Origin of the sequence: Mesorhizobium sp. M1399 (assembly GCF_040317735.1) — a bacterium.
Lineage (GTDB): Bacteria > Pseudomonadota > Alphaproteobacteria > Rhizobiales > Rhizobiaceae > Mesorhizobium.
Genome location: NZ_JAMYKZ010000010.1, coordinates 1 through 52,644, shown reverse-complemented (window position 1 = coordinate 52,644; position 52,644 = coordinate 1). Strand labels below are relative to the sequence as shown.

Below are 52,644 nucleotides of genomic sequence, written 5' to 3'. Positions count from 1 at the left end.
CGCCACGACAGGCGAGGCCGACTATCTCCTGCAGATCGTCACCGTCGACATGATGGCGCTCGACAGGATGCTGCGCGAGGAGCTCAGCCGGTTACCCGGCGTGCGGCGCACGATCACCTCGATGGCGATGCGCGAGATCAAGGGCGGCATCTCGTTCGCCAATGCCGTCGGGCATACGCAGACAAAGCGATAGACGGGCGGCGGGGCGGCGCCCCGGTCAGGCCCTCGTCACCAATTCGCGCCCCAGCCGCTTCGGTGGCTCGGCGCGCAGAACCACATTTGTCGTCACCGTGCCGTAGTGGCCGATGCTGTCGACGATGCTTTCAAGGTCGGGCGGTGACGGGACCACGACCTTGACCAGAAAACAGTCCTCGCCGGTCACCCGCAGTACCTCGATCACCTCCGGCAACTGGGCGAACTTCTTCAGGCAGGCCTGGATATGCTCATGCGTGGTGCGCAAGCGGATGACCGCCATGGTGCCGAGCCCGAGCGCTGCCGAATTGATCACCGCCTTGTAACCGGTGATGACGCCGCGCTCCTCCAGCCGCTTCACCCGTTCCGAAGCGGCGGGCTGGGACAGGCCGACGCGGCGGCCAAGCTCGGAGATGCCGATGCGGGCATCCTCCTGCATGATCTCGATGATCGCCAGATCGGTGGGATCGAGCCTTGGCCGATAATCGCCGTTCCGCATGATCACCTTTAATCCATCGGATTTCTTCGCTGCTTTCCGATGATCTCTCATTCCGCCGCCTGGGAGAAGACCTAGAATTGCGCGCGTTGCATCAGGAGAGAAGGGCTTCGCATGACCGAATTCATCATTGTGCCGGGCATCGGCGGATCGGGCAAAGCCCACTGGCAGACACGTTGGCAACAGGCGGACCTGGCGATGCGGCGGTTCAGCCCGGCGAGTTGGGACGCGCCGGACTTCGACGACTGGGTGGCTGCGCTGGAAGCCGCTGTAGGCCTGGCAAGGACACCACCGGTGCTCGTCGCCCATAGCCTCGGCTGCCTGCTAGTCGCGCACTGGCAGCGGATCTCGCCCCGCGAGGTCGGCGGCGCGTTGCTGGTTGCGGTTCCGGACCCTGCGTCGCCGGCCTTCCCCTCCTCCGCCCGCGCCTTCGCCGAGACACCGCAACAACGGCTTCGCTTTCCCTCGCTGATTGTCGCCAGCACCAACGATCCCTACGGCTCGCTGGACTATGTCAGGGCAAAATCCGAGCGCTGGGGCAGCGATCTCCATATCGCCGGACCGCTTGGCCACATCAATGGCGACAGCGGGCTCGGCGACTGGCCGGCGGGAATGGAGCTGCTGACGGCTTTTCTCGGGCAAACGCAAGCAAGCGCCCGAGGCGCCGTGCTTCAGCCGTGACCGCATCAGGACGGCTACCGCGCCGCCGCCCTGACCTGGTTGCGCCGCGATGCCGCGCCTCAGTTCGATGCTGCGGCCGGCGAGCTGAGTTCGAGGAACGGTACGGTTGAGCCCGGGATCATCGACTTCGGCAATTCCCCGTTCCATCTCTCCGCCTTGGTCAGTTCGACCAGCAGCGGATTGTTGGCGATTGCGGCGGCGCGGGCCTTGATGGCTTCCGCGGTCGCCTCGCCTTCGATCCTGGTCTTGTAGGCGCTGGCTTCGGCTTCGGCCTTGACGCTGTCGGCGCGGCCCTTGGCCTGGGTGACGGCGATGTCGGCCTTGATCTTTTCCTGCTGCAGGTTTTGTTCCTGCTTCTGCACCTCGACCTGCGCCGTCATCCTGGCTTCGACCGCCTGCTCGTAGGCGTCGGAGAAGTCGATGTTCTCGACCTGCACGCTGTCGATCATCACCGGGCCATCGGTTACCGCCGCAATGGCCTCGGCGACGTCCTTGTTGAACTTCGCCCGGTTCTGGATCACCGACACCGCGTCGTACTGGCCGAACACCGTCTTGATTTCCTGCGGTGCTTTCCTGGCGATGACACGGTCGGCCAGTGCCTCGATCGACCCGTAATTGGTGTAGACGTTGCTGACTTCGGCGGCCGGCACGTGGAAATTGACGGTGACGCGCATGTCCGCCGGCTGCTGGTCGCGCGAATAGGCCTGCATGGCCGGCAGGCCGCTGCAATCGTTCTGGTTCTCGCAGCCCCATTTGAGCACCTGCTGGCGCAGGCTGATCTTCTCGACGCGCTGCAGCCATGGCAGCTTGAAATGCAGCCCGGGATCGACGACCGAGCTCAGCGCCCCGTTGGTCAAGAGCACGCCGCGGTCGCCCTGGTCGATCGTGTACCAGGATCCCAGGAGCGCAAAGACGCCGAGCGCCACGATGACGAGGGCGATCAGGCCGGAACCGATCGACGCCGTCCCCGGCTTGCCCTGCGGACGGCCCGAATTGCCTCGCGTATCGGTCATTGCCCACCCCAACTTGATTGCCCGTGCTGGTTTTGCCCACAATAGTGGCGGCATTGCAATCCTCTGGACATGGAAGGATGTTCGCGCCGGCCGGTCGGACCGGCCGGGTGGTTCGGGCCGGCCAGGGCAATTCCCTACGCCGAAATTGCTTTACGGCACCTGCGTAATGCTGCCGCTGCCTCTGACCTCCGAACGCCGCATGGTCGGGTGCCCATAGACGTCGCCGTCACCGCTGCCGGAAATCGTGACGTCCGCATACGCTTGTGCGGTAATCTCCGCATCGCCGCTGCCGCGGATCTCGATCCGCGCGGATTGGGCGATAAGGTTCCTGAGCCGGCCGGTGCCCGAACCGCGGATATCCAGATCGACCGTCTGGGCGGTTCCGGTTGCGGTAACGCTGCCGCTGCCGCGGATGTTCAGCTGCAGCCCGGGCTGATTGATCTGCGACAGGGCAAGGTCGCCGCTGCCGACCACTTTCCAGTCTGAAATTGCCGGCCCCGACACGCTGACATCGAACCGGGACGCGAACCAGCCCGGTTCGCAATCCAAGGTGAGCCTGCTGCCTTCCATCCGCACATGGTCGATCAGGGTCGACTCGCCGCTGACGACGGCCTCGGCCTTGTCACCCAGCTGATAACGGACTGAAGCCGGCAAAGCGATCGTGAAACTGCCGTCGTTGCGGAACGGCAGCGTGACCTCTTTTCTGGTCGATGTGGTTGCTCCGCAGGTGGATTGTCCGCCAATCCATGAACCCCCGGCGTTGATCCAGTCCGGCCCGGCCAGCCCGATGCCGACGGCCAGGAAGAGCGCGGCGCCGGCCAGTCCCGCCGCTGCGACGAATGCCAGTTTTCCCGTCATGGTCCGTTTCCTTCAACGTGATGACAAATTGCGATCTTGGCACCGCTCAAGCCTGGTTGCGGTCCGGGTGGGTCAGACGGGAATGCATCCGGGCATAGCGCCCGAAGACCTGTATGCCGGCGCTCGACCCCAGCAACAGCAGGGCGCCGCCGCCGAGGAACCCGCACACCAGTCCGGCGCCGATGAAGACGCGGCCAAGCATCGCCGTGAGCGTGCCGCCGGGCTCGAACAGCAGCGTGGTCAGAATGATCTTGATGCCCAGCGCACCGATGGCGACAAGCGTGATGCCAAGGCCGAGCGCAAGCACGACCGCGGTGATGAGCAGCGGCAGCAGGAAGACGATGTCGACGAAGGCAAGGCCGGCAAGCGCGAACGTCGCCGCCAACATGTTCGACACGCTCCAATGAGTTTCAAAACGGCGCAGCCCAGCTTCGGCGCGGAGTTCGCGGGCAAGCCTGGCCGGGTCACCCAGGGCCGCCGCGACCTCCGCTTCGCTGCGGCCCGAGGCATCGGCGAAATGGGCGGCGTAGTCGCCAATAATATCCTCGATCTCCTGAGTTGGCAGGCCGGCGAGCCCCAGTCTCAATTTTCGCAGGAAGGCATCCCTGGTCATGGCAAATCCTCAAGAAGTTTGTCGACTGCGCCCGCGAGCGAGCGCCAGTCGCGGCGATGAGCTTCGAAAGCCTGCTGGCCGAGCGGCGTGAGCCGGTAATATTTGCGCGGCGGCCCGCTGCTCGACTCGACGATGCGGGTGGCGACGAGGCCGTCATTCTGCATCCGCCGCATCAGCGGATAGATCGTGCCTTCTCCCATGTTCACAGCGGCGACCAGCGTGCTGGCGATCTCGTAGCCATAGCTTTCGCCCCGCGACAGCACGGCCAGGACGCACAACTCGAGAGCGCCTTTTCGCAACTGCACCTGGATCGAGTCGGTCATGCGTAACTTCCAATTCAATGGCTGTATATAACACGCTACCTGTTTATGCAAGGTAGCGATTGGTAGCTCGCCAGGCTAAGCGGACAATGGAGATTGGCTTTGAAAACCGCTTGTCTGTTTGACGCAGTTCCGGACGGAAAACCGCCGACACTTTTCTGGAACCGCTTTAGCGGACTTCCACTCCAGCGCAGCGCCGCGCTGGTAGGCGTTGCCTGACGCGTCCTTCTGCCGTTCGGCATCGCTTTTGCGCTTCGGGCAATCCTCGTAATTGTGGTCGCGCCCACCGCAGTAGGAGCAGCATTTTGCCGGCGCGTCGGAGCGAAGCATCGTTGGCATGCACAAGAATGCACGAAAACCCGACAGATTGCTAAGGCTGCGGCACCGGCAAGGTCGATTTCGCCACGGAACCGCTGCCGTCGCATGAAAGTTATCTGCTCATTGCAACCGGAGCACAGGACATGGCCGACGACCAGAACCGCTACGAGACCGGAGCGAGGAAATATCCGGCAAAGACGAGCCCCGACGCGGCCGACGAATTCTCGCAGGATGCGGCCGGCAACAAGCCACCTCCCGGCGGCATGGGATTGACCAGGCCGGCTGACGATTTCGACGACAAGACCCGGCATTCGGAGGGCCAGAACCCGCCGCGCGCAGCGATCCGTCCAGACGGCAAGGCTACCGTCAAGAAGCCCGGCAAGGACGCAAGACGATGAACGTCGCCAATCTCCAGCTCGAAGGACTGATGATGGCAATCGCGGCCGTCAACAACGCGCTGGTCCACAAGGGCCTGTTATCGGTCGACGAAGTCGACATGGCGTTGCGCCGGGCCGAGGCGGCGATGACCAGCGACGAGCGTCTCTATGAAGACATGTCGCCGTCCAACCGCGACGCCGTCTGCTTTCCGCTCAGGCTGCTGCAGGCGGCCAACAATGCCCAGGGCGAAACCGGCGTGCCGTCCTTTGCCGAACTGGCCAGGATGGTCGGCCGGACCAAGGAGCCCTATAACGACCAGATGTGATGGAGGACGCCATGGCCGACGACAAATCCAAGACCAAGCAGGATCGCAAACTGGTCTCCGGCGAAGAGCCATACGAGGTCGCTGCGTTTGCCCGCAAATACGGCATACCGCAAAGCGAGGCCGCGACCATTATCAAGCGTTACGGCCCCTCGAGGAGGAAGCTCGACGCGCATATGGCGAGCCGCAACGCGTGATCCACGTTGGCGGCCGGCGCCGTTCACGCCAGAAGCGTCCCTGCCCTGCCGCCTTGTCGAGAGATCCGCCCCGCCGGGCGGCCCGCCGTGTGTCGGGCTCGCCGCTGCGGGATTCAACGCCTGGTTTTGAAAGCCGTGGAATACTCTCGCGGCGCAACAACTCATTTACCTCGACACTGTACCAGTCCGGTGAGCAAAGCCGGGGGGTCGGATGCAGGAACAACTATTGCGTTACGAATGTGTCATGGAGCCGAACGGACGATGGATGGTGTGGGACATCGTTCACGATCTGCCGGCGCAATTTTCGCAAATCGCGCTGATCGGCCTGAGCCGTCGTGAAGCGGTTTCGCTCTGCCGGCTGCTCAACGAGACGAGCCGTTCCGAGACGCGGCAGAGCCGGGCCTCATAAGAAGCGCTTGCGTCTCAGGCCTGCCCAAACTCGGGGGATTTACATGCGATCGACAATATTCGGTCTGGTCCTGTTGCTGCCGGCCGCCGCCCTGGCGGAGCCGATCGAGACCCAGAAGATCATCACGGCGGCGACCGGCGACTGGAACGGCGACGGCGCCGCCGATCTGGCGATGATAGTCGAGACCGAGCCCGGCCATCCCATGGACCTGCATTTGTTCCTCAGGGACCGCGACGGCGATTTTCTCAGACCTGCCGGGGTCGTGCATGAACAGATTTACGGTGAATGGAAGAACTACGACCGGCCGGGCCCCGCCACATCCGACACCGAGCCCGAACTCACCGCGCTCCCCAACGGCTCGATCAAGCTCTATATTCCGGCGATGGAGATCGGCAGCGAGCGGACCAACAAGACGCTGACGCTCGCCTGGCGCAACGGCACGTTCGTCGTCGCCGGTTTCGCCTACGAATATTGGGATTACATGGACGACAATGTTGCCGGCGACTGCGACTACAATGTGCTGACCGGCAAGGGCAAAAGCAGCAAGAAGCTGGCGGACGGCACCACCAGGCACGCGACCGTATCGGTCGAAGGCAAGGTCATCCCGTTCGCGGAGTGGACCCCAGGCACTGGCTTCAGCGCTTGCGGAGCGTGAGAGGTTTCGGTTGCCTCACTGCAGCGGCGGCTTCCACAGCAGGCTGTTGCGATCGGCGGATTTGACGCGCAGCCAGGTTTCGCGGCCGTCGCGCAGCACGCGGATCGGGATCTCGGCGCCCGCCGGGCCGCTCTTCCACAGCTTGCGATAAAAATCGGCGAGCCCGTCGACCGCCGCGTCGCGGACATCCGAGATGACGTCGCCCTGGCGTAGGCCCGCCTGGGCGGCCGGGCCGCCCTCGGCGACGCTCATCACCACGACCTTGCCGTCGCTCTCGGCCGAAAACGCGCCGAGCCACGGCCGCGGCGGCCTGGCGACCTGGCCGCGCGTCAGGAGATCGTCGAGGATGGGCGGCAGCAGATCGATCGGCACCACCATGTTGATGTCGGCGACCTCACCGTTGCGGCTCATCTGCAGGCGCAGCGAACCGATGCCGAGCAGCCTGCCATCAGCGCCGATGAGGCCGGCGCCGCCCCATGAGGGGTGGGCCGGCGCCGTGAAGATCGCTTCGTCGAGCAGATATTCCCAATAGCCGGCGAATTCCTGCTTGGTGACGATCTGCGCCCGCACCGAGCGGCCGACGCCGTCGGCGAGCACGACGGGATCGCCGATCTTCGCCCTGGACGCATCACCGAGCGCAATGGCGGGCAGTCCGAGCGGCGCCAGCGCCTGCACCAGGCCGAAGCCCGATTCCTGATCGTAGGCAAGCGCATGGGCGGGCACCACGCGGCCGTCCTGGTCGGCCAGCCAGACCTCCTCGGCCTCGGTGATGAGATAGCCGATGGTGAGCACCAACCCGTCGCCGCGGATGACCACGCCGCTGCCTTCGCGGCGGGTGCCCAGCGCGTCTGCCGTGAAGGCGTCTTCGGGGACGGTGGCGCGGACGGCCACGATGGATCGCAAAAGGGGCTCGATATTCATGGTTTGGTTCCTGGCAATGTTCGCAGGCTGATATGAGGTTCGCAGGCCGATATGGGCTATAGGTATGGCACAGGTGACCAGGCGCAAGAGGCGGCGCCGGCTTTGGTGTGGACCGGCGCCTCGCCGTTGGCGCCGGGGTTTTGCAACAGCGCCGGCCGCCCTATCTGTACCTACGGCTATCCGAAGCTGTCCTATGCAAAGTTCCGCCTCCATCACCCAAGTTGATACCCTGAGATCCTCCCCCAATCCTCCCGAACCCCAATCCTTCCAATCCCCAATCCTTCCAATCCAAAGGCCTCCCGACATGAACGACTACACAACGGACCAATATACGCCGCCAAAAGTCTGGACCTGGAACAAGCCAAATGGCGGCGCTTTCGCCAACATCAACCGGCCGATCGCCGGCCCGACGCATGACAAGGAACTGCCGGTCGGCAAGCATCCGCTGCAGCTTTATTCGCTGGCGACGCCGAACGGCGTCAAGGTGACGATCATGCTGGAGGAGCTTCTGGCGCTCGGCCACAGCGGCGCCGAATACGACGCCTGGCCGATCAGGATCAATGACGGCGACCAGTTCGGCAGCGGCTTCGTCGAGGTCAACCCCAACTCCAAGATCCCGGCCATGATGGACCGCAGCGGCGAAAAGCCGATCCGCATCTTCGAATCCGGTTCGATCCTGCTCTATCTCGCCGAAAAATTCGGCGAATTCCTGCCGACAGAGCAGCCGGCTCGTGCCGAAACCCTGTCATGGCTGTTCTGGCAGATTGGGTCGGCGCCCTATCTCGGCGGCGGCTTCGGCCATTTCTATGCCTATGCGCCGATGAAGATCGAATATGCCATCGACCGCTTCGCCATGGAGACCAAGCGGCAGATGGACGTGCTTGACCGGCGCCTGGCCGAAAGCGAGTATTTAGGCGGCAGCGACTACACGATTGCCGACATCGCGGTGTGGCCCTGGTATGGCGGGCTGGCCAAGGGCCGCATGTATGATGATTCCGGCGAGTTCCTGAAGGTGGAAGAGTACAAGAACGTGCAGCGCTGGGCCGACGCCATCGACGCCCGGCCGGCGGTCAAGCGCGGCCGCATGGTCAACCGCACCTTCGGCGAGCCTTCGATGCAGCTGCACGAGCGCCATGACGCCAGCGACTTCGAGACGAAGACGCAAGACAAGCTCGAGGCGGCCAAAAGCTAAGCGGACGACGCGCCGATCTCCCCCCTCGTGGGGGAGATTGGCAGCTTCGGCTGGCTCGCCTCCACCGCCGCCATCCACAGCCGGTCGATATCGGCCAGGAATTTCTCGTCGAGCTTGTCGAGGTGCTTCCAGTACATGCCGTCCTCGAAGAAATAGCCGAGTTCCTTCTCGATCCTGTCGGCCTCCTCCGCCTGATCGAGTTGCAGGCCGGCAAGCATCTCCGCCTTCATTTCCGAAAGCTGCGAGAAGACAGCGCGCCGAGCTCGTCGAGCGTCAGCCGCGGGAAGATCAGCCGGCTGCGCGGCAGGTCGGATAGGTTGACGCACAGGCACCCGCGCCGGAGCGCATGGATGAGCAGGCGGGCCGACTTCGCCTCGAGGTTGCGCAGCGTGACGTCGTTGCGCAAAGGGTCGGCGCGGCCGACGCCGTAAAAATGCGTATTGCCGGGCTGGTCGTAGATCATGTCGCAGCCAAGGAATGCCAGCACGTCGGGCTTCTGGCTGTGGATCGTCCAGTAGGCCGCCGTCATCGACATGGTGCCGCCGGCATAGACGAAGCCGCCAAAGCTGTTTTGCGCCGGAACGTAATGCGAGGCGCTGAAGATCTGCGCCTGCTGCAGGGGATCGCCTTGCGGCATCCGCTCCGCCGGGAAATCGCCGGCATGGACGAGGAAATCCCAGTCGGGGCGCACGCGCCAGGCATTGTTGATGGCGACGATCTTGCCGAAGGCCTGCTTGGGCCAGGCCGCGCAGCGCACCACATCGGGGGCGCTGCCGATCAGCAGAATCACGTTTGGCGTTCCGTCGATCACCATACCCCCTCTCGACCGACCGAAATGCATCTCAAGGCCGCCCGGTTGAACGGCTTTATAGCCTCAACGCCGCATCGAAACACCAGCCGGATTTAGGCTGACATCAACAAAAGGGAGCTTTGCCAGCCGGTTGTAAAGTGTGGCCTCAGGCACCGTCGTACAAGCAGGAGGCAGGTTTTCCCGCTAGCCCAAAACCGACGATATGAGTTGGGCGATATATATTAGTTGACTAAACTAGCGGAACGTCCAATGCACATTCCCAGAACCGAACATGTCCTGTCTAGACCATGATATCTATATGGGACATTACTACATAAGCTGAACGCGACCTCGACGGTTCGGTGGCTGCGCGTCCCCTACTCCCCAGCAACCTCCCTGTACGCCCTCACAACCCCATCAAGCCCACGTATCTGCCACGTCTCCCCGTCCCGCGCCTCGAGATAGGACCGGCCGAGCGGCACTTTCCCTCCGCCGTCCGGCAGGTCCAGCACATAGACGGGGTTGCAGATGCCCGACAGGCGCGCACGCAAGGCGCTGACCAGCGCCTGGCCCTCGGCGATCGTGGTGCGCCGGTGCGCCATGCCGCGCGCGAGATCGCCGTGGTGCAGGTAATAGGGTTTGACGCCAAGGCGGTACATCAGCTCGCGGCACAGCTCTTCCAGCACCTCGACCGTGTCGTTCACGCCTTTCAGCAGAACGCTCTGGTTCAGCAGCACGAAGCCGCCCTGCCTTAAAGTACGGCAGGCCCGCTCGGTCGCCTCGGTGATCTCGCGCGGATGGTTGAAATGGGTGACGACCGTGACCATCAGCCGGCCCTGCAAGGCTTGAACCAGCCCGCCGGTGACGCGCGAGGGCAGCGCCACGGGCACGCGGGTGTGGATGCGCAACAGCCGCACATGCTGGATCGCCTCGACGCGGGCGCGGATTTCCGTCAGCGCCTTGTCCGGCAGGGAGAGCGGATCGCCGCCGGTCAGAATCACCTCGCGGATTTCCGGATGGGACTCGATGTAGGCGAACGCCGGCTCCAGCGCCTCGCGCGAAAAACCCCGGCCGATCGAGGTCAGCGACTCCTTGCGAAAGCAGAACCGGCAATAGACCGCGCATTGATAGGTCGGGAACAGCAGAACCCGGTCGGCATGGCGATGCGTCAATCTCGGCACCGGACTGAAGGCGTGGTCGGCGATCGGATCGTCGAGCTCGCCCTCCTGCTCCGTCAGTTCATTGGGCGACGGGATGACCTGAAGCCGTATCGGATCGGCCGGGTCGCTCCAGTCGATCAGGTCGAGATAGGCCTTGGGAATGCGAACCTTGTGACGCATGGCCGCGGCTTCGGCCGCCGCGCGCTCGGCAGGCGACAGCGGCAGGGAATCCAGATCGCCTATGTGCCGCACGCCCTCGCGAACATCGTCCTGCCATGCGGCATCCGCCTCGTCGGCACGCTCGTCATCGGCTGTCATGCCGGCCGCATCGACGGCCATGCTGGCGTCGGGGATGTCGGGATGTGAGGTCATGGAGGCTCCTTGAATTCGGGCTGGGTACAGCATTGGAGCCACGACTTGAAGGCAATAAGCGGTGTTGGGCCGGTTGGAGTGCGCGGCCAGGAGGCGGCGGCCGTCCACTGATCAGAAACCAACGTCCCGCCCGCTGACGCATAACATTAGCTTGCTCTTATATTAGCTTGAGCGTATACACATAAACGGCCGGTAATCTACCCCCCACCGGTTAGGCTCGGCGCCAGTCCCTCCCTACCCCTCAGGTCAACGACGCCGGGCCGCTCGGCCGCCGCAATTGAGGCGACCGACCAGTTCTCTTCGATGTTGATCATGTCCCTCCTCGACCCGGCAGCTGGGTGAATGCATCGGCGATGTCCGCGTCTCTTCCCGTCGCCGGCCGCGGTCGCTAATCTCGGATCGCGAAAAAGCTGGAGAACAGGGAATGGCGAACGACTTGTCGCCAAGGCTTTTGGCGATCATCAACGCGCTGCCTTTGCGGCCGGGCATGCGCGTGCTGGAGATCGGCTGCGGACCAGGTGCTGCGGCGCGCGAGATCGCGCGCCGGATCGGCGGCGGGCATGTGCTGGCGATCGATCGCTCCGCCAAGGCCATCGCACAGGCCGGAGCCGCCTCGCGCGCCGAGATTGCGGCAGGCCGGTTGAGTCTTCGGCAGGTCGCGATCGAAGATTTCGAGTTGGAGGCCGACGAGAAGCGCTTCGACATTGCCGTTGCGGTGCGCGTCGGCGCGCTGGACGGTCGTCATCCCGAAGCGGGAAAAATCGCCCTGCAACGGCTCGGCGCTGTGTTGACCGCGCAAGGCCGGCTGTTCATCGACGGCGGCGATCCGCTGCGCGAAATTGCGATACACGGCTGAACAGCTCGTGCTTAGCCTCAGGAATCGAGCGGCAGAGCTGGGTCCGCGCCTCAGCTCCTCAACCCCGGCGCCTCCTGCCCGGTGCGCTCGACATACTCCGTATAGCCGCCGCCGTAGGTATGGATCCCCTCGGGCGTCAGTTCCAGCACCCGGTTCGACAGCGCCGCCAGGAAATGCCGGTCATGCGAGACGAACAGCATGGTCCCCTCGTACTGCGACAGTGCCGTGATCAGCATCTCCTTGGTGGCGATGTCGAGGTGGTTGGTCGGCTCGTCCAGCACCAGCAAATTGGGCGGATCGAACAGCATCAGTGCCATCACCAGCCGCGCCTTCTCGCCGCCCGACAGCACGCGGCATTTCTTCTCGATCTCGTCGCCGGAAAAGCCGAAGCAGCCGGCCAGCGCCCTGAGCGGCGCCTGGCCGGCCTGCGGAAACGCGTCTTCCAGCGTCTGGAACACGGTGCGCTCGCCCTCCAGCACTTCCATGGCGTGCTGGGCGAAATAGCCCATCTTGACGCTCGGGCCGCGCGCCACCGTGCCATTATCCGGCTCGGAAGCGCCAGCCACCAGCTTCAGCAGCGTCGACTTGCCGGCGCCGTTGATGCCCATCACGCACCAGCGCTCGCGGCGACGCACCTGAAAATCCAGCCCCTCGTAGATCGAGCGGCTGCCATAGCCCTTGTGCACGTTCTTCAGCGTCACCACGTCCTCGCCGCAGCGCGGCGCCGGCTGGAAATCGAACGACACTTTCTGGCGCCGCTTGGGCGGCTCGACCCGGTCGATCTTGTCCAGCTTCTTCACCCGGCTCTGCACCTGGGCGGCATGCGAGGCACGTGCCTTGAAGCGCTCGATGAAGGCGATCTCCTTGGCCAGCATCGCCTGCTGGCGCTCGAACTGCGCCTGCTGCTGCCGATCGGCAATCGCCCGCTGCTGCTGGTAGAATTCGTAGTTGCCGGAGTAAGCGGTCAGCGAACCGCCGTCGATCTCGACCACCTTGTTGACGATGCGGTTCATGAACTCGCGGTCGTGCGAGGTCATCAGCAGCGCGCCGTCATAGTTCTTCAGGAACTGCTCCAGCCAGATCAGGCTTTCCAGGTCGAGATGGTTGCTCGGCTCGTCGAGCAGCATGGCGTCGGGCCGCATCAAAAGTATCCTGGCCAGCGCGACGCGCATCTTCCAGCCGCCGGAGAGTTTCCCGACGTCGCCGTCCATCATCTCCTGGCTGAAGCCGAGCCCGTCCAGCACCTCGCGAGCCCGCCCATCCAGCGCATAGCCGTCGAGCTCCTCGAAGCGGTGCTGCGCCTCGCCGTAGCGGGCGATGATCTCGTCCATCTCACCGGCGCGATCGGGGTCGCCCATGGCGTGCTCGAGCTCGCGCATCTCGGCCGCCACTTCGCTCACCGGCCCGGCGCCGTCCATCACTTCGGCAACGGCGCTGCGGCCTTCCATGTCGCCGACATCCTGGCTGAAATAGCCGATGGTGACGCCGCGATCGACGGAGACCTGGCCCTCGTCGGGCTGCTCCTCGCCGTTGATCATGCGAAACAGCGTCGTCTTGCCGGCGCCGTTAGGCCCGACCAGCCCGACCTTCTCGCCCTTCTGCAACGCGGCGGAGGCTTCGATGAAGACGATCTGCCGGCCGTTCTGCTTGCTGATGCTTTCGAGACGAATCATGGTTTTCCGGGAAAGGCCAAAGGAGCGTTCCCGCGCCAATACGCGATAGGCCGCGCTTGCGGAAGCCCGCAAGTGGTGAGGTGCCCCGCGCCAAATTGTCTGAACCCGCCAGTTTCTTCCCGGCTGGATCAGGCTTTGACGGCGTAGGGATGAGCCGGCGGATCAGCTATCGGTCAGGGCTTTTGTCGTCACCAGTTTAACCCCGGTGGCGGCAAATGCCGCATTGTGCCGGGCGATGATCTCCGCGGCCGTCTCGCTGGCGGCGTCGAGCGTGCTGTGGGCGTCGGAAACCACCGTGACGCCCAGGCCCGCTGCAAAGGCGCCCTTCACCGTGGCCGCCACGCAGAAATCGGTCTGCGCGCCGATGAGAACGACCTCGCCGGCGCCCTGCCCGGCCACCCATTCTGCAAGGGCTGCATTGCTGAACGCATCGCCGACACGCTTGGCGAAAGTCGGCTCGTCCTCGGCCTGGCCAAGCGCCGGCCACACCGGCCAGCCCGGCTCACCCGGCGCCAGAGGATCGCCCTGCGGGCCGTCGTGCCTGATGAAAGCGACCTTGCGCCCGCTGCGCCGTGCCCATTCGATCAGCGCGCGGGTCCGGGCAACCATGCCGTCGGCATCATGGATCGGCGGCTCGGCAACGCCGTCGAACATGCCGGTCTGAAGGTCGATCACGATGAGCGGTGCGGTGGCCGCGGGGCTGGTCCCTGACATGGATGCGAGCATAGCGTGGGTGGTAGGTGGGTCAAGGATGCTCGGCGCCGCCGTTGAAGCCGCCGATCTCCCCCCTCGTGGGGGAGATGTCCGGCAGGACAGAGGGGGGCGTGAAGTATCGCGGCCCTTCGCAAAGTAGCCCGGCGGCCCCGGTGCATTTCACACCCGGCCCGATGTCCCATCCTCGCCAAAAATCCCGGTCACCCAGTCGATGAACACGCGTACCCGCGGCGCGAGCTGGCGGTTCTGCGGGTAGAGCGCCGACAGCGGTGTCGGCGACGGCGGGTACTCCGGCAGCACTTCGACAAGCGTGCCGCGTGCGAAATCCCCGGCGAAGCGGTAATGCGGCGCCTGCACTAGGCCGAAGCCAAGGCGCGCCAGCTCCGCCATCGTGTCGGAGCCGTTGACCGTCACCCGGTTGGGCAGGCCGACATAGCGCAACGCGCCGCCGACGGTGAATTCGAGCGGCATGACCTCACCGGTTCGCGACGAGCGGAAGCCGACCATAAGATGGCCTTCGAGACCGTCGGGGGTTGCCGGCATGCCGTGCTTTTCGAGATAGGCGGGGCTGGCGCATGTGACTTCGCGCAATGTTGCCACCCGCCGAACGATCATGCCGCTGTCGGCCTGTTCGCCGGAACGCAGCACGCAGTCGATGCCCTCGCGCACCAGATCGACCAGCCGGTCGCCGTCGCCGATATGCAGGTCGATCCCGGGGTAGCGGTCGAGGAACTCGGAGAGCCGCGGCAGGATGAAATGACGGGCCATGAAGCCGTGCACGTCGATCCTCAAAAGGCCCTGCGGCTGCGCCGATTGAAAGCCGGCCTCGGCATCCTCGACATCGGCAAGGATGGCGAGGCAGCGCTGGTAATAGGCCTGGCCGTCCAACGTCGGGGTGACATGGCGCGTGGTGCGTTCGAGCAGCCTCACCCCCAGCCGCGCCTCTAGGTCCTTGATCGCCTCGGTGGCGGTCGATCGCGACATCGAGAGATCGGCGGCAGCCGCGGTGAAGCTGCCGCGCTCGATCACACGGGCAAGCAGGCGCATCCGGTCGAGACTGTCCATCGCCATTGTTCGCCATATCCGAATGGTGTTGGCAAGTCCCGAGCGATTATCCCGCAGGATTTATCGCCTATTTTCAGCCGACAAGAATTGGAGAGCTGACATGACTGCGCGGAATGGAAAGGTGGCGTTGGTGACCGGCGCCTCGAAGGGTATCGGTGCCGAAATTGCCAGGCGCCTGGCACGCAACGGCTTTTCGGTCGTCGTCAACTATGCCAGAGGCGCAGAAGCCGCCGAAGGCGTGGTGCGCGAGATCGAGGCGGCAGGCGGCACGGCGATCGCAGTTCAAGCCGATGTCGGTGATCCCAAGGGGGTCGCGCATCTGTTCGACGCAGCCGAGCAGGCCTTTGGCGGCCTCGACGTGCTGGTCAACAATGCCGGCATCATGAAGCTCGCGCCGATCGCGCAGACGGACGACGCCGGTTTCGAGCAACAGGTCGCGGTGAACCTCGGCGGCGTCTTCCGCGGCATGCGCGAGGCCGCAAGGCGGCTGCGCGAGGGCGGCCGCATCATCAGCTTCTCGTCCAGCGTGGTCGGGCTCTACCAGCCGAGCTACGGTGTCTACGCTGCCACCAAGGCCGGCGTCGAGGCGATGACGCATGTGCTGGCCAAGGAACTCGGGCCGCGCGGCATCACCGTCAATGCCGTGGCGCCGGGGCCGGTGGCCACCGATCTGTTCCTCGGCGGCAAGTCCGAGGCACTGGTCGAGACGATCACCAGGATGATCCCGCTCGGGCGGCTCGGCCAGCCCGCCGACATCGCCGGCGTGGTGTCGTTCCTCGCCGGACCGGACAGCGGCTGGGTCAACGGCCAGGTGCTGCGCGCCAATGGTGGCACGGTCTGACTTTACCTCCAACAGCCAACAGGAAATCGACATCATGCCGTTTGCAAATTTCAAGGTGCCTGAGCGCGCGCTGTCCGCCGGACAAAAGGAAGACCTGGTCCACAAGACCACAGCCCTGTTCGTCGAGATGTTCGGCGAAGGCGTGCGCCCCTACACGATGGTGCTGATCGAGGAGGTCGCCGATGGCGGCTACGGCCGCGCCGACGTGGTGTTCACGATTCCTGGGGGAAGGACGTGAAGCTGCCGATCTCCTCCCTTCTGGGACCCTCAAGGGTGAGATTGCAGCTTGGCGGTCGCGCGCTAGATCGCTGGCAGAGGCTAAGGCGAGGCCAGCGATGGACGATTGGAAGCTACCTTGGGACGGCGGTTGCTTGTGCGGTGGAATACGCTTTCGCATCAGCGCGCCGCCCTTGCTGACGACGGCGTGTCACTGCACCGGCTGCCAGAAGCTGAGCGCCAGCGCGTATTCCCTGACCATCGCCGTGCCCAGCGACGGTTTCGCCATAACGCAAGGCGAGCCGGTGGTCGGCGGCCTGCACGGCCCGCACCGGCAGCTCTATTGCCCGCACTGCAAGAACTGGATGTTCACGCGTCCGCATGGCCTGGATTTCCTTGTCAACGTGCGCGCGACCATGCTGGACGAGCACCATTGGTACGTGCCCTTCGTCGAAGTCTTCACTTCGGAAAAGCTGCCCTGGGCTTCGACCGCCGCTACCTACAGTTTCGCTACTCAGCCCGACCTTGAGGGATACGCCCCTTTGATCGAGGCGTTCGCCCGCGAAGCGGCGCGGCCAACCTGACTGGTTGCCGCCCGGAAAGGCGGCGCCAGCTTTCGTGCCTCACTTCAACTCCAGCCAGACCGGCGCGTGGTCGCTGGCGCCGACCTCGCCGCGCACGTCGCGGTCGATGCCCGCCGCTACTAGCCGGCGCGACAGCTTCTTGCCGAGCAAGATATGGTCGAGCCGCAGGCCGGCATCGCGCGGCCAGCGATTGCGGCGATAGTCCCAGAATGTGTAGAGCGTCTCCGTCGGGTGCTTCTTGCGCAGCGCATCAAGCCAGCCCTGGTCGAGCAGCCGCTGGAACGATGCCCGGCTTTCCGGCTGCACCAGCGCGTTGTCGTCATAGGAGCGGGTCGGGTAGATGTCGCGCGGCTCGGGCACGATGTTGTAGTCGCCGGCCAGCACCACCGGCAGGCCGGTGTCGAGCAACTGCGCCGCATGCGTCTCCAGCCTTTCGTGCCAGGCCAGCTTGTACTGGAATTTCGGGCCGGGCTGCGGATTGCCGTTCGGCGCGTAGAGGCAGGCGACGAGGATGCCGTTGACCGCCGCTTCGATGTAGCGCGCCTGCTGGTCGCCGTCGTCGCCGGGCAGCGCCTCGCGGGTCAGCACCGGCTCCGAGCCACGCGAAAGGATGGCGACGCCGTTCCAGGTCGGCTGCCCGACCCACACCGCCCCGTAGCCGGCCGCCGCAAGCGCGGTGCGCGGAAACTGCGTCTGCCTGGCCTTGAGCTCCTGCAGGCAGGCGATGTCGGGTTTGGCGGCGGCCAGCCATGCGAGCAGGTTTGGCAGCCGGCCGTTGATGTTGTTGACGTTGAAGGTGGCGATCTTCATCGGCCTGCTTCAGCGCACGATCCGTTCGGTCCACGCCTTCACTGCATCAGCCAGCGTCTTCAGATGATCGGCGGTGGAGAAGCCGGAGATGTTTTTGCGCGGCTTCAGATCATGGTCGCCGTCTTCCAGCCAGAAGATCTCGATTGCGTCGGACAGAGCATAGGTCGCGACCTCGTCTTTGGTCCCGAACTCGTCGCGCGTGCCCTGGAAGACCAATGTCGGCGTCTTGAGGTCGGCGAGGTGTTTTGTCCGAAGCTGCGTCGGTTTGTCCGGCGGATGGAAGGGATAGCCGAGACACAGCAGCCCTGAAATCTCGCCCTTTGAAAACATCTCGTCGGCGATCATCGAAGCGACGCGTCCGCCCATCGACTTGCCGCCGATGATGAGCGGACCCTTCACGCCCTTCGCCCTGAGATCGGCGATTGCCTTGATATATTCCGGGTTAACCGTCTCGGCGCGCGGCGGCGGCTTGCGATGGCCGTAGCGGCGGGCCGCCATGTAGTGGAACTCGAAGCGCGCAACGCGGAAGCCGGCCTCGGCCAGCGCTTTTGCCGTCGCGGTCATCGAGGGCGAATCCATCGGCGCCCCGGCGCCATGGGCGAGCAGGATGGTGATTGGGGCGGTGTCGGGGCCGTCGAAGAGGAAGGTCGTCATGGGGTGGCCCGCAGATGAAGGCCGAGTTCCTTCGCACCCCCCTCTGGCCTGCCGGCCATCTCCCCCGCAAGGGGGGAGATTGGATGTCGCCATCGCTTTCGCCAATCACCAACGTTGGAAGGCGGGCGGTAAGGAGAAGCTGCCGATCTCCCCCCTTGCGGGGGAGATGTCCGGCAGGACAGAGGGGGGTGTTCAAGCGCGACCAAATGAAGCCCTAACCCGCCGACATCCGCGCCAGCTGCAAATCGACGAACTGGATACCCTTGGCCGCCATACGTGCCCATTCGGAATCCGCGTCGAGTTCGAGGTAGCGCGCCCAGTTCCGCCGCGCTTCGGCTAGATTGCCGGCGTCGAACTCCAGCCTCGCAAGGTTGAACACCGCATCGGCGTACTTCGCATCTAGCGAAATCGCCTTCAGCAGATGCCGCCGAGCCGACGCCACCCGCCCCTCTTCGCTCATCAGCCCGGCAAGATTGAACCATGCCTCGACGAACACCGGGTCGCACTTGATGGCGCGGGCATAGTCGTGCGCCGCCTCGGCCGCGTGGCCGGAGGCGCGCAGGCAGTTGGCGCGGTTGAAGGCGGCGATGGCATCGCTCGGGTCGATGGCTAGGCAGCGCTGGTAGAGTGCCGCGGCCTGCTCGTGGTCTTCAGCCCCTTCCGCCGCCTCGGCATCGGCGAACAGCTCTTCCAGCGTGTCGTCATCCTGCGTTCCCAGATCGAACAGCAGCTGGCCGTTGACTTCGCTCTGGCCGCCCTCGAGATAGATCGCGTCGGCCCGCCCGTGCTGCGAGCCGACATTCAGCGATTTGGCGGTGAGCGAGGCGATCGGGCCGGAGCGATGCACCGACCGCACGATCGCCCCCCATGAGGCGCCGCCGGCGACCAGCCCGGCATATTTGCGGGCGAGGATCAGGTCGCGGAAGGAATACGGTTCGCAATCATGCTCGAAGGCGTCGAACAGCGACAAAAGGTCGAGATCGGCGCCGGTCAGCCGCGACTGATCGATCAGCGACTGCCGCGACAGCGTCGAGGCTTCCGGTGCCTTCATCAACCCGAGCAGCCGCAGGAAGCCGTTCTCGCTGACCAGCCTGCGCCCGGCTGCACGTTCCGCAGCGACGCGGCGCTCGATCTCGATGTCGCCGGCCCTGGCGAGCAACATGCGGCCCAACACGACATGCGTGGTGCGCCGAGTGACGCCGCGCCGCAACTGGCCGTGCTGGCGCGCGACCTCGCGCGCCGCCAGCCTGAGCGGAAAGGCCGCCAGCGCGCCGACGATGCCGAAGACCGTGCCGGCAAGAGCCGTCACGCCTTGCTCTTGCCGACGGCTTTGAGAAGGTTCGCCTTGAGCGGGTTTTCCTTGGCCGCGCCAGCGCCGGCCTTGGCGGATTTCGCCGCAGGCTTGGCTGTTTCATCGGCCTTGCTCTTCGACTTGGCCGGTGGCTTGGCCGACTGCGACAGGCTCGCCTTCAGCGCATCCATGAGATTGATGACGTTGCCGCGCTCAGGTGCCGCCGCGATGATAGGCTTGTGGCCCTTGAGCTTCTCGCGGATCATCGTCATCAACGCGATCTCGTAGCGGTCCTCGTAATTCTTCGGGTCGAAGGTGGTTTCCTTCTGCTTGATCAGCGCTTCGGCTAATTGCAGCATTTCCGGATCGGGGTTTCCGGCCGGGATATTGCCGAAATATTCAGCCGTGCCACGCACTTCGTTCGGATTCCTCAAGGTGCAGACGAACATGCCGTTCTCGCGCGCGCCGATCGTCACCACGCGCTCGCGGCTGGACAGCACGAGGCGGGCGATCGCCAGCTTGCCGGATTTGCGCATCGCTTCGCGCAACACGGCAAAGGTCTCCTCGGCCATTGCGCCATCCGGCGCCAGGTAATAGGGCGCGTCCTGGTAGATGACGTCGACCGAACGCTCGTCGACAAAGGCCTCGATGTTCATCGTATGGTTGGATTCGATGCGCACCGCGTCGAGATCGGTATCGTCGATGATGATGTATTGCTTGTCCTCGTATTCGTAGCCCTTGACCAGGTCCGAACGCTCGACCAACCCGAGTTCAGGGTCGACCGGCTTCATGTTGATGCGGTTGTGCGTCTTCTTGTGCAGCTGGTTGAAGCTGATGCGCTCGCTGGCACTGGTCGCCGGATAGAGCCGGACCGGACAGCTGACCAGACTGAGCTTGAGGTAACCTTTCCAACTTGCCCTGGGCGCCATGAAATACTCCTACGCGGCCTTGTGCTGTCGAACTGTTCGCAGCGCTGTTTCGTCCGGAGGACGAATGCGGCTGCCGAAATCCTACATTGCCCCTTACAATACCGGCAAATCCCTAGCGAAATCTTCCTCCGCTGGGAGCCGCCTGCAGGCAAGAGGTCCGTGGCGAAGAATAATTCAAATTTTCCGGAGCGTCGATGGAGTCTGGGCCGCGCTCGCAGAACTACGTCGCGGTGCCTATCGCCGGCAAATCCCTGGCGAAATCTTCCATGTCGGCCCAAGGGTCGCCTGACGTCGCCAGAAGGCCCGGCAGCGAGGAATAATTCAGATCCTGCGGAGCATCGATGGATTCCAGATCGCTCCAGCTGACCGGCGTCGAGGCCGGCAAATTGGTGCGGGCGCGCAGTGAATAGGGAGCCGCCGAGGTGTGGCCGCGCGCATTGCGGTGAAAATCGATGAAGATGCGCCGCTTGCGGTTGTCCTTGCCCATGGTGGTGGTGAAAGTGTCGGGCGCGGTGGCGGCAAGATGCGTGGAGATGGCGCTGGTCGCCTGGTGCAGTTTCTTCCAGTTCTGCTTTTGCGTCACCGGCACGGTGATGTGGATGCCGTGCCCCCCGGAGGTCTTGGCGAACGGCACCAGCCCTAGCGCTTCCAGCTCGCCCTTAATGTGCACCGCCGCCTCAACCACCTCGCGCCAGGCGATCCCTTCGCCCGGGTCGAGGTCGAAAACGATCAGGTCCGGCTTGTCGAGCCGCGTGCGATGGGTGCCCCAAGTGTGGAACTCGACGACGCCGAACTGCGCCAGAGCCAGATAGCCCTTGGCGTCTTCCACCGAGAGATAGGATTTGGTCTCGCCCTCCGAATTCGTCGCCTCGAAGGTCGCCACCGAGGAAGGCATGCCGGTGAAGGCGTGGCGCTGGAAGAAACAGTCCTGCGGCTTGCCGGTCGGGCAGCGCACCAGCGAGACCGGCCGGCCGAGAATGTGCGGCAGCATGAAATCGCCGACCAGCGCGTAATAGACGGCGATGTCGAGCTTGGTCGGGCCGGTCTTGCCGAACAGCCGCCGCGTCGGGTTGGTCACCCAGATTGTGGCGAGGTCGGCCTCGGCGATCAGCCGCTTGCGCTTGGCCGAAACCGGCGTCGACAGGCCGACGTCACGCAGGCCGCGGAACACGGCATGGCGCAGCGCATTGTCGGTGGTCCGGTTGGCGTAATGGATATGCGCCGAAAGCAGCGGCCGCACCCAGTTCATCTCGCGCATGATCTCGCGCGGAACGCCCTCGGGCGCGGATGCACCGGCCCGCAACGGCTCCAGCCGCGCCAGCAATTCGCCTGCGGTCGCGGCATCGAAGCCGGTGCCGACCTTGCCGCGATAGTGCAGCTCGCCGTCTTCGAATTCGCCGAGGCCAAGTGCAGCGAGTCCCTCGGCCGCGTCGGAGACGGTGTAGCCAGCGATGACAAAGTCGCCGGTCTGGAGCGCCTTGGTCTTGGTCCAGGTTTTGGTGCGGCCGCTCTGGTAGATCGCCGTGGCGCGTTTCGACACCACACCCTCCAGCCCCATCTCGGATGCCCGGTCATAGAGCGCCTGGCCGTCGCCTTCGACATGATCGCTGAGCTGGATGGCGGAGTTGGCGCCGAGACCGGACAGAAGTTGCGAAAGCAGCGCCTTGCGCCGCCGAAGCGGCGCTTTTGTCAGGTCCCAGCCGTCGAGATAGACGAGGTCGAAAGCGTAGAAGTGGAGCTTGTTGCCGGCGCCTTCGGCCAGCGCGTCCTGCAGAAGGGCAAAGCGGCTGATGCCCTTGGCGTCGAGCGCGACGACCTCGCCGTCGATGATCGCCTCCCGGCACGGCAGCCTGGCGAAGGCAAGCGGCAGGTCGCCATAGCGCTTCGTCCAGTCGAGGCCGGCGCGGGTGATCAGCCTGACCGCACCGTCGGCCAGGTGCGCCATGGTGCGGTAGCCGTCGAACTTGATCTCGTGCAGCCATTCCTCCCCAGTATCCTCACCGTCCGGCGGCTTGGCCACGGAGGTCGCCAGCTGCGGCTCGATCCGGGAAGGCGGGGGCGCCTTGACGGCGCCCGGCAAAGCGCCGGGTTTCAGCACCACCGGCTTGGCAGGTTTGGCGGCAGGCTTCGGCGGTGCCACCAGTTCCTCAATACGACGGCCGGATTTGACGCTTTCCGGCCGGGCTTCCAGTATGTCGAGCGTGGCATCGGCGGCGAGATCGCGCTCCTTGAACAGCAGCCAGTTCTTCTTGCCCTCATCCTCGCCGGGCTTCGGTTTCAGCCGCGTCAGCATCCAGCCGCCATTGAGCTTCTCGCCGGCGAGCCGGAACTTGAAGGAGCCGGTGCGCAGGCTCTTTTCGACATCGTCCATCGGCGCCCAGACGCCGGTGTCCCAGACGATCATCGGTCCGCCGCCATATTCGCCTTCGGGAATGACGCCCTCGAAATCGATATATTCGAGCGGATGGTCCTCGGTCTCGACCGCCAGCCTTTTGTCGGCCGGGTTCAGCGACGGGCCGCGCGGCACCGCCCAGCTCTTCAGCACGTCGCCGACCTGCAGGCGCAAATCATAGTGATCGGCGGTGGCGTGGTGCTTGTGGACGACGAAGCGGTTGCCTTCACCGGCAGCCAGGCCACCGGCCGGTTCCGGCGTCCTCGTGAACTCGCGCTTGGCGCGATAGGCCTTGAGCTTCGAAGGAGCTGGCATGGACTAGGCGTAGGTGGTGGGCAAAAGCAACGAGCGCAGCATCAAAATCCCATCGCAGCGGCGCTCCAATGTCACGGCATGGATCCCAGGGTCTCCGCGACGTCGCTTCGCTCCTGCTCCGCCCTGGGATGACGAAGGATGGGAGGTCACGCCGCTCAATCGTCGGTGGCCGGCGTCAATTCGAGCTCGGCCGGCGACAGGCCCTGCTGCAGCTGGCTGAGCCGGAATTCGTCGACCCAATAGGCCTCGCCGTCGACCAGCACCCGCGCACTGTAGCCGCCGGCGGAAAAACGCTGCGCGGTGATGTAGACCTTGTGGCGGTCGAGCGCCTTGCGCACCGCGGCGCGCTTGGATTTCTGGCTGGTGACGGAACTGGCCATGCTGGTTACTCACGCACAAAGCCGCAAGGCGGCATGCCTAAGGATGGCCGAGAGCGGGTCGGCTGTCAATTTGGCGGCCGCTGCGAGCCCTCGCGCGGTGGCGTCTCTCGCTCTGTGGAAACCGAGCCGGCGCGCTATATTGAACGTGGCGGCTTGGAACGCGATGCTGACCTGGAGAACTTCACATGACGTTGACGACACGCAAACTCGGCGGCCAGGGGCTGCAGGTTTCCATGATCGGCCTCGGCTGCATGGGCATGAGCCAGTCCTACGGCCCGGCCGACGAGGCGGAATCGACCGCCACGCTGCACCGCGCCATCGAACTCGGCTGCACCTTCCTCGACACTGCGGAAGTCTATGGGCCGCACGCTAACGAGGAACTGCTCGGCCGCGCGCTGCAGGGCCGGCGCGATGTGGTGACGATCGCGACGAAATTCGGCTTTCGCATCGAAAACGGCAAGCAAGTCGGCACCGAGCGCGACAGCCGGCCGGAGCATATCCGCGAGGCTGTCGAAGGTTCGCTGAGGAGGCTAGCCAGCGACCACGTCGACCTCCTCTATCAGCACCGCATCGATCCGGCGGTACCGATCGAGGAGGTGGCGGGTGCTGTCGGCGAGCTGATTGCTCAGGGCAAGGTCCGCTTCTTCGGCCTCTCGGAGGCCGGCGCCGCCAATATCCGCCGGGCGCATGCCGTGCATCCGGTGTCGGCAGTGCAGAGCGAATACTCGCTGTGGGAGCGCAATCTCGAGCCGGAAATCATTCCCCTGCTGAAGGAGCTCGGCATCGGCCTGGTGCCGTTCTCGCCGCTCGGCCGCGGTTTTCTCACCGGCGATGTCAGGCGCGCCGAAGACTATCCAGAGGGCGATTACCGGCGCGGCGATCCGCGCTACCAGGGCGCCAACTATGACGCCAACATGCAGGCGGCAGCCACGGTACTCGACATCGCCGCGGCCAAGCGCGTCAAGCCAGGCCAGATCGCGCTGGCCTGGCTGCTCCACAAGGGGAGCGACTTCGGCATCGACATCGTGCCGATCCCCGGCACCAAGCGCAGAAAATATCTCGAGGAGAACGTCGCCGCGGCTTCGATCAGGCTCGACGCCGCCGAGATGCAGGTGCTCGACGACGCGCTGGCGCCGGGCAAGGTCGCCGGTCCGCGCTACGGCGAGCGCACCATGGTGATGATCGATCGGTAGGTCTTGCCTTCTCCCGTTCTTGCGCAAAGCTCCGGCCTTGGCTAGCATCCGCCGGCAGGCACCGAGCGGAGGAGAACGTCGCGGTGGACCGGCTGGAGCGCCGTTGCGTCCCTTCAAACACGAGTTGGGCGCTCGAAGGACACTCCATTTTTGAATCGACGCAAGGAACCTTCCGGAAAACCCATTCCGGTTTCGGGGTCGTGCGCTCATCTGGGAGGAGACTAAATTGATCAACAGACGTGAATTCCTGCTGTCGACCGCGGCGATGGGCGCCTTGGCGCTGGCCGCTCCGCAATTGGCTTTCGCCCAGGACAAGCTGACCATCCTCGGTTCGGTGCCGAGCCTCGGCTTTCCGTTCTTCGTGCACATGCTGAACCAGATCAAGGCTGAGGCGCAGGCGCAAGGCGTCAACCTGGTCGAGAGCGACGGCCAGAATTCGGCGCCCAAGCAGACCGCCGACATCGAGGCGGCACTGGTGCAAAAGGTCAACGCCATCGTCATCTCGCCGCTCGACGTCAACGCGCTGGCCCCAGCCATCGAGGAAGCGGTGAAGGCCGGCGTTCCCGTCGTCACTATCGACCGCCGCGTCGAGGGCGTCGAAGGCATCCTCGCCCATGTCGGCGCCGACAATGTCAAGGGCGGCGAGGCCGAAGCACAGGCCATGGTGGCGGCGTTCCCGAACGGCGCCAAGATCTTCCATCTGCAGGGCCAGCCCGGTGCCGGCCCGGCGATCGACCGCAACAAGGGTGTGCACAACGTCCTTGATCCCATGAAGGACAAGTACCAGATCATCTTCGAGCAGACCGCCAACTTCGCCCGCGCCGAGGCGCTGTCCGTCACCGAGGCCGGCCTTGCCGCCAACGGCAAGCCCGACGCGATCATCTGCGCCAATGACGACATGGCGCTTGGCGCGGTTGAAGCCTGCGCGGCGCGCAACTTCACCGACGTCAAGATCTACGGCTTCGACGCGCTTCCCGAAGCGTTGGTCGCTGTGCGCGACGGCAAGCTGGCCGGCACGGTCGAGCAATTCCCCGGCGAGCAGTCGCGCACCGCCGTGCAGATCGCGGTCGCCTACGCCAGGGACAAGACCGAGCCGAAGGAAAAGCTGGTGCTTTTGACGCCGATCGTCATCGGCAAGGACAATCTCGACAAGGCGGAGAGGCTGGGCGAGACGAAGTAGGCGAAGCCGGCGGGACAGCACCCCCCTCTGGCCTGCCGGCCATCTCCCCCTTCAAGGGGGAGATTGGATGTTACCCGGGCTTTCGCTAATTTTCGATCTTGCAGAAGAAGCGAGGCCAACGAGGCTGCCAATCTCCCCACTTGAGGGGGAGATGGCCGGCAGGACAGAGGGGGGTGCTGTCCCGCCAGCCTTTCGTACAACCGAATGATCGAGGAGCAAACTTTGCCCAAGGCAGCCGCTATTGTGCCCTCCCCCGCCCTGCTCACCGTCGAGGGCGTGACCAAGCGCTTTGCCGGCGTCACCGCGCTGAACGACGTTTCGCTCGAAGTCCGCCCCGGCGAGATACTCGGCCTGCTCGGCGAGAACGGCGCCGGCAAATCGACGCTGCTCAAGATCCTGTCCGGCGTGATGCCGCCGTCCAGCGGTCGCATCGTCTTCGACGGCGTCGAATTCAATCCGCACAATCCGCAGGATGCGAAACGCCACGGCATCGTTACCATCTACCAGGAACTGAGCCTGATCCCGACGCTGACCGTGGCGGAGAATATTTTCATCGGCCGCGCACCGCTCGGCCGGTTCGGGCTGGTCAGTTGGCGGCGAATGGAGGAAGATTCCCGCGCGATCATCGCTCGTGTCGGCCTCGATCTCGACCCGGCGACGCCGGTTTCCGCACTGTCGGTGGCCGAACAGCAGCTGGTCGAGATCGCCCGCGCGCTATCGCTGAAGAGCCGCTTGATCATCATGGACGAGCCGACCTCGGCGCTGACCGAAACCGAAGTGCAGAAGCTGATGGCGATTATGGGCCGGCTGCGCAAAGACGGCGTCGCCATCATGTTCGTCACCCACCGGCTGGAGGAGGCATCGGCAATCTGCGACCGTATGACGGTGCTGCGCGACGGCAGGCTGGCCGGCCATCTCGACCGCGAAGGTGGGCCGATCAAACTGCCGAAGATCATCGAGAAGATGGTCGGCCGCGCCGCTTCCGAGCTCTATGCGAGGCCGACGCAGCGCGATGTCGCCGGCGACGTCCGGCTCTCGGTGCGCGGCCTGCGCACGGTGCGCGATCCGCAGGCGCCGCACGCCATCGTGCTCGAAGGCGTCGATCTCGACCTCAAGGCGGGCGAAATCCTCGGCGTCGCCGGGCTCGTCGGTTCCGGCCGCACCGAGCTCGCCCGCGCCATCTTCGGCGCCGACCGCATTGCCGCCGGCACCATCAGGCTCGATGGCAGGCCGATCGCGCCGGCCTCACCCGCCGATGCCATCGAGCTCGGCATCGGCCTGGTGCCGGAAGACCGCAAGCACCAGGCGATCTTCGCCGCACTCGCCATCCTCACCAATTTCTCGATCGCCGCGCTCGACCGCTACTCCAATGTCGGTTTCATGGCCGAGCGGCGCGAGCGAGAAGCGCTGGCGAACTACAGGAAGATGCTGTCGATCCGCATGGCCTCGCCCGAGCAGGCGATCGAGGGACTGTCCGGTGGCAATCAGCAGAAGGTCATCCTTGCCCGCTGGCTGGCACGCGATCCCAAGGTGCTGATCGTCGATGAACCGACGCGCGGCGTCGACGTCGGCGCCAAGGCGGAGGTTCATCAGATCCTGGTAGAGCTCGCCGCGCGCGGCATCGCCATCATGATGATCTCGTCCGAGCTGCCCGAAGTGCTTGCCGTGTCGGACAGGATCGTCACCATGCGGCGCGGGCGCATCACCGGCGAGATGCCTGGCATCGAGGCGACCGAGGAGAAACTGATGGAACTGATGGCGCTCGACCAGAAGCAGGAAGCCCAGAATCAGGAAGCAACGCAATGACCAGCACGACCGAACGGAGCCAGCGCGGCGGCGTCAATCTTGCGCGCCTGCTGATGAGCTTCGGCCCGCTGATGTTCCTGGCGGTGCTGATCGTCGTCTTCACCGTGCTGAAGCCGAGCTTCATCGACCCGATCAACCTGTTCAACATCATGCGCCAGATCTCGATCACCGGCCTGATCGCGCTAGGCATGACCTTCGTTATCCTCACCGCCGGCATCGACCTGTCGGTCGGCTCGCTGCTCGCCTTCTGCGGCATGGTCGCGGCGGTGGTGGCCAAGGGCGGCACCGCCAACACGCTGTCGCTGTCGACAACGGGCACGCTGGGCTATGGCTGGTTCGCCGCCCTTCTCGCCGCCGTCGTCGTCGGCGCCGTGGCCGGCGGTGTCCAGGGCTTTGCCATCACCAGGCTGAAAGTACCGCCCTTCGTCGTCACGCTCGGCGGCCTCACCGTGTTTCGCGGCCTAACGCTGACGATCTCCAATGGCGGCCCGATCTCCGGCTTCGACGCCTCGATGCGCTGGTTCGGTACCGGCCTGATCGGCCCGGTGCCGGTGCCGGCGATCATCTTCGCGATTGCCGCAATCCTGTGCCACATCGTGCTGCGCTACACGCGCTACGGTCGCGCCGTCTACGCCGTCGGCGGCAATGCCGAGGCCGCGCGGCTCTCCGGCCTGCGCGTCGACCGCATCCTGATCTCGGTCTACATCATCGTCGGCTTCTTCGCCGGCCTTGCCGCCTTCGTTTTGTCGGCGCGGCTCAACTCCTCCGAAGCCGTCGCCGGCATCGGCTACGAACTGACGGTGATCTCGGCGGTCGTCATCGGCGGCACCTCGCTGTTCGGCGGCATCGGCAGCGTCGGCGGCACGGTGGTCGGTGCAGGGCTGATCGGCGTCCTGCAGAACGGGCTGCAATTCAACAACGTCTCGTCATACACGCAAAGCATCGTCATCGGCCTGATCCTCATCCTCGCCGTCGCCTTCGACCGCTGGCTGAAATCGCGGGTAAGGCGGTGATGGCGGGGGCGACGATTTTCGCTGCAAGGCAGCAAGAGGTTGGCGAAAGCGCTGGCAACAGCCAATCTCCCCCCTTGCGGGGGAGATGTCCGGCAGGACAGAGGGGGGTGGGAAGGATCGCCAACGTCTCAATGTAAGCCGCTTCCAAGCCCATTCCAGCAGGAGGATTAGACTGCAAATGGCTGACAAGCTGGCGGGACAGCACCCCCTCTGCCCTGCCGGGCATCTCCCCCGCAAGGGGGGAGATCGGCCGTCACCCATGACTTCGCCAATCACGAAGACAGGAGCGCCTAGTGGGGCACGATCTCGTTCCGTCACGCCAGCGCAAGAATGCAAAATCCATGCGTCGCGCGATGACCGACGCCGAGCTGAAACTGTGGAATGAGCTTCGCGCGCATCGGCTCATGGATTTGAGCTTTCGCCGGCAGGTGCCGATTGGACCCTACATTGTGGATTTTGCCTGCCCGACGCACGGCCTCATCGTCGAGGTCGATGGCAGCCAGCACGCCGACGTTGAGCACACCGAGCGGGATAGGATACGCAGCGCCTATTTGGAGAGCAGCGGCTGGACTATCCTGCGCTTCTGGAACGACGACGTCAGGACGTGCCCTCGGTATCGCGGCTGCTGGGCCAATCCTGGCGCCACACCTATTCGCCAATCCTGGGTGCCGAGACCACGGCACGGCTGTCGGATGAGAAGCACGCGCCGGAGCGGCTGGTGACCGAGCTCGGGGACGACAGCAAGATGTGGTTCGTGGCCGAGCGGGCGGACGGCTCGCTCGCCGGCTACGCGATGGCCGCGATGGGCAACAAGGGCGATGTCATGCTCGAGCGGCTCCATATCGACAAAAGCGAGTACGGCACCGGGCTGGCGGCCGATCTTTTGCACGCGGTTCTTGCAGCGCATGCGGGGATTCCCAGCATCGCGCTGGAGGTGATCGAGGGCAACGACCGGGCAATCGCCTTTTATCGCAAGCACGGTTTCGAAGTGGTCGAGCGCCGGCCGGCTGCACACGGGGTGGGCGGCCACGCCTCGCTGATTATGCGCCGGTTACTACCGATGGCTTAGAGCGCTGTCGGCGAAGCTGCCAATTTCCCCACTAGAGCAGGCAATCGCGCATCCGCGCCGCGATCATTTACGCTCCTTCCTTGCCGGCTCCCACGCGTTGAGCCGACAAAAACATCAGCGTGTAGGCAGCCTTGCGGCGGTCCCAGCCGGCCGACTCGGCCATATCCAGCAGGCCGTCGACCAAAGGCGCCAGCGCCTCCCTGCAATCGGTTTCATAGTTGAAATCGTTCTTCGGGCGGGTCGGCGCCGCGATCTTCCCAAAACTGTCCGTCATATCCATGGCAACACCTGCTCAGCATTCGACCCGAACCGGCAAGCCCGTGCCCGCGTTGGCGGACACGGCCCATCTGCCGTTTCGAAATCTCGCTTTGAAAGCCTGATCTTAGAAGTCCATGCCGCCACCGCCGGGCATCGGAGGCATGGGCGTTTCCTTCTTCGGCTTCTCGGCCACCATCGCCTCGGTCGTCACCAGCAGGCCGGCAACAGAGGCGGCACCCTGCAGCGCAGAGCGAACGACCTTGGCCGGATCGATGACGCCCTGCCCGTACAGGTCGCCGAACTCGTTGGTCTGGGCGTTCCAGCCATAGCCGAAGTCGGTCGTCTCGCGCAGCTTGCCGACGATGATCGAACCTTCCGCACCGGCGTTCTCGGCGATCTGGCGCACCGGCGCTTCGATGGCGCGACGCACGATGTCGACACCGGTCTTCTGATCGGGATTGTCGACGACAACGTTATCGAGCGCCTTCGCCGCCCTCAGCAGCGCCACGCCGCCGCCGGGCAGGATACCCTCCTCGACCGCCGCGCGTGTGGCATGCATGGCGTCGTCGACGCGATCCTTGCGCTCCTTGACCTCGATCTCGGTCGAGCCTCCGACGCGGATGACGGCGACACCGCCAGCGAGCTTGGCTAACCGCTCCTGCAGCTTCTCGCGGTCGTAGTCGGAGGTGGTTTCCTCGATCTGCGCCTTGATTTGGCTGATGCGCGCCTGGATTTCATCCTTGCGGCCGGCACCGTCGACGATGGTGGTGTTCTCCTTCTCGATCAGCACCTTCTTGGCGCGGCCGAGCATCTCCAGCGTGACGCTCTCGAGCTTGATGCCGAGGTCTTCCGAGATCGCCGTGCCGCCGGTCAGGATGGCGATGTCTTCGAGCATGGCCTTACGGCGGTCACCGAAGCCCGGCGCCTTGACGGCCGCAACCTTCAGGCCGCCGCGCAATTTGTTGACGACCAGCGTCGCCAGCGCCTCGCCTTCGACGTCCTCGGCGATGATCAACAGCGGCTTGCCGGATTGCACGGCGGCTTCGAGCACAGGAAGCATGGCCTGCAGGTTGGACAGCTTCTTCTCGTGGATCAGCACATAGGGTTCTTCGAGTTCGACGCGCATCTTATCCTGGTTGGTGATGAAATAGGGCGAGAGGTAGCCACGGTCGAACTGCATGCCTTCGACCACTTCCAACTCAGTCTCAGCGGTCTTGGCTTCCTCGACAGTGATGACACCCTCATTGCCAACCCTTTCCATCGCCTCTGCGAGGAAGCGGCCGATCTCGGCATCGCCATTGGCAGAGATGGCGGCGACCTGGGCGATCTCGTCGTTCCTGGTCACCTTGCGGGCATTGGATTTCAGGTCGGCGACGACGGCGTCGACCGCCTTGTCGATGCCGCGCTTCAAATCCATCGGGTTCATGCCGGCAGCGACCGCCTTGGCCCCTTCCCTGACGATGGCCTGAGCAAGAATCGTCGCGGTCGTGGTGCCATCGCCTGCGGTGTCGCTGGTCTTCGAGGCGACCTCGCGCACCATCTGCGCGCCCATGTTCTCGAACTTGTCCTCGAGCTCGATTTCTTTGGCGACAGTCACGCCGTCCTTGGTGATGCGCGGCGCGCCGAACGACTTATCGAAGACGACATTGCGGCCCTTTGGACCGAGCGTTACCTTCACCGCATTGGCGAGAATATCGACGCCGCGCAGCATTTTCTCGCGGGCTTCGGTATGAAATTTCACATCTTTGGCAGCCATTGGATCACTCCTTCGAATAGGCAGCTTTTCGTTGACTGGAATGCTTGTTCAGGCCCCCCTCAGGCAGCCCTCTTCATCTCGCCGGCGCCCTCGATAACGCCCAGCACGTCGCTCTCTTTCATGATGAGCAGATCCTCGCCATTGAGCTTGATCTCGGTGCCGGACCATTTGCCAAACAGGATGCGGTCGCCGACCTTGACATCGAGCGGCTGCAATTGGCCGCTGTCGTCGCGCGCACCGGGGCCGGCGGCAATGACCTCGCCCTCCTGCGGCTTCTCCTTGGCAGTGTCGGGGATGATGATGCCGCCGGCGGTCTTCTCGTCGACCTCGATACGGCGGACCAGGATACGGTCGTGCAATGGACGGAACGTCATGTCGTTCTCCTCTCGGGACAAACAGATTTTCGAAGATCCTCCTGACCGGACCGGCAATATCGGCCCGGCACGGGGTGCGCGACCCCTTCATCAGGCATCGCGCGCATACGAACTAGTCGCGCTTTTTTCTGCTTTCAAGAGGGTCACGCAAAAATTTTAGCACTCGACCAATGAGAGTGCCAATGTACTGTAATTGCTTGCACATTCGTCGCTCTCCCGACGCGACTGGAACCTATGTGGAACAAGAGGCGTTTTCGCGGACGGAGATTTCAACGGAAGGAAGATTGCATGACCAGCAGGGACTTTCAGCTTCAGATGCAAGGGTTTGGCCTCACCACGGCGGAGATCCATTACCGCCTACCCGATCATCGAAGCCTGCTGCAGCTCTATATCTGGCAGGAATACGATATCGCCCCTGATTTCCCGACGCTGAAGCATTTCCTTGATTTCTGGGAGCGCGAGATCGAAGGCCCGTTGCATTCGGTGCGCGTCGCCCATCATCACCTGATCCAGCCCTCCGAATGGCGGGCCGTAAACGGCATCATCACCGTCCACTGAAGAGCAAGCCGATCAGCCGCTAGTGGTCAGAATCTGACACTTGGTATCCGGTTGGGCGGTCGGTTCAGGGATTCAAGGCGGTTAGCAAATCCTGTGTGGAGCGCGGAGCAACGCGACTTCGCGACGGAGTGGCGGAGCTAACCGAAGCGGATCGTGTCCGGAACGGGTCTTCGGCTTACGCGTTGCAACATGGAGGCGACGGCGGGCGTGCCTCACGACGCGCGGTTGCGTCCCATCCACTTGTTGCCGCGATTGGACATGCGAAGCGCGCCGAAGTCATCGCAGAAACGCCCATACATTCGTCATGTCCGCGGCGATGGCAGTGCTGGCACGACGTCGATCCAAAGGAGAGTAGATGAGTGCGTTCTCTCTTTCATCGGACGGGAAACTTGCGATAACCGCGAGCCAGACGTCGTCCAAAAATGACTTCGACTATTTGGTGGGCAACTGGAACATCAGGAACCGTACGTTGAAGGAACCGCTGGCCGGCAGCGACGAGTGGGAGGAATTCGACGCGACCCAAGAGTTCCGCCAAATCCTAATGGGTTTGGGCAACTTCGACATTTTTCATACGGAGTTGGGAGGAAAGCCGTTCGAGGGCCTCACCGTGCGATTGTTCGATCCAAAGACGCGTCTCTGGACGATCTACTGGGCCGACAGCAACGCGGGCAAACTCGACGACGGAAAGGTGGGCTCGTTCAATGGCGACGAAGGCGAATTCTTCGGCCGTGAGGTTGTGGCCGGCAAGGACATTATCGTGAAATTCCACTGGGATAAGCGCAACCCGAAAACCCCGATTTACAGCCGTGCGTTCTCCGCTGATGCAGGCAGAACGTGGGAATGGAATTGGTACTCGAACTTTTCACGACGGTGACTAACTGAGTTGGCCCAAGCAAAATCCCGCTCCTTCGCGTGTAGCCAAGGGAAATCCCGAGCCGGACTCTTATGTCAGTGGGTACAAGTCAGGTGGGTACCACTAGACAGCGGACAAAGTCTCCGGAGTGGGGGAAAGGCAGCTGCCTCTCCCCACTTGTTTTGGATCTCACAATATCGGAGGGGTCCGGACTAGCCGGCGTGGTCGACAGGCTTGCGGGCCGATGCGAGCAACCCGGCCTTGCGCGCCGCCCTGGCGAAGGCCTTGCGCGCATCACGCGCGGTGTGCCAACCGTCGAGCGCGTCCCGGCAGGTCCGATAGGCAGCGCGCCAACTCCGGCCGCGTGCACGGTCCGGCCACTGCTGGCGCATGCATTCGATGGCTTCCCAACTGCTGGCGACCTTGCGCTCGCTGGATTGGAATTTCAACGTGATCGGCTCGGCAAAGCGGACGTCGTCCATCACTTCCTCCGTGTCTTGTGATCGTCTTCTTGTTTGAGCAGCAACGTCATGCTGGCGGGCACCGGCGGCCGGCCGGCGCCGCTGAAGGACATGGTTCGTCTCTCTGCGCGGTTCAAGAGCATCGCGGAAATGGCCGGTTATTCCTCCTCGTCCGGCCCTTGCAGCAGTTCGATCAGCATCGCTACTCTTGCCGTCGGCAGCGGTCGGCCCTCGTTCACCAGCGCCTCGTCGGCGGCGATCCAGGCCAGGGCCTCACGCAATTCTTGGACCGTCCCGTCTGTCGCCGCAATGTCGGCGATAACGGCGTCGTCGACCGGGCCCACCACAGAAATGATCTCGTCGCGTGTCATGGTCAGCTCCATCTGCGATTGCCGGGAACGGAGCCCCGGCAACAGAGGAATCTGGGTCTTGACCTGCGGCAGACAATAACCCGCCGGGGAACTCGGCGTTGGCGATTGAAGCCAGCTGGCAAACAGGCAATCTCCTGCCGGACATCTCGCCGCAAATAGGGAGATTGGCAGCCTCGCCGAACCGACCGAAAAACCGGCAACGCGAAAGCCGCCGGGTCTTGACTTGCGGCGGACAATAACCAGATCGATGGCACCGGTCGCCGAAATGGGGCCGGCGAAACCAGGGAGCGCCAGCTCTTTTCCCCGCTCTATCGGTCGAGCATCGGCTTCGACCGCGTCTTCAACCTGCTGGAAAATGCCCCGCAGGCTTTCGACGCGTGGCCGCCCTATGACATCGCGCGCAGCGGCGAGAACAACTACCGCGTCACCATCGCCGTCGCTGGCTTTTCCGAGGACGACCTCGAAATCACCCATGAACCCAACCTCCTGATTGTCTCCGGCCAGCACAAGGAGCCGGATAACGCGGAGTATCTGCATCATGGCCTCGCCGCACGGCCCTTTACCCGCCGTTTCGAGCTTGCTGATCACGTCAAGGTCGCGGGCGCCACGCTCGACAACGGCCTGCTCAGCATCGATCTGGTACGTGAGGTGCCCGAGGAGATGAAGCCTCGGCGCATCGCCATCGCGACCGATGTCGCCTCGCCGAAGACCGGGCCGAAGGTCGCGCAAGACGAAGCAAACAAGCAGGCTGCCTGAATGCACCAGTCGAGAAAGGAGACTATGCAATGGCTATTCGTGATCTCATTCCCTGGGGCCGGGAGAACAATCAGGCCCCCAGCCTGTTCCGCGACGGCGATCGCGATCCCTTCCTGACGCTGCATCGCGAGATGAACCGCTTGTTCGACGAGGCGTTCCGCGGCTTCGACACGCGGCTGCCGTCGCTCGGTGGCTTCTCCGCTGCCCGCGTCAGCTGGCCCAGTGTCGAAATCTCCGATGGCGAAAAGGAGATCCGCGTCACCGCCGAGATCCCCGGCATGGACGAGAAGGACATCGAGCTGCTGCTCGATGACGGCGTACTTACGCTGCGCGGCGAGAAGCGTGAAGAGACCGAGGACAAGGACAGGCAGTTCTCCGAACGCTTCTATGGCCGTTTCGAGCGGCGTATCCCGCTCGGCTACGAAGTCGACGAAGGCAAGGTGAACGCCGCGTTCCGGAACGGAGTGCTCAGCGTAACGCTGCCGAAGACGGAGCGCGCCCAGGCCAAGGCCAAGCGTATCGCCATCAACGACGGCAACGGCAAGTCCTGATGGCTCGCATCAGGACGACCCTCCCTTCTGCCCTGCCGGTTCCGGCGGGCAGAGGGGGCAACTGTCGATGACCCGTTCTCCCGACGCTCCGGTTCCGCCTGACCAGGCGCAGCAAGCCCTGCAGTGCCTGACGACCGAGCATTTCGTGCTGCAAAATGCTCGCGCCGCGACCATTCAGGAAGCGAACCAGCGAGCCGATCTGTTCCTGACCTCGGTCTCGAGCGCAACCATTGCCTTGTCCTTCGTCGCGCAGGTCACGGAGATGGGCAGGCCGTTCGTGCTGTTCAGCCTGATCTTGCTGCCTTGCCTTTTCTTCATCGGCCTGGTCACCTTCGCGCGCGCGGTGCAGGTTGCCATCGAGGACATGGTGCATGCCCGCGGCATGGCCAGGATCCGCCACTATTTCGTCGAGCTGACGCCCGTCCTGCAAAGATACCTTGTCAATTCCACCCATGACGATCCCTCGGCGGTGCTGGTCGACAAGGGCCTCAGGCCCTCACCGCTGCAATATTTCATGACCACCGCGGGGATGGTGGGCACGATCAATGGCGCCATCGCCGGCGTCTTCACCGGCATCGTTGTAAAGTCCGCGTTTGGCGGGGGCATGACGCTCGGCGTGATTTGCGGGCTGCTGGTCTTCGCCGCATGCATTCTCATCCTGCGGCGTTACCACAGTCGCGCCTGGGCGGCGGCCGAACAAAGCTTGCCCGCACTGTTCCCGGGCGACAATGTCAACAGCGAAAGCTAGCGCCGACACATCCGGATGTCGAAAAGTGGCAGGGCGACGCCCTTGCGTCTTGCGCGCCAATTGACCATCCTCGCCAACATTATTTGCACCGCGGCCGGGGGGTTCGCATATGCCGACGCTTTATGCGCTGAAACCGGCCTTTCAGGCCAGGTTGCGGCCGCTTGCCGACGGACTGGCCAGGGCCGGCGTCACCGCCAACCAGATCACGCTGCTGGCCGCTGCCCTCTCGCTCTTCACCGGCCTTGTGGTGGCAGCCCTTGCCGGCCACCGCATGGTCTTTCTGCTGATGCCGCTCGTGCTGTTTACGCGAATGGCGCTGAATGCCATCGACGGCATGCTGGCAAGGGAACATGGCCAGGCCTCGAAGCTCGGCATGTATCTCAACGAGCTCTGCGATGTTGTCTCCGATCTCGCTTTGATCCTGGCCTTTGCCGTCATTTTTCCTGCCTGGGGCGTCGTTGCATTCGCTATCGCGGCGGTGATTGCGGAATTCGCCGGCGTGCTCGGCATCGCGGCCGGAGCGGGGCGCAACTATGCCGGCCCCTTCGGCAAAAGCGATCGGGCGCTGGCGCTTGGCATCCTCGCGGTGCTTATCGCGTCCGGCCTGTGGGTCCCGGCGCTCACGCCGCTCGTGTTTCCGGCCATGGCTACACTCTCGCTGGTGACCGCCATCAACCGGATACGCGGCGGCCTTAACGGGAACGGCAGCTGAATTCCGGTCTCGCCAGGGAGAACAACATGCTTCACCAACAGACGGTTGCCGCCGTGGCTCCAGCCAACGTCGAGCGGGTGGCGCAGGAGCGCAGCTTCAAGAGCCATGACGGCACCGAGATCTTTTATCGCTATTGGCCGGCGCTGTCGGAACATCGCAAGGGTGCCATCCTGCTGTTCCATCGCGGCCACGAGCATGGCGGCCGCATGGCGCATCTGGTCGACGAGCTCCAGATGCCCGACCACGTCTTCTATGCCTGGGACGCGCGTGGCAATGGCCGCTCCGCCGGCGAGCGCGGCTATGCGCCGTCGTTTGCCGCGCTGGTGCGCGACATCGATTGCTTCGTGCGCGAGATCGGCAGTGACGGCTTTGCCCGGCGCGATATAGCGTTGATCGCGCAATCCTTCGGCGCCGTGCTTGCCGCCGCCTGGGTGCACGACTATGCGCCTGACATTCGCGCCCTGGTGCTGGCCTCGCCGGCCTTCTCGGTCAAGCTCTACGTGCCCTTCGCCAAGCAAGGCATTGCGTTGTGGCAGAAGCTGAAGGGCCGTTTCTTCGTCAATTCCTACGTCAAGGCGAAATTCCTGACGCATGATCCCGAGCGCATCGCCTCCTTCGACGCCGACCCACTGATCACCCGGCCGATCGCCTCCAACATCCTGGTCGAACTCTACGACCACGCAGCGCGCATCGTCGCCGATGCCCGCGCCATCACCGTGCCGACACAGCTTCTGATCTCCGGCAGCGACTGGGTGGTGCGGCATGGACCGCAGCACGAGTTTTTCGTCAATCTGGCGAGCCCGGCCAAGGAGCGGCATGTGCTGCCCGGCTTCTTCCACGACACTTTGGGCGAGCGCGACCGCCACAAGGCACTCGACCTGATCAGGCCTTTCCTCGAAAAGCAGTTCGCGGCGCCGGAAAAGCCGCTCGACCTGACCGGGGCCGACCGCGCCGGCTACACACGCGACGAGGCCGACCGGCTGGCCTCGCCGCTGCCGCTACTGTCACCCAAAGGTCTCTACTGGGCAACGAGCCGCGCCTCGATCCGCATGGGCGCATGGCTGTCGTCCGGCATGAAGACCGGGATTGCCACCGGCTTCGATTCCGGCTCGACGCTCGACTATGTCTACGAGAACGATGCGCGGGGCATCGGCCCCGGCGGCCGCATGATCGACCGCACCTTTCTCGATGCTATTGGCTGGCGCGGCATCCGCCAGCGCAAGCTGCATCTGGAAGAGCTGATCGGCAGTGCCGCTGAGACGCTGAAGGCCGCCGGCCGGCCGGTCCATATCGTCGATATCGCCGCCGGCCATGGCCGCTACGTGCTCGATGCTGTGCAGAAATGCGCCGAGCCGCCGGCCAGCGTGCGGCTGCAGGATTTCTCCGAGCTCAACATCTCGCTCGGCCGCAAGCTGATCGCCGAGCGCAAGCTGCCGGCGAGCGTCTCGTTCCATCAAGGTGACGCCTTCGACGCCACGATGCTGGCCGGCCTCGACCCGGCGCCGGATCTCGCCATCGTCTCGGGGCTCTACGAATTGTTTTCCGACAATGCCATGATCGCCCGCTCGCTCGGTGGACTGGCCGGCGCCATGCAGCCCGGAAGCCTGCTCGTCTACACCAACCAGCCCTGGCATCCGCAGCTCGAGATGATCGCGCGCAGCCTGACCTCGCATCGCGGCGGCCAGGCCTGGGTGATGCGTCGGCGCACGCAGGCCGAGATGGACCAGCTGGTGGCGGGCGCCGGATTCGAGAAGCTCGACCAGCGCATCGACCAGTGGGGCATCTTCACCGTTTCGATCGCCCGGCGCGTCTGAGCATGGACTTGCCTGCCTCTGCCTTGCCTCGCGATGCCCCTGCCCTTCCGGCCTTGCCGCGCGAGCCGTATCCCGGGATAGTCCTGCGCGCCGCGCTGTGGCTGGCATTTCTGGCGCCGTTCTTCTACTCCACCTACGGCTTCGCCAACTGGCTGGCGTCGCGGCGCGACGATGTCGGCAGCATCGTCTTCGGCTGGGAGCATGGCATCCCGTTCCTTGCCTGGACGATCGTGCCCTACTGGTCGATCAATCTATTCTACGGCCTGTCGCTGCTGTTGAACAATTCGAAGAACGGCGTCGACCGCCTCGCCGGCCGCTATCTGACGGCGCAGATCATCGCCGTCGCCTGCTTTATCCTGTTCCCGCTGACGGCGACCTTCGTGCGTCCGCAGACAAGCGGCCTGCCCGGTTTCATGTTCGCCGTGCTCGGCGGCTTCGACAAGCCCTTCAACCAGGCGCCGTCGCTGCACATCGCACTACTGGTCATCATCTGGGACCATTGGCGTCACAGGTTGACCGGCATCGCCGGCGCCGCCTGGCATGTCTGGTGTTTCCTGATCGGCGCCTCGGTGCTGACGACGTGGCAGCACCATTTCATCGACATTCCGACCGGCGCGCTGCTCGGCCTTTTCGCTCTGTGGCTGTTTCCGCGCGACGGCGAGCTGCCATTCGACGGCTTCCGCCTGAGCGTTGACCCGAAAGCGCGGCGGCTGGCGCTGTTCTATGCGCTCGGCGCAAGCCTTGCGCTGGCCAGTGCCGCTGCCGGCGCGTTGGTCTCGGCGCTGTGGCTCATCCTGTTGTGGCCGGCACTGGCGCTGGCCATCGTCGCTTTCGCCTATGCCGGCGCCGGCGCCAAAGTGTTCCAGAAAACAGCTGATGGCCGCGTGTCGCTGGCCAGCCGTCTCCTGCTTTGGCCCTACCGCCTTGTTGCCAGGGTCAATGTGTGGGCGTGGACGCGAAAGCTTCCAGCGCAGATCGTCATCGCCGACGGTGTTTGCCTCGGCCGTTTTCCGACCGCCGCCGAGGCCGACGCCTTCGGCACGGTGGTCGATCTTGCCGGCGAATTGGAAAGGCCGCGTGGCGCCTCGATCCGCTGGGTGAGCCTGCCCATGGTCGACCTTTTGCCGCCGTCTCGCGAGGCGCGTGCGCAAGCGGTGGCGGCGATCGAGACGGCGCGGGGCCAGGGCACGGTGCTGGTCTGCTGTGCGCTTGGCTTCCAGCGCAGCGCCGCCGTCGTCGCCGAATGGCTGGTCGCCAGCGGCCGGGCCGACACGCCGGCTCAGGCGCGAGGCAAGCTCGCCGCCGCGGGCCGGCCGGTGCATCTTGGCGTGGACGCACCGGCATGACCGCCTTTCGAGATAGGGCCGAGACGTTCGCCGCCGGGCTGATGGTGCAGGTGGCATGGCCGCTGCTGCTGGTTGCCGCTGCCTTGCTGGCGGCGCCGGTCGTCGGCCTGGCGGCAGTGCCGCAAACATCGTCGCTGTCGGCGGTAGCCTGGCTGATCGCCGCAGCGGGTGCCATAGCCACAATCATTCTCTCGGCCCTGCTTTTGTTCGACGCGCTGCTGTTCCGGCTGATGGCCAGCCACGCCAGCGAGGCAGGCGGCGGTGCCGCGGTCGACGATGTGCTGGCGCGCATGCGGCTGAAACCCACGGCGGCCGGCGGCCGCTCGCTCGACCAGCGGATAGCCGGCACGCGCCGCCTGCTTGCCAAGCAGCGTATCACGTTCGGCCTGTTCGCGGCGGCCTCGGTCGTCGCGGCATTCTTTTGAGCCCGTACATGACAAAGCTTCGTGTCAGCACCTATACCTTGCTGCAGACGGTGACCTCGGTCGGCCTGTCGGCGCTGGCCTGGGCGGTCACCGGCGTGCGGCCGATCTGGAACGGCAGCCAGCCATCGGACCGACAGCGCATCTACTTCGCCAACCATGCCAGCCACGGCGATTTCATCCTGCTGTCGGCCTGCCTCAGCGAGAAGGAACGCGCCAGTACCCATGCGGTGGCCGCCGCCGATTATTGGGGCAAGACGCGGCTGCGCCGTTTCATTGCCGAGGACATGCTGTCTTCCGTGCTGATCCACCGGCAGTGGACGGATGAAACGCAGCACCCGATCTCGATCATGCTGTCAGTGCTCGATCAGGGCCATTCGCTGATCCTGTTTCCCGAAGGCACGCGCAACATGACCGACGAACCGCTGCTGCCGTTCCGCTCCGGCCTCTACAATCTGTCGATGGCGCGGCCCGATGTCGAACTCATCCCGTGCTGGATTGAGAACATGTCGCGGGTGCTGCCCAAGGGGCAATTCGTGCCGGTGCCGCTGCTTTGCCGTGTCGTCTTCGGCGCGCCGATCGCTATTCAACCGGGTGAGGAACGCCGCGCCTTTCTCGACCGTGCCCGCGAAACGCTGCTGGCGCTGAACCCCCGGCCGCAACGAGACGATTGAGGACCAAGGCAAAATGCTGCCGATGATGCACGAAACCCTCATTCTGATTGTCGGCCTACTGGCGGTGCTGATCAGCGCCAGCGTCGTCGCCGGCGTCTTGTCATGGCGCGCGCCAAAACCGTTGTCGCCGACGCTGGTCAACCTCACCCAGCGCATCAATGCCTGGTGGGTGATGGTGGTGGCGATCACCGTTGCCTTCTTCTTCGGCCGCCCCGGCATGACCATCCTGTTCGCGCTGATTTCCTTCGCCGCTCTGCGCGAATTCGTGACGCTGACACACAGCCGCCGCAGCGACCACTGGGTGCTGCTCGGCATGTTCGGCATCGTCATCCCGTTCCAGTACTGGCTGGTGTGGACCGCCTGGTACGGGCTCTTCACCATCTTCATCCCGGTCTACTGCTTCCTGCTGATGCCGGCGATCACCGCACTGCACGGCGACACCGAACGCTTTCTCGAGCGCGTCTCGGCGCAGCAATGGGCGGTCATGATCTCGGTCTACTGCGTCAGCCACGTGCCGGCGCTGCTAACACTCGAAGTACCCGGTTTCGAAGGCCGCAACCTGTTGCTGATCGCCTTCCTGATCGTCACCGTGCAAGGCAGCGACGTGCTGCAATATATCTTCGGCAAACTGTTCGGCCGCCACCTCCTGGCGCCGACGGTCTCGCCGTCGAAGACCTGGGAGGGACTGGTCGGCGGGCTGGCGGCATCGAGCCTGCTCGGCGCGCTGCTGTCGTTCCTGACGCCGTTTTCGCCGCTGCAGGCGGCCGGCGTCGCTCTGGTCGCCTGCCTGATGGGATTCTTCGGCGGGCTGGTCGCCTCCGCCATCAAGCGCGATCAGGGCGTCAAGGACTGGGGCCACCTGATCGAAGGCCATGGCGGCATGATGGACCGTGCCGACAGCCTGGTCTTCGCCGCCCCGGTGTTCTTTCATACGGTGCGCTATTTCTGGACAGTATGAGGGTTGGCGCCGTTTGCCGCGGCACCGTCCGGACGGTTCAGCGCGACTTTGCGAAGATAACCTGATCCGTTTCGTTATTACCGTTTTCGCGAAAACGGTAATAACCCCACTGCCGCGGTCGTTGGCCGCGCTCATTTTGCCGCGGCGAGCGGCTCTTTCTTGCGCGCCTGCGCCAGGCGGCGCATGCGGCGTTTGGCGGTGGTCTTCAGCGCCACCGGCGGATTGCTGGACAACGCACCGAGCACCGCACCGACCATTCCGTGTGCGACGAAATCAGCGTTGATCTCATTGGCCAATTTGGCGGCTGCCTCCTGGTTGTCACTGTCGGGTTCCGACCACAACACGATACCCACCCGCAACCTTGGTTTGGCGCGTTTCAGCCGACGGACCAGGAACCGGCCGTGCTTGACGGAATTCCGGTTCAAAAATCCGACGACGGCGGTATCGATAGCGTCGAGCTCAAGGCGGCGAATGCTCCCCGGTTCCATATCGGCGAAGCTCGCTCTCAACACCGTGGCGCCCTGGACTTCGAGCACCTGTGCCAGCATGGCGGCAGCCGCGTCGTCGAGTTCGCCGCGCCCTCCGGCGCACAGCACCGACATGCCCGTGCCATCCGGTAGTTCGGTGTCGTCCCCGCCCTGAACCTCCCCCTGAACCTGCTTGTCCTCGCGTGAGCCGTTGTCCTCGGCCGCGGCAGTGTCGCCCGCTTCCGCCTCCTCCTGCGCGCTGTCGTCGAGGTTCGCCACCATCGTCAGCGCGCTGCCCGCGACCTGCTGTCGTTGCTCATCGCTCAACACACCACGCACACGGTCCTGCTCGCCGAGCAGAAGTGCGGGAATCGCGACCTTGTCGTAGAACTCGACCAGATATTCTTCCTCCAGCATCTCCTCGGCATGGTCCGTCGCTTCCTCGGGATCGCCGGCCAGCAGCCGCTGGTAAAGCCGGGCGTGCGGTTCGAGCACGGGTTCGTTGCCGAACAGAACGTCGAGGAATTCGAACTGCGGCACATGTCGGCCGAGCACGACGAGGCAGACCGTGAGCGGCGTCGACAGAACGAGGCCCAATGGCCCCCAGAGCCAGGTCCAGAAGATCGCCGCAACGATAATAGCCAATGGCGACAGCCCGGTGCGCGAGCCATAGAGCCAGGGTTCGATCACGTTGCCGGTGATCAGTTCCACCACCACGAAAAGCCCGGCGGTCCATAGCACGAGCGACCAGCCGGGCGCCACGGCTAGCGCCAGGAACAGAGGCAGCAGCGTCGCGATAACCGGGCCGATATAGGGAACGAAGCGCAGCGCCAGCGCCAGCAAACCCCACAGCAATGGATTGGGTATGCCCAGCAGCCAAAGTCCGATTGCAATCGGAACGGCATAGACGATGTTCACGACCAATTGCATGAGCAGATAGCGGCCGACGCGCTTGCCGGCATCCTGCAGCGCCTCGGTGGTTCGATGCAGATCGCCGTAGCCGACGAGGCGTATGAAGCGATCGCGCAGGTCCTCCCGCTCAAGCAGCATGAATATGACCACCACGACGATCAGTCCGGCCGATGCCAGCGGACTCAGCAGCGGGCCGATCAGATTCTGGAGAACCTCCAGCGGTCGTTCGCGCGCGACGATTTCGACCGGGATCGGCTCCCGCAGAGGCTGATCGGCGGCGGGTTGCGCGGGTTCCGGTCTGTCGAGTTCCTGGCCGACGCGTTCGATCACCCGGCTCAATCTGGAAACGATGCCTCCGCCGACGCCGGATTCCTTGAGCGACCGGACCTTGGCCAGGATATTCGCCTGGTAAAGCGGGATGTTCTGCGCCAGTTCACTGACCTGCGTGGCGACTATGAAGGAGAACAGCGCCAGCACCGTGAATGCGCCGAGCACGCTGGCGATCACGGCAGGAAGACGCGGAATGCCGGCTCGCTTGAGTGCCGACACCATGGGCACAAGCGCAAAGGTAAGCAGCAGGGCGATTGCGATCGGCAGAAAGACCTCGCGCCCGAAATAGAGCGCCGCGACGGCCGTCACGACCGACGCTACGCTGGGCAACGATGTGCGCGGAAGCGCCCTGGCCGCGGTAACAATGCTCGCTCGCCGGGTCTCCGACAGGTGCGCGCCGTTTCGACTATTTGCCGCCACTTGATACCTCCGCCCCGCCATCGCCATGATCGGGCATATTGAGCCGGCGTGCAACTTCGCAGCCTCTCCTACAGCGAAGCTTTGATTTGCCGTCGTTTGGCTTGCTGCCGGCAGCGCGGCAATTCCGTCACGGTAGAATTTTTTGCATAAATGGCGGCACCAGCAATCCTGTTCCATGCTTGCGCCAGAACGTGGAACTTTTGGGTCAAAACGCCGTTCCTTCGTAGATCGCTAATGGACAACCTCAAGGCAGCAGCTCAGGAGGAATGATCATGAACATCAAGATGCTTTGCATGGGCGCGATGGCGCTTTCAATGATGACCGGCGCAGCGCTTGCCGCCGGTGCCACTGGCACTTCGGCGCTCGACGATCCGCAGAAAATGTCGCCCTTCTTCACCGATGCCGGCATGAAGACCATGAAGCCGGCAGCCGAATTCAAGACCGCATGGATGGCCATGTCCAAAGAGGACCAGGCGATGATGATGAAGGAATGCGGCGACGAGGCCATTGCCAAGGAGCATGACGATTTCTGCAAGATGACCAAGCAACTCGGCGGCGCCAACTAGGCAGGTCGGTTCAGCACAATCGCAGTGGCGGGCAGATGCCCGCCATCTTCATTTTGGGACCTTCGGTTCAGTCGGGCGCAAACGTCAATCGCACTATTCGGCGTCAGCCGATCCTGACGACGAAGTGCTTGGTCACCGGCTCGATGATCTTCCACGTCCCCTTGAAATCGGCTTCCACCACGAAGGCATCGCCGGGGCCGACTTCGACAGGCGCGCCGCCGTCGGGCGTGATGACGATACGGCCGGCTATCATGTGCACGAACTCATAGTCGCTGTAGGTCGCGTGATAGGTGCCCGGGCTCGCCTGCCAGGTCCCCGACATGACCTTGCCGTCCTCGGTAATGTGCTGGACGGCGGTCTTCATGGTCGGCTCGCCTTCGACCACGACCCATCCCGCGAGATCGCCGGTCTCGGCGTTCTCGACGGCGCCGAATTTGAGGATGGTCTTGTCTGTCATGGTCGGCTCCGTCTTGAATTGTGCCGGGATGGCTGCCGGTCAATAGCTGATGCACCTGACCCCGGCAACGCGGCTTGACCCGGCCGCTTGACCTCCTCGCCAACCGTGGGATAGGCCGGGGACTGGCCCAACCACCTCCGCACCGGAGCCCCGCGAAAGACCTGCCATGACGGACACGATCGTAAGAGACAGCAATGGCACGGCGCTGCACGAGGGCGACTCCGTGACCCTGATCAAGGATCTCAAGGTCAAAGGCACCTCGGAGACGATCAAGCGCGGCATGCTGGTGAAGAACATTCGCCTCACCGGCAATCCCGGCGAGATCGAATGCAGCACCAGGCAGGTAAAGGGCCTGGTGCTGAAGACCGAGTTTTTGAAAAAGGCGTGATTGCCTCGGCACCCTTCGCTTCGCTTCAATATCAATCGCTCTCATGACTGAACCGCTCATGTGAGTGAATCGCCCACGCCAGGAGTTGGAGGAGCCGCGCCCTCCCCCTATGTTGCACTGCGTTAGATTTGTTGCATTGCAATATCAGCGCATCGGGTCGAGCCTCTGCGAGGTGGGTATTCCTTGCACGAGGTGACTGTGTCGGCATCATTTCGGCCTGACATCGAAGGGCTGCGCGCGCTGGCGGTGGCGGGTGTCATTGCCTTTCATTTTGGTCTCTCCGGTCTGCCCGGCGGCTTTGCCGGCGTCGACATCTTCTTCGTCATCTCCGGCTACCTGATTACAAAACACCTGGTTACGGAAATCACCGAAACCGGGCGGCTGAATCTCTGGCGCTTCTACGCCCGGCGCGCCCGGCGCCTGTTGCCGGCGGCACTGTTCGTCATCCTCGCCACGCTGTTCGCGGGTTATTTCATCCTGTCGCCGGAGGAACAGGCGCTCTATTCGAAAGGCGCCATGTTCGCCTCCGCCTACATGATCAACCTCTGGCTGATCCGCTGGTCGTTTGACTATTTCGCCGCCGACGCCACCAACAACCCTTTCATCCACTTCTGGTCGCTCTCGGTCGAGGAACAGTTCTACCTGGCATGGCCGGCGCTGCTTCTTGCCGCCGCATGGCTGCGCCCAGGCAAGCGCACCGCTATAATCGTCATCGGCGTCGCAGGCCTAGCCTCCTTCGCCGCCTGCGCCTGGCTGACCGAAGTGTCGCAGCCTTGGGCCTTTTACTTCTCGCCGCTCAGGGCCTGGGAATTCGCCGCCGGCGGCCTCGCCACCATGGCGCCAGCAAGGATCTGGCGCGACCGGCCGCTGCTGGCCACCCTCCAGGCATGCCTCGGGCTGGCGCTGATCGCGTGGGCCTATCTGATGCTGGACGAAGACTCGCCCTTTCCCGGGGTGAATGCGCTGGCGCCTGTCGCCGGCACCGTGCTGCTGCTGCTCAGCGGCAGCGGCCGCAACCTGCCAAGCGCCGTGCTGGCGCTGGCGCCCCTGCAATGGCTGGGCCGGCTTTCCTATTCGCTCTACCTCTGGCATTGGCCGGTCATCGTCTATGCGGCGATGATGGTTCCCAACCTGTCCACGCTTGACCGGCTTGCCTGCGCGGCGCTGACGCTGCTTCTGTCGATGTTCACCTATCATTTCATCGAGAACCCGATCCGCCGCAACGGCTGGCTGATGGCCGGAGCGGCGCGGGCGCTGGTGCCCGCCGTCGCGCTGACCGGCGCCGGCGTGGTCGCGGCCTATGGCAATGCGCGCTTTGCCGAGCACAATCTCAGCCCCGAACAGCACGTCATCGCCGACAGCGCCGCGCAGCTCTCCACCGTGCGCGCGAGCGACGGCGGCTGCGTGCTCGATTTCGAGACCGTCAAGCCGAAACCCTGCATGTTCGGCCGCAAGGACGCCCAGCGCTCGGTCGTGCTGTTCGGCGACTCGCATGCCGACCATTGGTCGACGCCGCTGATCAAGGCGGCCGAGAAGAACAACTTTCGCGTCGTCACCTTTCTCAAATCCTCCTGCCGGGCTTCGCGGGTGACGACCTGGAATTGGCGGCTGAAGCGCGACTACACCGAGTGCGACCAATGGCGCCAGCAGTCGGTCAAGGACATCATCGCGCTCAATCCGCAACTGGTGGTGATCTCGGAATTCTCGATCGGCAATGTGATCAAGGAATCGCCCGAGGAGTTAAAGCACGCCGATTGGCAAGAGCAGTGGCGGACGGGCCTGACCTGGACGCTTCAAGCATTCAGCCAGGCCGGCATCAAGGTCGCGGTCATCAGGGACGTGCCCTACAATGCAAGCTACGCCGACAAATGCGTGGCGCGGGCGCTGTGGCGGGGACAGACGCCCGCGACATGCGATACGCCGAGGATCATGGCGGCAAATGACGACATCGCCACGATCGAGCGCGACATCGTGCGCTCGACACCCAACGCCAGCTATATCGACATGACCGACCGCTTCTGCGACCAGACCACCTGCCACGTCTTCATCGACGGCAAACTCGCCTTCCGCGACCGCCACCATCTGGCAACGCCTTTTGCCGAGACGCTGGAGCCGGCGGTGGAGCGGGCGCTGTTTTCGGATGTGATGGCAGCGGCTGTGAAGTAACGGCGCCGGCAGCCTTTCCCTCCGAAATCCTTCAGGCGGGCTTTGGTGCCACGTTGACCGACACGGCAACCATGCGGGGTTAGCTAAGGATGAGACCCGCCAGGAAAACCGTAAGGATAAGCGACAGCGGAACTGCAAGAAGGCAGCACAGCTCGAAAGTATTGGCTCGCCAAGAAGTCATTGGTCGCTTTTCCATGTTGGCCTCCTCCCTCAACGGCCAGACCGGGATGGCGGTTCCGCTTAGATGGTGCTCATCCCCACCACTCATCATGCAATTGGCGCAACTCGTTCCGCTTCCTGGTTATCCATCGTGCACGCGCCAGATGTGTCGCCCACGCCCGGAAAGCCCTGTCCGGCTCCTGCTCCGGATCAATGTGCAGAACGATGCGGGCGACCTCACGCCAATCGGTCCCTTCAGCCGACGCGTCGAGCAGCCTGATGTAAGTAAGCATGCGATCTTCGTCATAACCGGTCGGCACTGAAGACGTCGGCGCTGCGTTCGCGATATGAGAGTTTGGCTGCTTTGGCATTGCGACCTACCAGCAATGGCGCACCGTAGCAGCCTATGAAGAAGCCGGCGCCCTTTGATCGGAGGATGCGGATCGAGATTCGCCTCGACGGTCGGCAAATGCGGGCCTCAGGCGGGAGTTCGCCGCCCAGGAGGGCCACGCCTCATCACATCGCGATTGGGTCGATGCATTCCATGTATTTTAGTGGAACCTAATTTAGTTGGCGCAATTATGCATGCGTGAAAAAGCGTGAAATCCAGACTGTCACTGAAAGCTGGCTATCGCGAGATCAGTTGGCCGATGATCCAGTGATTGCCGTCGATTTGACCGAACGAATATTACAGGCGGCCGAAAACGACAGGATCGTCTGCCTCGTCGTGGCAACGGAGCAGCTGGAAACCGACGGCATCGAGAAAGCGGAACCTCAGGAGACCAGGATTGCCGCAAGTTTCGTCCGGGACTTTGAGGTGATGCTGCTTGTTCTTTATGCGGCCTACGCCCTCGCTGTGCTGGGCGCGACGGCTTTCGTTTTGCTGGAACTGGGCCATGTTCTGTAGATCGGCAAGGTGACGGGACTGGCGCTGGCCAATTTGTCGCTGTTTGACGGGATACATAGGGCGCGGACCACAACCCGCTCGGGGCTTGCGTCGGCGGCCCCACCCTGGCGCACAGCCAGACGCGTTTTCGCCCCCGCCGGCGCTAATTTGGGGCTCTCGGTTCGTGGCATCTTGCAAATTTGTGGAACGAGCCTGCCCCTCGGGGGTTTTTCTATTAGAGGGACGTTAAAGAAGGAGGTAGCTATGAAGAAGCTCCTGCTTGCCTCGGTGATCGCCATCGCCTCGGCGGCTTCCGTGATCGGCCCGGCCAATGCCGGCGGTAGTGTCACGATCGGCATCGGCAACGGCTATGACGACGACTATTATTATCGCCATCATCGGTATTCCGATTACGACGATGAGTACGTCCCCCGTTACCGCTATGACGTCTATGACGAGGACTACAGGCCACGCTACCGGTATCACCGGCGCTGCCACACGGAAGTCGTCAAGCACTGGCGTCATCACCACCGGGTTATCGAAAGAATCCGTGTCTGCCGTCGTTGACGGATCGATCCGGCCGGCAGTGCCGGCCGGATCGGTGGAGCTCCTCACCGCGGCTTGCGCATCAGCATCATGCCGTAGTGCACGGCCAAAATGTCGAGCCCGATCTTGAGTAGTTTCACCACCACGTCGCGCGGCTCGCCGGCCTGTTCGGCCAGGCTCTTCACCGTTGCGTCGGCACAGCAGACCTTTTGCACGATGCCGGCGATCTCCCAATGGGCAAGCGCCCTCGTGGCCTCGGCATGGTCGCGGCCGGCGGACAGGATGTGATCGGCGACACCGCTGCCAGTGCGGCCGCCGTCGACGCGCTCGGCCCAGGCCATCGGCTTGGCGCTTGCCTCCGACGAGTTGCGGAAATCCTGGCGGTAGCGCATGCCTGCCTCGCGTTGCTGGCGCGACAACGAGGTGAGGCCGGTCAGCGGGTCGACATTGCGCACCCGCACGATGCCGCCGGTCGCGGTGTGGCCGTCATTGGAAACCTCATAGAGGCGCGCCGCCTCCTGCGTTCCCTTGGCCAGCCGCTTGCGGCCGAACCGGTCGTCCTGCAGCGCGAAATCATGGCCGATCTCCTTGCGGATGCGCACCTGCTCGGCCTCGCCCTTCGGCAATCGCGGTAGCCTGGCTTTGGTCTTTTGGGCGGTTTTGTTGCTCATCGGCTCTGTCCTCCTGGTCTGTCGTCGGGCTCTGGCGAATTTCCGTATCCAGCGGGGCTCAAATAGCTTTGGCCGGCAGCGTGCGCAGGAAGCGCGCCGCGTGATAGGCGCAGTAGCTTTTCGAAGGCCTTGTGCGCAGCCCGCAGCACAGCATGTCCAAACCGGGGCGGCTGCCGGGGGCGTCGTTTCCCGCATCCTCCTGCGGCGTCGTGTCGAGCGGCGCGCGGCAGCGGTCGAACAGGCAATCGATGAAGCGCATGGCGACGAAGTGCGGCTGGCGGCCGCCGGCGGCGATCGGGCGCGGCGCCGGCATTTCGAGCGGCTCGCCATCGGACCCCGTGATCCGAACCGGACCCGGCTGCCAGGCCGGCGGTGCCAGCCTGGCCGACAGCCTTGCCGGGCGGCAGTGGTGCTCGGCCGGTACTGCCCCTGCCTGGCCGGCGGGGTTCGACGGCTCTGGCGCCGATTTTCCATGCCGGCCGCCCGACCGTCCGCTACACCAGCCCTTGGATCTGGCAAGGCCGATGGCGTGCAGACGGGCGGTGCGGTGGACGATGCCGATGATCGCCGCGCGCGAGGCCGGGCGGCCGCGCTGCGCACTCAGCCGGGCGGCGATCTTCGCGGCCGACAGCCCACTCATCAGCCAGTTCTCGATTTGTTCCAATTCGGAGGGGGAATAGCGGGCGGCCATGACGTTTTATTCCCTGCAAAGGTGGTTGTGTGGCGCCGGCTTCGCCGGCCTCAGGCTCGAAAGCCGGTCAGCCCTCGCGTGGCCTGCTATCGAGCTTCATCCCGGCCGCCTGCCTTGTTGCGCCGGAGACTGCCTTGCCCGCCCGCTTGTCGAAGGCGATGACCGTGCCGTCTTCGGTGCGGATGCAGGAAACTGCGGCATCCGCATTGCCGGCCGGCAGGCAATTCGTGGCCGGAGCCGTGAGGGGAACGGCTCCGGCCGTTCCGGCCGCTTGCGCTGCCGGATCCGAGGCGCGAGCCTCGGGCATCGTCCCGGCCGGGGAGGAGGACAGCCAGGACGAAGGCGAAAAGGTTGGCACATGACTGCCGCGGCCGCCTCCTTGGCGCTGAAGGGCGGGTTCGAGGACCGAAAGCTGGCGGAGCGACTTGTGCATGGCCGTATAAGAGCATAACTCAATCCGTAATGCAAGTGATTCTTGCATAGACGAAACCGAATCTTGTGCCTCAGATGGAGCCATGGTGAAAACTGCACTGTCGATCAAGGTCGGGGCGGCGATCCGCCGGGCGCGCAAGCAGCGCGGCCTGGTGATGCGCCACATTGCCGAGCACAACGACACCGACGTCGCTGCCGTCGGCAATTGGGAAACCGGGCGCAACCTGCCCAAGACCGAGAACCTTTTGAAGACCGCCGCCTTCCTGCGCGTCGACCCGGTGGCGCTCGGCAAGGGCGAGGTCGTCTTCCTCGAAGATGCCGGGCCGGTTGCCGATGCCGAGATCGTCACCGATCCCGGCCCCCTGCCCGCCGGGCCGATGGACATCCAGCTTCTCGGCACCGCCGTCGGCGGCGACGATGGCGACTTCACCTTCAACGGCCAGCCGGCCGGCTATGTCCAGCGGCCGCCGGGGATCCGGCATCTGCGCAACGTGTTTGCGCTGCACGTGCTGAGCGATTCGATGGTGCCGCGCTACGAGCCCGGCGAGATGATCTATTGCGGCGGCCGCGAGGCCGTGCCCGGCGACCATGTGGTGATCGAGACGCTGCCCGAGGAGAACGAGCAAAACGGCAAGGCCTTCATCAAGAAGCTGGTCAAGCGCACCGCCGCCGAGCTGATCGTCGAGCAATACAATCCGCCCAAGACGCTGACCTTCAACCGCTACGCCATCAAGAACGTCTTCCGCGTCATCCCGCTCAAGGAACTGCTGGGGTATTGACGGGCGCTTGTTGCCTTCTCCCCTTGTGGGAGAAGGTGGATCGGCGCACAGCGCCGAGCCGGATGAGGGTGCTGGAAGGAACGCGGCGGAGGAAATGTAGACGCGATTTTAAGCACTTACGCCATCAAGGTAGCGATCCGTCCAACACCCCTCATCCGACCGATCTTCGCTCGGCCACCTTCTCCCACAAGGGACCTGTTGCGCAGTCATGAGCAAAAGCTTGCGGCGGCGGGGTTGCGGCGGTTGTTCGCTTGTTTGCGGGGGATTTGACGTCTTGTTTGGGGTTTCAGGCGG

General features: G+C 64.1%; 63 protein-coding genes (1 of these 63 only partly in view). 35 read left to right on the top strand and 28 right to left on the bottom strand.

Features of this window, described 5'->3' with window-relative positions; all coding sequences use genetic code 11:
* On the top strand, positions 1–193 hold the end of the coding sequence (locus NKH05_RS18555) for an Lrp/AsnC family transcriptional regulator (RefSeq protein WP_031193729.1). The gene continues 284 nt to the left of window position 1, outside the view; only the last 193 of its 477 coding nucleotides appear in the window; the start codon falls outside the window, past its left edge; the stop codon is at positions 191–193.
* 24 nt (positions 194–217) lie between these two features.
* Here NKH05_RS18555 and NKH05_RS18550 read toward each other — a convergent pair whose 3' ends face one another.
* Positions 218–691, bottom strand: coding sequence for an Lrp/AsnC family transcriptional regulator (locus NKH05_RS18550; protein ID WP_352496077.1), 474 nt, complete (start codon positions 689–691; stop codon positions 218–220).
* Between the two features lie 111 nt (positions 692–802).
* On the opposite strand from NKH05_RS18550, the gene NKH05_RS18545 reads away from it, so the two are divergent.
* Positions 803–1,369, top strand: coding sequence for an RBBP9/YdeN family alpha/beta hydrolase (locus tag NKH05_RS18545; RefSeq protein ID WP_352481625.1), 567 nt, complete (start codon positions 803–805; stop codon positions 1,367–1,369).
* A 59-nt stretch (positions 1,370–1,428) separates the two neighbouring features.
* Here the strand turns inward: NKH05_RS18545 and NKH05_RS18540 are convergent, their stop codons facing one another.
* The 4 genes from NKH05_RS18540 to NKH05_RS18525 all read right to left on the bottom strand — a co-directional run bounded on the left by NKH05_RS18540 (position 1,429) and on the right by NKH05_RS18525 (position 4,176).
* A complete protein-coding gene (locus tag NKH05_RS18540) occupies positions 1,429–2,382 on the bottom strand; it encodes a prohibitin family protein (RefSeq protein ID WP_352496070.1) in 954 nt (317 codons plus the stop codon).
* Between the two features lie 150 nt (positions 2,383–2,532).
* Entirely contained in the window at positions 2,533–3,240 is a 708-nt protein-coding gene (locus NKH05_RS18535) for a GIN domain-containing protein (RefSeq protein ID WP_353025863.1), read from the bottom strand.
* A gap of 46 nt (positions 3,241–3,286) precedes the next feature.
* Positions 3,287–3,853 (bottom strand): DUF1700 domain-containing protein, encoded by a 567-nt coding sequence (locus NKH05_RS18530; protein WP_023718133.1) that lies wholly within the window; start codon positions 3,851–3,853, stop codon positions 3,287–3,289.
* The gene (locus NKH05_RS18525) at positions 3,850–4,176 is read right to left on the bottom strand and encodes a PadR family transcriptional regulator (protein WP_023718132.1); all 327 of its coding nucleotides are present in this window, start codon (positions 4,174–4,176) and stop codon (positions 3,850–3,852) included. Before NKH05_RS18525 ends, NKH05_RS18530 begins: the two co-directional genes overlap by 4 nt.
* A 458-nt stretch (positions 4,177–4,634) precedes the next feature.
* On the opposite strand from NKH05_RS18525, the gene NKH05_RS18520 reads away from it, so the two are divergent.
* From NKH05_RS18520 to NKH05_RS18500, 5 genes are all read left to right on the top strand, one after another.
* A complete protein-coding gene (locus NKH05_RS18520) occupies positions 4,635–4,889 on the top strand; it encodes a hypothetical protein (protein WP_023718130.1) in 255 nt (84 codons plus the stop codon).
* Positions 4,886–5,194, top strand: coding sequence for a hypothetical protein (locus NKH05_RS18515; protein WP_023675703.1), 309 nt, complete (start codon positions 4,886–4,888; stop codon positions 5,192–5,194). Before NKH05_RS18520 ends, NKH05_RS18515 begins: the two co-directional genes overlap by 4 nt.
* Positions 5,195–5,205: 11 nt before the next feature.
* A complete protein-coding gene (locus tag NKH05_RS18510; RefSeq protein ID WP_023675702.1) occupies positions 5,206–5,388 on the top strand; it encodes a DUF3606 domain-containing protein in 183 nt (60 codons plus the stop codon).
* A 226-nt stretch (positions 5,389–5,614) separates the two neighbouring features.
* Positions 5,615–5,797, top strand: coding sequence for a hypothetical protein (locus NKH05_RS18505; protein WP_352638122.1), 183 nt, complete (start codon positions 5,615–5,617; stop codon positions 5,795–5,797).
* A gap of 43 nt (positions 5,798–5,840) precedes the next feature.
* Entirely contained in the window at positions 5,841–6,452 is a 612-nt protein-coding gene (locus NKH05_RS18500) for a hypothetical protein (RefSeq protein ID WP_352965380.1), read from the top strand.
* Positions 6,453–6,467: 15 nt separating this feature from the next.
* Here the strand turns inward: NKH05_RS18500 and NKH05_RS18495 are convergent, their stop codons facing one another.
* Positions 6,468–7,373 carry a S1C family serine protease gene (locus tag NKH05_RS18495; RefSeq protein WP_023718127.1) on the bottom strand — a complete coding sequence of 302 codons (906 nt, stop codon included), beginning with the start codon at positions 7,371–7,373 and terminating at the stop codon, positions 6,468–6,470.
* Between the two features lie 304 nt (positions 7,374–7,677).
* Here NKH05_RS18495 and yghU point away from each other — a divergent pair, with 304 nt between their 5' ends.
* The gene (yghU, locus tag NKH05_RS18490) at positions 7,678–8,565 is read left to right on the top strand and encodes a glutathione-dependent disulfide-bond oxidoreductase (RefSeq protein WP_353025861.1); all 888 of its coding nucleotides are present in this window, start codon (positions 7,678–7,680) and stop codon (positions 8,563–8,565) included.
* Here the strand turns inward: yghU and NKH05_RS18485 are convergent.
* The 3 genes from NKH05_RS18485 to NKH05_RS18475 form a co-directional block, all read right to left on the bottom strand.
* The gene (locus tag NKH05_RS18485) at positions 8,562–8,795 is read right to left on the bottom strand and encodes a hypothetical protein (protein ID WP_353025859.1); all 234 of its coding nucleotides are present in this window, start codon (positions 8,793–8,795) and stop codon (positions 8,562–8,564) included. The genes yghU and NKH05_RS18485 overlap by 4 nt on opposite strands.
* Positions 8,792–9,355 (bottom strand): hypothetical protein, encoded by a 564-nt coding sequence (locus tag NKH05_RS18480; protein WP_353025858.1) that lies wholly within the window; start codon positions 9,353–9,355, stop codon positions 8,792–8,794. Before NKH05_RS18480 ends, NKH05_RS18485 begins: the two co-directional genes overlap by 4 nt.
* Before the next feature lie 377 nt (positions 9,356–9,732).
* Positions 9,733–10,887 (bottom strand): KamA family radical SAM protein, encoded by a 1,155-nt coding sequence (locus NKH05_RS18475; protein ID WP_502896979.1) that lies wholly within the window; start codon positions 10,885–10,887, stop codon positions 9,733–9,735.
* 424 nt (positions 10,888–11,311) lie between these two features.
* Between NKH05_RS18475 and NKH05_RS18470 the strand changes: the two genes are divergently transcribed.
* On the top strand, positions 11,312–11,743 hold the full coding sequence (locus NKH05_RS18470) for an SAM-dependent methyltransferase (protein ID WP_352496066.1): 432 nt from the start codon (positions 11,312–11,314) through the stop codon (positions 11,741–11,743).
* A gap of 50 nt (positions 11,744–11,793) precedes the next feature.
* Here the strand turns inward: NKH05_RS18470 and NKH05_RS18465 are convergent, their stop codons facing one another.
* The 3 genes from NKH05_RS18465 to NKH05_RS18455 all read right to left on the bottom strand — a co-directional run bounded on the left by NKH05_RS18465 (position 11,794) and on the right by NKH05_RS18455 (position 15,195).
* Positions 11,794–13,416, bottom strand: a complete 1,623-nt coding sequence (locus tag NKH05_RS18465; RefSeq protein WP_353025856.1) for an ABC-F family ATP-binding cassette domain-containing protein — start codon at positions 13,414–13,416, stop codon at positions 11,794–11,796.
* A 162-nt stretch (positions 13,417–13,578) separates the two neighbouring features.
* Positions 13,579–14,130 (bottom strand): isochorismatase family protein, encoded by a 552-nt coding sequence (locus tag NKH05_RS18460; RefSeq protein WP_352481631.1) that lies wholly within the window; start codon positions 14,128–14,130, stop codon positions 13,579–13,581.
* Between the two features lie 159 nt (positions 14,131–14,289).
* A complete protein-coding gene (locus NKH05_RS18455; RefSeq protein ID WP_352788736.1) occupies positions 14,290–15,195 on the bottom strand; it encodes a LysR family transcriptional regulator in 906 nt (301 codons plus the stop codon).
* A gap of 100 nt (positions 15,196–15,295) precedes the next feature.
* Between NKH05_RS18455 and NKH05_RS18450 the strand changes: the two genes are divergently transcribed.
* From NKH05_RS18450 to NKH05_RS18440, 3 genes are all read left to right on the top strand, one after another.
* Positions 15,296–16,036 (top strand): SDR family oxidoreductase, encoded by a 741-nt coding sequence (locus NKH05_RS18450; protein WP_352857451.1) that lies wholly within the window; start codon positions 15,296–15,298, stop codon positions 16,034–16,036.
* A gap of 34 nt (positions 16,037–16,070) precedes the next feature.
* Entirely contained in the window at positions 16,071–16,274 is a 204-nt protein-coding gene (locus tag NKH05_RS18445; RefSeq protein WP_292656388.1) for a tautomerase family protein, read from the top strand.
* A 97-nt stretch (positions 16,275–16,371) separates the two neighbouring features.
* Positions 16,372–16,836, top strand: a complete 465-nt coding sequence (locus NKH05_RS18440) for a GFA family protein (RefSeq protein ID WP_352481634.1) — start codon at positions 16,372–16,374, stop codon at positions 16,834–16,836.
* A gap of 39 nt (positions 16,837–16,875) precedes the next feature.
* On the opposite strand, the gene NKH05_RS18435 is transcribed toward NKH05_RS18440, so the two are convergent.
* From NKH05_RS18435 to NKH05_RS18410, 6 genes are all read right to left on the bottom strand, one after another.
* On the bottom strand, positions 16,876–17,646 hold the full coding sequence (locus NKH05_RS18435; protein WP_352857450.1) for an exodeoxyribonuclease III: 771 nt from the start codon (positions 17,644–17,646) through the stop codon (positions 16,876–16,878).
* Between the two features lie 9 nt (positions 17,647–17,655).
* A complete protein-coding gene (locus NKH05_RS18430) occupies positions 17,656–18,300 on the bottom strand; it encodes an alpha/beta hydrolase family protein (RefSeq protein WP_352481635.1) in 645 nt (214 codons plus the stop codon).
* Between the two features lie 214 nt (positions 18,301–18,514).
* A complete protein-coding gene (locus NKH05_RS18425; RefSeq protein ID WP_352844588.1) occupies positions 18,515–19,609 on the bottom strand; it encodes a tetratricopeptide repeat protein in 1,095 nt (364 codons plus the stop codon).
* Positions 19,606–20,520 carry a non-homologous end joining protein Ku gene (ku, locus tag NKH05_RS18420; protein WP_023718114.1) on the bottom strand — a complete coding sequence of 305 codons (915 nt, stop codon included), beginning with the start codon at positions 20,518–20,520 and terminating at the stop codon, positions 19,606–19,608. Before ku ends, NKH05_RS18425 begins: the two co-directional genes overlap by 4 nt.
* A gap of 220 nt (positions 20,521–20,740) precedes the next feature.
* Complete coding sequence (ligD, locus tag NKH05_RS18415; protein WP_352857449.1) at positions 20,741–23,227, bottom strand: DNA ligase D; 2,487 nt, start codon at positions 23,225–23,227, stop codon at positions 20,741–20,743.
* Positions 23,228–23,382: 155 nt separating this feature from the next.
* Complete coding sequence (locus tag NKH05_RS18410; protein WP_023718112.1) at positions 23,383–23,607, bottom strand: hypothetical protein; 225 nt, start codon at positions 23,605–23,607, stop codon at positions 23,383–23,385.
* 185 nt (positions 23,608–23,792) lie between these two features.
* Here NKH05_RS18410 and NKH05_RS18405 point away from each other — a divergent pair, with 185 nt between their 5' ends.
* The 6 genes from NKH05_RS18405 (at position 23,793) to NKH05_RS18380 (ending at position 29,868) form a co-directional block, all read left to right on the top strand.
* The gene (locus NKH05_RS18405; protein ID WP_352857447.1) at positions 23,793–24,800 is read left to right on the top strand and encodes an aldo/keto reductase; all 1,008 of its coding nucleotides are present in this window, start codon (positions 23,793–23,795) and stop codon (positions 24,798–24,800) included.
* A 229-nt stretch (positions 24,801–25,029) separates the two neighbouring features.
* A complete protein-coding gene (locus NKH05_RS18400; protein ID WP_023718110.1) occupies positions 25,030–25,980 on the top strand; it encodes a substrate-binding domain-containing protein in 951 nt (316 codons plus the stop codon).
* A 222-nt stretch (positions 25,981–26,202) separates the two neighbouring features.
* Complete coding sequence (locus tag NKH05_RS18395) at positions 26,203–27,786, top strand: sugar ABC transporter ATP-binding protein (protein ID WP_023718109.1); 1,584 nt, start codon at positions 26,203–26,205, stop codon at positions 27,784–27,786.
* Positions 27,783–28,799, top strand: coding sequence for an ABC transporter permease (locus NKH05_RS18390; RefSeq protein WP_023718108.1), 1,017 nt, complete (start codon positions 27,783–27,785; stop codon positions 28,797–28,799). Before NKH05_RS18395 ends, NKH05_RS18390 begins: the two co-directional genes overlap by 4 nt.
* Positions 28,800–29,092: 293 nt before the next feature.
* Positions 29,093–29,521, top strand: coding sequence for an endonuclease domain-containing protein (locus NKH05_RS18385; RefSeq protein WP_353025851.1), 429 nt, complete (start codon positions 29,093–29,095; stop codon positions 29,519–29,521).
* Complete coding sequence (locus tag NKH05_RS18380) at positions 29,404–29,868, top strand: GNAT family N-acetyltransferase (RefSeq protein ID WP_353025849.1); 465 nt, start codon at positions 29,404–29,406, stop codon at positions 29,866–29,868. The genes NKH05_RS18385 and NKH05_RS18380 overlap by 118 nt, the downstream gene beginning before the upstream one ends.
* A 67-nt stretch (positions 29,869–29,935) precedes the next feature.
* On the opposite strand, the gene NKH05_RS18375 is transcribed toward NKH05_RS18380, so the two are convergent.
* The 3 genes from NKH05_RS18375 to NKH05_RS18365 form a co-directional block, all read right to left on the bottom strand.
* On the bottom strand, positions 29,936–30,148 hold the full coding sequence (locus NKH05_RS18375; RefSeq protein WP_353025847.1) for a hypothetical protein: 213 nt from the start codon (positions 30,146–30,148) through the stop codon (positions 29,936–29,938).
* 102 nt (positions 30,149–30,250) lie between these two features.
* Positions 30,251–31,882 (bottom strand): chaperonin GroEL, encoded by a 1,632-nt coding sequence (gene groL, locus NKH05_RS18370; RefSeq protein ID WP_352857445.1) that lies wholly within the window; start codon positions 31,880–31,882, stop codon positions 30,251–30,253.
* 59 nt (positions 31,883–31,941) lie between these two features.
* On the bottom strand, positions 31,942–32,256 hold the full coding sequence (locus NKH05_RS18365; RefSeq protein ID WP_023718103.1) for a co-chaperone GroES: 315 nt from the start codon (positions 32,254–32,256) through the stop codon (positions 31,942–31,944).
* 288 nt (positions 32,257–32,544) lie between these two features.
* On the opposite strand from NKH05_RS18365, the gene NKH05_RS18360 reads away from it, so the two are divergent.
* Both NKH05_RS18360 and NKH05_RS18355 read left to right on the top strand, forming a co-directional pair.
* Complete coding sequence (locus NKH05_RS18360; protein ID WP_023718102.1) at positions 32,545–32,814, top strand: usg protein; 270 nt, start codon at positions 32,545–32,547, stop codon at positions 32,812–32,814.
* 355 nt (positions 32,815–33,169) lie between these two features.
* Positions 33,170–33,688: a hypothetical protein gene (locus NKH05_RS18355; protein ID WP_352857443.1), complete on the top strand. Its 519-nt coding sequence runs from the start codon at positions 33,170–33,172 to the stop codon at positions 33,686–33,688.
* 191 nt (positions 33,689–33,879) lie between these two features.
* Here the strand turns inward: NKH05_RS18355 and NKH05_RS18350 are convergent, their stop codons facing one another.
* Positions 33,880–34,149, bottom strand: coding sequence for a DUF982 domain-containing protein (locus NKH05_RS18350; RefSeq protein ID WP_023718100.1), 270 nt, complete (start codon positions 34,147–34,149; stop codon positions 33,880–33,882).
* Between the two features lie 593 nt (positions 34,150–34,742).
* Between NKH05_RS18350 and NKH05_RS18345 the strand changes: the two genes are divergently transcribed.
* From NKH05_RS18345 to NKH05_RS18305, 9 genes are all read left to right on the top strand, one after another.
* Positions 34,743–35,255: an Hsp20 family protein gene (locus NKH05_RS18345; protein WP_352857461.1), complete on the top strand. Its 513-nt coding sequence runs from the start codon at positions 34,743–34,745 to the stop codon at positions 35,253–35,255.
* Positions 35,256–35,284: 29 nt separating this feature from the next.
* Positions 35,285–35,806: an Hsp20/alpha crystallin family protein gene (locus NKH05_RS18340; RefSeq protein ID WP_353025845.1), complete on the top strand. Its 522-nt coding sequence runs from the start codon at positions 35,285–35,287 to the stop codon at positions 35,804–35,806.
* 67 nt (positions 35,807–35,873) lie between these two features.
* Positions 35,874–36,554, top strand: a complete 681-nt coding sequence (locus NKH05_RS18335; protein WP_352640930.1) for a hypothetical protein — start codon at positions 35,874–35,876, stop codon at positions 36,552–36,554.
* 109 nt (positions 36,555–36,663) lie between these two features.
* Positions 36,664–37,266, top strand: a complete 603-nt coding sequence (locus NKH05_RS18330) for a CDP-alcohol phosphatidyltransferase family protein (RefSeq protein ID WP_023718096.1) — start codon at positions 36,664–36,666, stop codon at positions 37,264–37,266.
* Between the two features lie 26 nt (positions 37,267–37,292).
* The gene (locus NKH05_RS18325) at positions 37,293–39,080 is read left to right on the top strand and encodes a bifunctional alpha/beta hydrolase/class I SAM-dependent methyltransferase (protein WP_353025844.1); all 1,788 of its coding nucleotides are present in this window, start codon (positions 37,293–37,295) and stop codon (positions 39,078–39,080) included.
* Between the two features lie 2 nt (positions 39,081–39,082).
* Complete coding sequence (locus tag NKH05_RS18320) at positions 39,083–40,426, top strand: phosphatase PAP2/dual specificity phosphatase family protein (RefSeq protein ID WP_352481644.1); 1,344 nt, start codon at positions 39,083–39,085, stop codon at positions 40,424–40,426.
* On the top strand, positions 40,423–40,851 hold the full coding sequence (locus tag NKH05_RS18315) for a hypothetical protein (RefSeq protein ID WP_031195380.1): 429 nt from the start codon (positions 40,423–40,425) through the stop codon (positions 40,849–40,851). The genes NKH05_RS18320 and NKH05_RS18315 overlap by 4 nt, the downstream gene beginning before the upstream one ends.
* A gap of 8 nt (positions 40,852–40,859) precedes the next feature.
* Positions 40,860–41,522 carry a lysophospholipid acyltransferase family protein gene (locus NKH05_RS18310; RefSeq protein ID WP_352481645.1) on the top strand — a complete coding sequence of 221 codons (663 nt, stop codon included), beginning with the start codon at positions 40,860–40,862 and terminating at the stop codon, positions 41,520–41,522.
* A 22-nt stretch (positions 41,523–41,544) separates the two neighbouring features.
* Entirely contained in the window at positions 41,545–42,480 is a 936-nt protein-coding gene (locus NKH05_RS18305) for a phosphatidate cytidylyltransferase (RefSeq protein WP_352481711.1), read from the top strand.
* 131 nt (positions 42,481–42,611) lie between these two features.
* Here NKH05_RS18305 and NKH05_RS18300 read toward each other — a convergent pair whose 3' ends face one another.
* A complete protein-coding gene (locus NKH05_RS18300) occupies positions 42,612–44,609 on the bottom strand; it encodes an AI-2E family transporter (protein WP_502905894.1) in 1,998 nt (665 codons plus the stop codon).
* A gap of 272 nt (positions 44,610–44,881) precedes the next feature.
* Here NKH05_RS18300 and NKH05_RS18295 point away from each other — a divergent pair, with 272 nt between their 5' ends.
* A complete protein-coding gene (locus tag NKH05_RS18295) occupies positions 44,882–45,175 on the top strand; it encodes a hypothetical protein (protein WP_352481646.1) in 294 nt (97 codons plus the stop codon).
* A gap of 103 nt (positions 45,176–45,278) precedes the next feature.
* Here NKH05_RS18295 and NKH05_RS18290 read toward each other — a convergent pair whose 3' ends face one another.
* Positions 45,279–45,632 (bottom strand): cupin domain-containing protein, encoded by a 354-nt coding sequence (locus NKH05_RS18290; protein WP_023722949.1) that lies wholly within the window; start codon positions 45,630–45,632, stop codon positions 45,279–45,281.
* 166 nt (positions 45,633–45,798) lie between these two features.
* Between NKH05_RS18290 and NKH05_RS18285 the strand changes: the two genes are divergently transcribed.
* Complete coding sequence (locus tag NKH05_RS18285) at positions 45,799–46,020, top strand: alkylphosphonate utilization protein (RefSeq protein ID WP_023722948.1); 222 nt, start codon at positions 45,799–45,801, stop codon at positions 46,018–46,020.
* 198 nt (positions 46,021–46,218) lie between these two features.
* Positions 46,219–48,186, top strand: coding sequence for an acyltransferase family protein (locus NKH05_RS18280; RefSeq protein ID WP_031195376.1), 1,968 nt, complete (start codon positions 46,219–46,221; stop codon positions 48,184–48,186).
* Between the two features lie 251 nt (positions 48,187–48,437).
* On the opposite strand, the gene NKH05_RS18275 is transcribed toward NKH05_RS18280, so the two are convergent.
* Entirely contained in the window at positions 48,438–48,638 is a 201-nt protein-coding gene (locus NKH05_RS18275) for a hypothetical protein (RefSeq protein WP_023722946.1), read from the bottom strand.
* A 296-nt stretch (positions 48,639–48,934) separates the two neighbouring features.
* Here NKH05_RS18275 and NKH05_RS18270 point away from each other — a divergent pair, with 296 nt between their 5' ends.
* Both NKH05_RS18270 and NKH05_RS18265 read left to right on the top strand, forming a co-directional pair.
* Positions 48,935–49,252: a hypothetical protein gene (locus NKH05_RS18270; RefSeq protein ID WP_031195373.1), complete on the top strand. Its 318-nt coding sequence runs from the start codon at positions 48,935–48,937 to the stop codon at positions 49,250–49,252.
* 243 nt (positions 49,253–49,495) lie between these two features.
* A complete protein-coding gene (locus NKH05_RS18265) occupies positions 49,496–49,798 on the top strand; it encodes a hypothetical protein (protein WP_352457316.1) in 303 nt (100 codons plus the stop codon).
* A 44-nt stretch (positions 49,799–49,842) separates the two neighbouring features.
* Here NKH05_RS18265 and NKH05_RS18260 read toward each other — a convergent pair whose 3' ends face one another.
* The 3 genes from NKH05_RS18260 to NKH05_RS18250 form a co-directional block, all read right to left on the bottom strand.
* Positions 49,843–50,448, bottom strand: a complete 606-nt coding sequence (locus NKH05_RS18260) for a DUF6456 domain-containing protein (RefSeq protein ID WP_352592746.1) — start codon at positions 50,446–50,448, stop codon at positions 49,843–49,845.
* Between the two features lie 58 nt (positions 50,449–50,506).
* Positions 50,507–51,139 carry a GcrA cell cycle regulator gene (locus NKH05_RS18255; RefSeq protein ID WP_352496051.1) on the bottom strand — a complete coding sequence of 211 codons (633 nt, stop codon included), beginning with the start codon at positions 51,137–51,139 and terminating at the stop codon, positions 50,507–50,509.
* A gap of 67 nt (positions 51,140–51,206) precedes the next feature.
* Positions 51,207–51,446, bottom strand: a complete 240-nt coding sequence (locus tag NKH05_RS18250; RefSeq protein WP_245278786.1) for a hypothetical protein — start codon at positions 51,444–51,446, stop codon at positions 51,207–51,209.
* 208 nt (positions 51,447–51,654) lie between these two features.
* Here NKH05_RS18250 and NKH05_RS18245 point away from each other — a divergent pair, with 208 nt between their 5' ends.
* Positions 51,655–52,350 carry an XRE family transcriptional regulator gene (locus NKH05_RS18245; RefSeq protein ID WP_023722940.1) on the top strand — a complete coding sequence of 232 codons (696 nt, stop codon included), beginning with the start codon at positions 51,655–51,657 and terminating at the stop codon, positions 52,348–52,350.
* Positions 52,351–52,644 lie beyond the last annotated feature (294 nt).

Excerpts from the sequence above, each read along its gene's own strand:
- NKH05_RS18550 (WP_352496077.1), bottom strand. The coding sequence starts at position 691 with ATGCGGAACGGCGATTATCGGCCAAGGCTCGATCCCACCGATCTGGCG.
- NKH05_RS18545 (WP_352481625.1), top strand. The coding sequence starts at position 803 with ATGACCGAATTCATCATTGTGCCGGGCATCGGCGGATCGGGCAAAGCC.
- NKH05_RS18540 (WP_352496070.1), bottom strand. The coding sequence starts at position 2,382 with ATGACCGATACGCGAGGCAATTCGGGCCGTCCGCAGGGCAAGCCGGGG.
- NKH05_RS18535 (WP_353025863.1), bottom strand. The coding sequence starts at position 3,240 with ATGACGGGAAAACTGGCATTCGTCGCAGCGGCGGGACTGGCCGGCGCC.
- NKH05_RS18530 (WP_023718133.1), bottom strand. The coding sequence starts at position 3,853 with ATGACCAGGGATGCCTTCCTGCGAAAATTGAGACTGGGGCTCGCCGGC.
- NKH05_RS18525 (WP_023718132.1), bottom strand. The coding sequence starts at position 4,176 with ATGACCGACTCGATCCAGGTGCAGTTGCGAAAAGGCGCTCTCGAGTTG.
- NKH05_RS18520 (WP_023718130.1), top strand. The coding sequence starts at position 4,635 with ATGGCCGACGACCAGAACCGCTACGAGACCGGAGCGAGGAAATATCCG.
- NKH05_RS18515 (WP_023675703.1), top strand. The coding sequence starts at position 4,886 with ATGAACGTCGCCAATCTCCAGCTCGAAGGACTGATGATGGCAATCGCG.
- NKH05_RS18510 (WP_023675702.1), top strand. The coding sequence starts at position 5,206 with ATGGCCGACGACAAATCCAAGACCAAGCAGGATCGCAAACTGGTCTCC.
- NKH05_RS18500 (WP_352965380.1), top strand. The coding sequence starts at position 5,841 with ATGCGATCGACAATATTCGGTCTGGTCCTGTTGCTGCCGGCCGCCGCC.
- NKH05_RS18495 (WP_023718127.1), bottom strand. The coding sequence starts at position 7,373 with ATGAATATCGAGCCCCTTTTGCGATCCATCGTGGCCGTCCGCGCCACC.
- yghU (WP_353025861.1), top strand. The coding sequence starts at position 7,678 with ATGAACGACTACACAACGGACCAATATACGCCGCCAAAAGTCTGGACC.
- NKH05_RS18485 (WP_353025859.1), bottom strand. The coding sequence starts at position 8,795 with ATGAAGGCGGAGATGCTTGCCGGCCTGCAACTCGATCAGGCGGAGGAG.
- NKH05_RS18475 (WP_502896979.1), bottom strand. The coding sequence starts at position 10,887 with ATGACCTCACATCCCGACATCCCCGACGCCAGCATGGCCGTCGATGCG.
- NKH05_RS18470 (WP_352496066.1), top strand. The coding sequence starts at position 11,312 with ATGGCGAACGACTTGTCGCCAAGGCTTTTGGCGATCATCAACGCGCTG.
- NKH05_RS18465 (WP_353025856.1), bottom strand. The coding sequence starts at position 13,416 with ATGATTCGTCTCGAAAGCATCAGCAAGCAGAACGGCCGGCAGATCGTC.
- NKH05_RS18460 (WP_352481631.1), bottom strand. The coding sequence starts at position 14,130 with ATGTCAGGGACCAGCCCCGCGGCCACCGCACCGCTCATCGTGATCGAC.
- NKH05_RS18455 (WP_352788736.1), bottom strand. The coding sequence starts at position 15,195 with ATGGACAGTCTCGACCGGATGCGCCTGCTTGCCCGTGTGATCGAGCGC.
- NKH05_RS18450 (WP_352857451.1), top strand. The coding sequence starts at position 15,296 with ATGACTGCGCGGAATGGAAAGGTGGCGTTGGTGACCGGCGCCTCGAAG.
- NKH05_RS18445 (WP_292656388.1), top strand. The coding sequence starts at position 16,071 with ATGCCGTTTGCAAATTTCAAGGTGCCTGAGCGCGCGCTGTCCGCCGGA.
- NKH05_RS18440 (WP_352481634.1), top strand. The coding sequence starts at position 16,372 with ATGGACGATTGGAAGCTACCTTGGGACGGCGGTTGCTTGTGCGGTGGA.
- NKH05_RS18435 (WP_352857450.1), bottom strand. The coding sequence starts at position 17,646 with ATGAAGATCGCCACCTTCAACGTCAACAACATCAACGGCCGGCTGCCA.
- NKH05_RS18430 (WP_352481635.1), bottom strand. The coding sequence starts at position 18,300 with ATGACGACCTTCCTCTTCGACGGCCCCGACACCGCCCCAATCACCATC.
- ku (WP_023718114.1), bottom strand. The coding sequence starts at position 20,520 with ATGGCGCCCAGGGCAAGTTGGAAAGGTTACCTCAAGCTCAGTCTGGTC.
- ligD (WP_352857449.1), bottom strand. The coding sequence starts at position 23,227 with ATGCCAGCTCCTTCGAAGCTCAAGGCCTATCGCGCCAAGCGCGAGTTC.
- NKH05_RS18410 (WP_023718112.1), bottom strand. The coding sequence starts at position 23,607 with ATGGCCAGTTCCGTCACCAGCCAGAAATCCAAGCGCGCCGCGGTGCGC.
- NKH05_RS18405 (WP_352857447.1), top strand. The coding sequence starts at position 23,793 with ATGACGTTGACGACACGCAAACTCGGCGGCCAGGGGCTGCAGGTTTCC.
- NKH05_RS18390 (WP_023718108.1), top strand. The coding sequence starts at position 27,783 with ATGACCAGCACGACCGAACGGAGCCAGCGCGGCGGCGTCAATCTTGCG.
- NKH05_RS18375 (WP_353025847.1), bottom strand. The coding sequence starts at position 30,148 with ATGGATATGACGGACAGTTTTGGGAAGATCGCGGCGCCGACCCGCCCG.
- groL (WP_352857445.1), bottom strand. The coding sequence starts at position 31,882 with ATGGCTGCCAAAGATGTGAAATTTCATACCGAAGCCCGCGAGAAAATG.
- NKH05_RS18365 (WP_023718103.1), bottom strand. The coding sequence starts at position 32,256 with ATGACGTTCCGTCCATTGCACGACCGTATCCTGGTCCGCCGTATCGAG.
- NKH05_RS18360 (WP_023718102.1), top strand. The coding sequence starts at position 32,545 with ATGACCAGCAGGGACTTTCAGCTTCAGATGCAAGGGTTTGGCCTCACC.
- NKH05_RS18355 (WP_352857443.1), top strand. The coding sequence starts at position 33,170 with ATGAGTGCGTTCTCTCTTTCATCGGACGGGAAACTTGCGATAACCGCG.
- NKH05_RS18350 (WP_023718100.1), bottom strand. The coding sequence starts at position 34,149 with ATGGACGACGTCCGCTTTGCCGAGCCGATCACGTTGAAATTCCAATCC.
- NKH05_RS18340 (WP_353025845.1), top strand. The coding sequence starts at position 35,285 with ATGGCTATTCGTGATCTCATTCCCTGGGGCCGGGAGAACAATCAGGCC.
- NKH05_RS18335 (WP_352640930.1), top strand. The coding sequence starts at position 35,874 with ATGACCCGTTCTCCCGACGCTCCGGTTCCGCCTGACCAGGCGCAGCAA.
- NKH05_RS18330 (WP_023718096.1), top strand. The coding sequence starts at position 36,664 with ATGCCGACGCTTTATGCGCTGAAACCGGCCTTTCAGGCCAGGTTGCGG.
- NKH05_RS18325 (WP_353025844.1), top strand. The coding sequence starts at position 37,293 with ATGCTTCACCAACAGACGGTTGCCGCCGTGGCTCCAGCCAACGTCGAG.
- NKH05_RS18320 (WP_352481644.1), top strand. The coding sequence starts at position 39,083 with ATGGACTTGCCTGCCTCTGCCTTGCCTCGCGATGCCCCTGCCCTTCCG.
- NKH05_RS18315 (WP_031195380.1), top strand. The coding sequence starts at position 40,423 with ATGACCGCCTTTCGAGATAGGGCCGAGACGTTCGCCGCCGGGCTGATG.
- NKH05_RS18310 (WP_352481645.1), top strand. The coding sequence starts at position 40,860 with ATGACAAAGCTTCGTGTCAGCACCTATACCTTGCTGCAGACGGTGACC.
- NKH05_RS18305 (WP_352481711.1), top strand. The coding sequence starts at position 41,545 with ATGATGCACGAAACCCTCATTCTGATTGTCGGCCTACTGGCGGTGCTG.
- NKH05_RS18295 (WP_352481646.1), top strand. The coding sequence starts at position 44,882 with ATGAACATCAAGATGCTTTGCATGGGCGCGATGGCGCTTTCAATGATG.
- NKH05_RS18290 (WP_023722949.1), bottom strand. The coding sequence starts at position 45,632 with ATGACAGACAAGACCATCCTCAAATTCGGCGCCGTCGAGAACGCCGAG.
- NKH05_RS18285 (WP_023722948.1), top strand. The coding sequence starts at position 45,799 with ATGACGGACACGATCGTAAGAGACAGCAATGGCACGGCGCTGCACGAG.
- NKH05_RS18275 (WP_023722946.1), bottom strand. The coding sequence starts at position 48,638 with ATGCTTACTTACATCAGGCTGCTCGACGCGTCGGCTGAAGGGACCGAT.
- NKH05_RS18265 (WP_352457316.1), top strand. The coding sequence starts at position 49,496 with ATGAAGAAGCTCCTGCTTGCCTCGGTGATCGCCATCGCCTCGGCGGCT.
- NKH05_RS18260 (WP_352592746.1), bottom strand. The coding sequence starts at position 50,448 with ATGAGCAACAAAACCGCCCAAAAGACCAAAGCCAGGCTACCGCGATTG.
- NKH05_RS18255 (WP_352496051.1), bottom strand. The coding sequence starts at position 51,139 with ATGGCCGCCCGCTATTCCCCCTCCGAATTGGAACAAATCGAGAACTGG.
- NKH05_RS18250 (WP_245278786.1), bottom strand. The coding sequence starts at position 51,446 with ATGCCCGAGGCTCGCGCCTCGGATCCGGCAGCGCAAGCGGCCGGAACG.
- NKH05_RS18245 (WP_023722940.1), top strand. The coding sequence starts at position 51,655 with ATGGTGAAAACTGCACTGTCGATCAAGGTCGGGGCGGCGATCCGCCGG.